General features: G+C 73.4%; 57 protein-coding genes (1 of these 57 running past the window's edge). 20 read left to right on the top strand and 37 right to left on the bottom strand.

Features of this window, described 5'->3' with window-relative positions:
- The 3 genes from VGI02_RS21165 to VGI02_RS21155 all read left to right on the top strand — a co-directional run.
- On the top strand, window positions 1-406 hold the final stretch of the coding sequence (locus VGI02_RS21165) for a Vgb family protein (protein WP_331630549.1). Its footprint begins 488 nt before the window's first position; the window shows 406 of its 894 coding nt (coding positions 489-894); its start codon lies off the left edge, out of view; it ends in the stop codon at window positions 404-406.
- A gap of 59 nt (window positions 407-465) precedes the next feature.
- Window positions 466-1,185, top strand: coding sequence for a DUF899 domain-containing protein (locus tag VGI02_RS21160; protein ID WP_331630547.1), 720 nt, complete (start codon window positions 466-468; stop codon window positions 1,183-1,185).
- Window positions 1,186-1,344: 159 nt separating this feature from the next.
- Complete coding sequence (locus VGI02_RS21155) at window positions 1,345-3,273, top strand: HNH endonuclease signature motif containing protein (RefSeq protein WP_331630545.1); 1,929 nt, start codon at window positions 1,345-1,347, stop codon at window positions 3,271-3,273.
- Between the two features lie 38 nt (window positions 3,274-3,311).
- Here the strand turns inward: VGI02_RS21155 and VGI02_RS21150 are convergent, their stop codons facing one another.
- From VGI02_RS21150 to VGI02_RS21130, 5 genes are read right to left on the bottom strand one after another with little or no spacing between them, the layout of a single operon-like run.
- Window positions 3,312-3,551, bottom strand: a complete 240-nt coding sequence (locus VGI02_RS21150) for a hypothetical protein (protein ID WP_331630543.1) — start codon at window positions 3,549-3,551, stop codon at window positions 3,312-3,314.
- The gene (locus tag VGI02_RS21145; RefSeq protein ID WP_331630541.1) at window positions 3,548-4,573 is read right to left on the bottom strand and encodes a LacI family DNA-binding transcriptional regulator; all 1,026 of its coding nucleotides are present in this window, start codon (window positions 4,571-4,573) and stop codon (window positions 3,548-3,550) included. The genes VGI02_RS21150 and VGI02_RS21145 overlap by 4 nt, the downstream gene beginning before the upstream one ends.
- A 10-nt stretch (window positions 4,574-4,583) precedes the next feature.
- Window positions 4,584-5,711 carry a galactokinase gene (gene galK, locus VGI02_RS21140; protein WP_331630539.1) on the bottom strand — a complete coding sequence of 376 codons (1,128 nt, stop codon included), beginning with the start codon at window positions 5,709-5,711 and terminating at the stop codon, window positions 4,584-4,586.
- Window positions 5,708-6,706 (bottom strand): galactose-1-phosphate uridylyltransferase, encoded by a 999-nt coding sequence (gene galT, locus VGI02_RS21135; RefSeq protein ID WP_331630537.1) that lies wholly within the window; start codon window positions 6,704-6,706, stop codon window positions 5,708-5,710. The genes galK and galT overlap by 4 nt, the downstream gene beginning before the upstream one ends.
- Window positions 6,703-6,888, bottom strand: coding sequence for a hypothetical protein (locus tag VGI02_RS21130; protein ID WP_331630535.1), 186 nt, complete (start codon window positions 6,886-6,888; stop codon window positions 6,703-6,705). The genes galT and VGI02_RS21130 overlap by 4 nt, the downstream gene beginning before the upstream one ends.
- A 133-nt stretch (window positions 6,889-7,021) precedes the next feature.
- Between VGI02_RS21130 and VGI02_RS21125 the strand changes: the two genes are divergently transcribed.
- On the top strand, window positions 7,022-8,683 hold the full coding sequence (locus tag VGI02_RS21125; protein WP_331630533.1) for a sodium:solute symporter family protein: 1,662 nt from the start codon (window positions 7,022-7,024) through the stop codon (window positions 8,681-8,683).
- Between the two features lie 20 nt (window positions 8,684-8,703).
- Window positions 8,704-8,991 (top strand): hypothetical protein, encoded by a 288-nt coding sequence (locus VGI02_RS21120; RefSeq protein WP_331630531.1) that lies wholly within the window; start codon window positions 8,704-8,706, stop codon window positions 8,989-8,991.
- A gap of 23 nt (window positions 8,992-9,014) precedes the next feature.
- On the opposite strand, the gene VGI02_RS21115 is transcribed toward VGI02_RS21120, so the two are convergent.
- Window positions 9,015-10,151: a CaiB/BaiF CoA transferase family protein gene (locus VGI02_RS21115; protein ID WP_331630529.1), complete on the bottom strand. Its 1,137-nt coding sequence runs from the start codon at window positions 10,149-10,151 to the stop codon at window positions 9,015-9,017.
- A 155-nt stretch (window positions 10,152-10,306) separates the two neighbouring features.
- Between VGI02_RS21115 and VGI02_RS21110 the strand changes: the two genes are divergently transcribed.
- The 4 genes from VGI02_RS21110 (at window position 10,307) to VGI02_RS21095 (ending at window position 14,296) form a co-directional block, all read left to right on the top strand.
- Window positions 10,307-12,619: a class F sortase gene (locus tag VGI02_RS21110; protein WP_331630527.1), complete on the top strand. Its 2,313-nt coding sequence runs from the start codon at window positions 10,307-10,309 to the stop codon at window positions 12,617-12,619.
- A 108-nt stretch (window positions 12,620-12,727) separates the two neighbouring features.
- Window positions 12,728-13,252: a GNAT family N-acetyltransferase gene (locus VGI02_RS21105; RefSeq protein ID WP_527249135.1), complete on the top strand. Its 525-nt coding sequence runs from the start codon at window positions 12,728-12,730 to the stop codon at window positions 13,250-13,252.
- Window positions 13,253-13,318: 66 nt separating this feature from the next.
- Window positions 13,319-14,074 (top strand): AIM24 family protein, encoded by a 756-nt coding sequence (locus VGI02_RS21100; RefSeq protein WP_331630525.1) that lies wholly within the window; start codon window positions 13,319-13,321, stop codon window positions 14,072-14,074.
- 36 nt (window positions 14,075-14,110) lie between these two features.
- Window positions 14,111-14,296 (top strand): hypothetical protein, encoded by a 186-nt coding sequence (locus VGI02_RS21095; protein ID WP_331630523.1) that lies wholly within the window; start codon window positions 14,111-14,113, stop codon window positions 14,294-14,296.
- A gap of 4 nt (window positions 14,297-14,300) precedes the next feature.
- On the opposite strand, the gene lysS is transcribed toward VGI02_RS21095, so the two are convergent.
- From lysS to VGI02_RS21060, 7 genes are all read right to left on the bottom strand, one after another.
- Window positions 14,301-16,046: a lysine--tRNA ligase gene (gene lysS, locus VGI02_RS21090; protein ID WP_331630521.1), complete on the bottom strand. Its 1,746-nt coding sequence runs from the start codon at window positions 16,044-16,046 to the stop codon at window positions 14,301-14,303.
- On the bottom strand, window positions 16,043-16,846 hold the full coding sequence (locus VGI02_RS21085; RefSeq protein WP_331630518.1) for a fumarylacetoacetate hydrolase family protein: 804 nt from the start codon (window positions 16,844-16,846) through the stop codon (window positions 16,043-16,045). Before VGI02_RS21085 ends, lysS begins: the two co-directional genes overlap by 4 nt.
- Before the next feature lie 57 nt (window positions 16,847-16,903).
- Window positions 16,904-17,950 (bottom strand): 3-isopropylmalate dehydrogenase, encoded by a 1,047-nt coding sequence (locus tag VGI02_RS21080; protein WP_331630516.1) that lies wholly within the window; start codon window positions 17,948-17,950, stop codon window positions 16,904-16,906.
- Between the two features lie 142 nt (window positions 17,951-18,092).
- Window positions 18,093-19,655 carry a phosphoglycerate dehydrogenase gene (gene serA / locus VGI02_RS21075; RefSeq protein WP_414638342.1) on the bottom strand — a complete coding sequence of 521 codons (1,563 nt, stop codon included), beginning with the start codon at window positions 19,653-19,655 and terminating at the stop codon, window positions 18,093-18,095.
- Between the two features lie 399 nt (window positions 19,656-20,054).
- Window positions 20,055-21,059, bottom strand: a complete 1,005-nt coding sequence (gene ilvC / locus VGI02_RS21070) for a ketol-acid reductoisomerase (RefSeq protein WP_331630514.1) — start codon at window positions 21,057-21,059, stop codon at window positions 20,055-20,057.
- A gap of 31 nt (window positions 21,060-21,090) precedes the next feature.
- Window positions 21,091-21,591 (bottom strand): acetolactate synthase small subunit, encoded by a 501-nt coding sequence (ilvN, locus tag VGI02_RS21065; RefSeq protein WP_331630512.1) that lies wholly within the window; start codon window positions 21,589-21,591, stop codon window positions 21,091-21,093.
- Complete coding sequence (locus tag VGI02_RS21060) at window positions 21,591-23,486, bottom strand: acetolactate synthase large subunit (RefSeq protein WP_331630510.1); 1,896 nt, start codon at window positions 23,484-23,486, stop codon at window positions 21,591-21,593. The genes ilvN and VGI02_RS21060 overlap by 1 nt, the downstream gene beginning before the upstream one ends.
- A 344-nt stretch (window positions 23,487-23,830) precedes the next feature.
- On the opposite strand from VGI02_RS21060, the gene VGI02_RS21055 reads away from it, so the two are divergent.
- The gene (locus VGI02_RS21055) at window positions 23,831-24,520 is read left to right on the top strand and encodes a PH domain-containing protein (RefSeq protein ID WP_331630508.1); all 690 of its coding nucleotides are present in this window, start codon (window positions 23,831-23,833) and stop codon (window positions 24,518-24,520) included.
- A gap of 300 nt (window positions 24,521-24,820) precedes the next feature.
- A complete protein-coding gene (gene ilvD / locus VGI02_RS21050) occupies window positions 24,821-26,662 on the top strand; it encodes a dihydroxy-acid dehydratase (RefSeq protein ID WP_331630506.1) in 1,842 nt (613 codons plus the stop codon).
- Here the strand turns inward: ilvD and VGI02_RS21045 are convergent.
- Both VGI02_RS21045 and VGI02_RS21040 read right to left on the bottom strand, forming a co-directional pair.
- Window positions 26,659-27,330 (bottom strand): DoxX family protein, encoded by a 672-nt coding sequence (locus VGI02_RS21045; protein WP_331630504.1) that lies wholly within the window; start codon window positions 27,328-27,330, stop codon window positions 26,659-26,661. The genes ilvD and VGI02_RS21045 overlap by 4 nt on opposite strands.
- Window positions 27,331-27,403: 73 nt before the next feature.
- The gene (locus VGI02_RS21040; protein ID WP_331630502.1) at window positions 27,404-28,342 is read right to left on the bottom strand and encodes a 2-hydroxyacid dehydrogenase; all 939 of its coding nucleotides are present in this window, start codon (window positions 28,340-28,342) and stop codon (window positions 27,404-27,406) included.
- Window positions 28,343-28,425: 83 nt separating this feature from the next.
- Here VGI02_RS21040 and VGI02_RS21035 point away from each other — a divergent pair, with 83 nt between their 5' ends.
- Complete coding sequence (locus VGI02_RS21035; protein ID WP_331630500.1) at window positions 28,426-29,640, top strand: PQQ-dependent sugar dehydrogenase; 1,215 nt, start codon at window positions 28,426-28,428, stop codon at window positions 29,638-29,640.
- Between the two features lie 364 nt (window positions 29,641-30,004).
- Here VGI02_RS21035 and VGI02_RS21030 read toward each other — a convergent pair whose 3' ends face one another.
- The 4 genes from VGI02_RS21030 to gatC all read right to left on the bottom strand — a co-directional run bounded on the left by VGI02_RS21030 (window position 30,005) and on the right by gatC (window position 34,280).
- Window positions 30,005-30,631: a hypothetical protein gene (locus VGI02_RS21030; RefSeq protein WP_331630498.1), complete on the bottom strand. Its 627-nt coding sequence runs from the start codon at window positions 30,629-30,631 to the stop codon at window positions 30,005-30,007.
- Between the two features lie 294 nt (window positions 30,632-30,925).
- Window positions 30,926-32,443: an Asp-tRNA(Asn)/Glu-tRNA(Gln) amidotransferase subunit GatB gene (gatB, locus tag VGI02_RS21025; protein WP_331630496.1), complete on the bottom strand. Its 1,518-nt coding sequence runs from the start codon at window positions 32,441-32,443 to the stop codon at window positions 30,926-30,928.
- Window positions 32,440-33,987 carry an Asp-tRNA(Asn)/Glu-tRNA(Gln) amidotransferase subunit GatA gene (gene gatA, locus VGI02_RS21020; protein ID WP_331630494.1) on the bottom strand — a complete coding sequence of 516 codons (1,548 nt, stop codon included), beginning with the start codon at window positions 33,985-33,987 and terminating at the stop codon, window positions 32,440-32,442. Before gatA ends, gatB begins: the two co-directional genes overlap by 4 nt.
- Entirely contained in the window at window positions 33,984-34,280 is a 297-nt protein-coding gene (gene gatC, locus VGI02_RS21015) for an Asp-tRNA(Asn)/Glu-tRNA(Gln) amidotransferase subunit GatC (protein ID WP_331630492.1), read from the bottom strand. Before gatC ends, gatA begins: the two co-directional genes overlap by 4 nt.
- A gap of 300 nt (window positions 34,281-34,580) precedes the next feature.
- Here gatC and VGI02_RS21010 point away from each other — a divergent pair, with 300 nt between their 5' ends.
- Window positions 34,581-35,258, top strand: coding sequence for an ACT domain-containing protein (locus VGI02_RS21010; RefSeq protein ID WP_331630490.1), 678 nt, complete (start codon window positions 34,581-34,583; stop codon window positions 35,256-35,258).
- 13 nt (window positions 35,259-35,271) lie between these two features.
- On the opposite strand, the gene VGI02_RS21005 is transcribed toward VGI02_RS21010, so the two are convergent.
- The 3 genes from VGI02_RS21005 to VGI02_RS20995 form a co-directional block, all read right to left on the bottom strand.
- A complete protein-coding gene (locus VGI02_RS21005) occupies window positions 35,272-36,078 on the bottom strand; it encodes a 3-keto-5-aminohexanoate cleavage protein (RefSeq protein WP_331630488.1) in 807 nt (268 codons plus the stop codon).
- A gap of 199 nt (window positions 36,079-36,277) precedes the next feature.
- Window positions 36,278-38,437 carry an NAD-dependent DNA ligase LigA gene (gene ligA / locus VGI02_RS21000; protein WP_331630486.1) on the bottom strand — a complete coding sequence of 720 codons (2,160 nt, stop codon included), beginning with the start codon at window positions 38,435-38,437 and terminating at the stop codon, window positions 36,278-36,280.
- 42 nt (window positions 38,438-38,479) lie between these two features.
- Window positions 38,480-39,589, bottom strand: coding sequence for a methionine synthase (locus VGI02_RS20995; protein ID WP_331630484.1), 1,110 nt, complete (start codon window positions 39,587-39,589; stop codon window positions 38,480-38,482).
- 98 nt (window positions 39,590-39,687) lie between these two features.
- On the opposite strand from VGI02_RS20995, the gene VGI02_RS20990 reads away from it, so the two are divergent.
- A complete protein-coding gene (locus VGI02_RS20990) occupies window positions 39,688-40,518 on the top strand; it encodes a sulfite exporter TauE/SafE family protein (protein ID WP_331630482.1) in 831 nt (276 codons plus the stop codon).
- Window positions 40,519-40,554: 36 nt separating this feature from the next.
- Window positions 40,555-41,382 (top strand): 3-methyladenine DNA glycosylase, encoded by an 828-nt coding sequence (locus VGI02_RS20985; protein ID WP_331630480.1) that lies wholly within the window; start codon window positions 40,555-40,557, stop codon window positions 41,380-41,382.
- On the opposite strand, the gene VGI02_RS20980 is transcribed toward VGI02_RS20985, so the two are convergent.
- On the bottom strand, window positions 41,379-41,720 hold the full coding sequence (locus VGI02_RS20980; protein WP_331630478.1) for a hypothetical protein: 342 nt from the start codon (window positions 41,718-41,720) through the stop codon (window positions 41,379-41,381). The two genes, VGI02_RS20985 and VGI02_RS20980, sit on opposite strands and share 4 nt — an antisense overlap.
- A gap of 79 nt (window positions 41,721-41,799) precedes the next feature.
- Between VGI02_RS20980 and rpmG the strand changes: the two genes are divergently transcribed.
- Together rpmG and ykgO are read left to right on the top strand one after the other, a co-directional pair.
- A complete protein-coding gene (gene rpmG, locus VGI02_RS20975) occupies window positions 41,800-41,964 on the top strand; it encodes a 50S ribosomal protein L33 (protein ID WP_331630476.1) in 165 nt (54 codons plus the stop codon).
- A 29-nt stretch (window positions 41,965-41,993) separates the two neighbouring features.
- Window positions 41,994-42,116: a type B 50S ribosomal protein L36 gene (ykgO, locus tag VGI02_RS20970; protein WP_331630474.1), complete on the top strand. Its 123-nt coding sequence runs from the start codon at window positions 41,994-41,996 to the stop codon at window positions 42,114-42,116.
- A gap of 1 nt (window position 42,117) precedes the next feature.
- Here ykgO and VGI02_RS20965 read toward each other — a convergent pair whose 3' ends face one another.
- The 6 genes from VGI02_RS20965 to VGI02_RS20940 form a co-directional block, all read right to left on the bottom strand.
- Complete coding sequence (locus tag VGI02_RS20965) at window positions 42,118-42,396, bottom strand: hypothetical protein (protein ID WP_331630472.1); 279 nt, start codon at window positions 42,394-42,396, stop codon at window positions 42,118-42,120.
- 4 nt (window positions 42,397-42,400) lie between these two features.
- Complete coding sequence (locus tag VGI02_RS20960; RefSeq protein WP_331630470.1) at window positions 42,401-42,754, bottom strand: PRC-barrel domain-containing protein; 354 nt, start codon at window positions 42,752-42,754, stop codon at window positions 42,401-42,403.
- 219 nt (window positions 42,755-42,973) lie between these two features.
- The gene (mnmA, locus tag VGI02_RS20955; RefSeq protein WP_331630468.1) at window positions 42,974-44,032 is read right to left on the bottom strand and encodes a tRNA 2-thiouridine(34) synthase MnmA; all 1,059 of its coding nucleotides are present in this window, start codon (window positions 44,030-44,032) and stop codon (window positions 42,974-42,976) included.
- Between the two features lie 2 nt (window positions 44,033-44,034).
- Window positions 44,035-45,228: a cysteine desulfurase family protein gene (locus tag VGI02_RS20950; RefSeq protein WP_331630466.1), complete on the bottom strand. Its 1,194-nt coding sequence runs from the start codon at window positions 45,226-45,228 to the stop codon at window positions 44,035-44,037.
- Between the two features lie 159 nt (window positions 45,229-45,387).
- Complete coding sequence (locus VGI02_RS20945) at window positions 45,388-46,344, bottom strand: electron transfer flavoprotein subunit alpha/FixB family protein (protein ID WP_331630464.1); 957 nt, start codon at window positions 46,342-46,344, stop codon at window positions 45,388-45,390.
- Between the two features lie 32 nt (window positions 46,345-46,376).
- Entirely contained in the window at window positions 46,377-47,159 is a 783-nt protein-coding gene (locus VGI02_RS20940) for an electron transfer flavoprotein subunit beta/FixA family protein (protein WP_331630462.1), read from the bottom strand.
- Between the two features lie 237 nt (window positions 47,160-47,396).
- Here VGI02_RS20940 and VGI02_RS20935 point away from each other — a divergent pair, with 237 nt between their 5' ends.
- Window positions 47,397-47,555 (top strand): hypothetical protein, encoded by a 159-nt coding sequence (locus VGI02_RS20935; RefSeq protein WP_331630461.1) that lies wholly within the window; start codon window positions 47,397-47,399, stop codon window positions 47,553-47,555.
- Window positions 47,556-47,568: 13 nt separating this feature from the next.
- On the opposite strand, the gene VGI02_RS20930 is transcribed toward VGI02_RS20935, so the two are convergent.
- The 3 genes from VGI02_RS20930 to VGI02_RS20920 all read right to left on the bottom strand — a co-directional run bounded on the left by VGI02_RS20930 (window position 47,569) and on the right by VGI02_RS20920 (window position 51,002).
- Complete coding sequence (locus VGI02_RS20930) at window positions 47,569-48,024, bottom strand: hypothetical protein (RefSeq protein ID WP_331630459.1); 456 nt, start codon at window positions 48,022-48,024, stop codon at window positions 47,569-47,571.
- Window positions 48,025-48,276: 252 nt separating this feature from the next.
- Window positions 48,277-48,912, bottom strand: coding sequence for a response regulator (locus VGI02_RS20925; protein ID WP_331630457.1), 636 nt, complete (start codon window positions 48,910-48,912; stop codon window positions 48,277-48,279).
- Entirely contained in the window at window positions 48,909-51,002 is a 2,094-nt protein-coding gene (locus VGI02_RS20920) for a sensor histidine kinase (protein ID WP_331630455.1), read from the bottom strand. The genes VGI02_RS20925 and VGI02_RS20920 overlap by 4 nt, the downstream gene beginning before the upstream one ends.
- Window positions 51,003-51,184: 182 nt before the next feature.
- Between VGI02_RS20920 and VGI02_RS20915 the strand changes: the two genes are divergently transcribed.
- Window positions 51,185-51,739: a hypothetical protein gene (locus tag VGI02_RS20915; RefSeq protein ID WP_331630453.1), complete on the top strand. Its 555-nt coding sequence runs from the start codon at window positions 51,185-51,187 to the stop codon at window positions 51,737-51,739.
- On the opposite strand, the gene VGI02_RS20910 is transcribed toward VGI02_RS20915, so the two are convergent.
- From VGI02_RS20910 to VGI02_RS20890, 5 genes are read right to left on the bottom strand one after another with little or no spacing between them, the layout of a single operon-like run.
- Window positions 51,690-51,971 carry an SRPBCC domain-containing protein gene (locus VGI02_RS20910; protein WP_331630595.1) on the bottom strand — a complete coding sequence of 94 codons (282 nt, stop codon included), beginning with the start codon at window positions 51,969-51,971 and terminating at the stop codon, window positions 51,690-51,692. The genes VGI02_RS20915 and VGI02_RS20910 overlap by 50 nt on opposite strands.
- A gap of 29 nt (window positions 51,972-52,000) precedes the next feature.
- The gene (locus tag VGI02_RS20905) at window positions 52,001-52,336 is read right to left on the bottom strand and encodes an ArsR/SmtB family transcription factor (protein WP_331630451.1); all 336 of its coding nucleotides are present in this window, start codon (window positions 52,334-52,336) and stop codon (window positions 52,001-52,003) included.
- 39 nt (window positions 52,337-52,375) lie between these two features.
- A complete protein-coding gene (locus VGI02_RS20900) occupies window positions 52,376-52,921 on the bottom strand; it encodes a nitroreductase family protein (RefSeq protein ID WP_331630449.1) in 546 nt (181 codons plus the stop codon).
- Window positions 52,918-53,235, bottom strand: coding sequence for a DUF6092 family protein (locus tag VGI02_RS20895; protein ID WP_331630447.1), 318 nt, complete (start codon window positions 53,233-53,235; stop codon window positions 52,918-52,920). The genes VGI02_RS20900 and VGI02_RS20895 overlap by 4 nt, the downstream gene beginning before the upstream one ends.
- A gap of 53 nt (window positions 53,236-53,288) precedes the next feature.
- Window positions 53,289-53,897 carry a TetR/AcrR family transcriptional regulator gene (locus tag VGI02_RS20890; RefSeq protein WP_331630445.1) on the bottom strand — a complete coding sequence of 203 codons (609 nt, stop codon included), beginning with the start codon at window positions 53,895-53,897 and terminating at the stop codon, window positions 53,289-53,291.
- A gap of 178 nt (window positions 53,898-54,075) precedes the next feature.
- On the opposite strand from VGI02_RS20890, the gene VGI02_RS20885 reads away from it, so the two are divergent.
- Window positions 54,076-55,386 carry a cytochrome P450 gene (locus VGI02_RS20885; protein ID WP_331630443.1) on the top strand — a complete coding sequence of 437 codons (1,311 nt, stop codon included), beginning with the start codon at window positions 54,076-54,078 and terminating at the stop codon, window positions 55,384-55,386.
- Window positions 55,387-55,430 lie beyond the last annotated feature (44 nt).

Raw genomic sequence — 55,430 nt, 5'->3', positions numbered from 1 at the left:
CCTCAACAGCGCCGGGGCGCTCGCCCGGGTGGCCGTCGGCGGCGCGGTCAGCGTGCACGAGCTCCCCGACCCGGGGTGCGGACCGGTCGGCATCACGGCGCGCCCCGACGGGCTGTGGTTCGTCGAGATCCTGGCCGGCCGGGCGGGGCGCCTCGATCCCGCGGGCGGCGTCGTCGAGTTCGACCTCCCCGATCGCGACGGGAAGCCGCACGCCGTCGTCGCGACCGACGACGGCTGCCTGCTCACCCTCTGGGGCGGCAGCGCGCTGGTCGGGCTCGCTCCCGACGGCAGCGCGACACCGCACGACGTGCTGGCACCGGGCGACCACCCGCACGGGCTGCTGGTGCGCGGCGGCGAGGTGTGGGTCGCCCTCGACAGCGGCGACCTCGCGGTGCTCTCGATCTAGAGTACGGTTTCAGGATCATCCTGTTGCTTCATGGGATGGTGGCGTGCGACGGTGCTCGCATGAGTCTGCCGAGGACCACCGACCGTGAGACCTGGCTGCGGGAGCGACGCGCGCTGCTCGAGCAGGAGAAGGAGCTGACGCGCGCCCGCGACGAGCTCAACCGTCGTCGTCGGGAACTGCCGATGGTCGAGGTGAGCGAGGACTACCGGTTCACCGGTCCCGACGGCGAGCTGTCGCTGCGCGAGCTCTTCGGGCCGCACCAGCAACTCGTGGTCAGCCACTTCATGTTCGACCCGGAGTGGACCGACGGCTGCCCGAGCTGTTCCGCCGGCGCCCAGGAGTGGTCGCCGGGCATTCGGGAGCACCTGCACAGCCGCGACACCGAGCACGTCTTCGTGTCGCGGGCGCCCTACGAGCGGATCGCCGACTACCGCGACCGGATGGGCTGGACCTTCCCCTGGTACTCGTCGTCCGGGACGGACTTCAACGCCGACTTCGGCGTCACCGTCGACACCTCCGGTGATCTGATGACCTACAACTTCCGCGAGAACCCGACCTGGGACGGCGCCGAGGCCACCCACGAGATGCCGGGGACGAGCTGCTTCCTGGCCGTCGACGGGCGGGTCTTCCACACGTACTCGATGTACGCGCGCGGCCAGGAGTGGTTCGGCGGCTCCTACGCCTATCTGGACCTCACGGCGCTCGGACGCCAGGAGGACTGGGAGGAGCCGAAGGGGCGGGTCGAGGCCGCGCGCGCCGGGGTGCCGGTGTTCGACTGAAGAACGGCGACGGTGTCGTCGGGCTCCTCCCCGGCATCGCATCCGGATCCAGGGGCTCACCTGCCGGCCGGGCAGAGTCCGGGATTCACTGAAATGGCCTAGTCCGGGGACCGCGGGAATCCGCCGAGATTGTCAGACCCTCGAACTAGTGTTCGAGTCATGACAGCGCTCCTGCCCACGGCGGGCGGACTGAGCGGGGAGTTCGAGGAACCCCCGCTCGGCCCGCCATCGGCTGCTGGGCTGGATGCGGATCCGGACTCGTTCGCCGGAGAGACGGCTCACGCCGGCATGGTCGCGGCGTTCCACGCGAAGAACCGCGCCGCGTGGCAGCAGTACCGCTGGTTGCTCTCGGCGTGCCGGTCCAGGGCAGGAACCACCACGCGGCGCCTCGATGACCCTCGCGCACCGCAGGCTGCCGCCGCCGCGTTCGGCTGGTCGAGCATGATGGCCTCCGCCAAGTACGACTTCGCCCGCGACATCCTGGAGCGCCTCCCCGCGATCGGCGAGGCCATGCGCGAGGGATGGCTCGAGGAGCAGAAGGCCTCGAACATCGCGTCCACGGTGCGCGACCTCGACGATGCGGAGGCTCGGCTCGTCGTGGCGCGCGTACTGGGCCAGGCGCCCGAGCTGTCGCACCGCGCGCTCACGACCCTCACCGAGAAGACCGCCGCGGACGTCGACCCGGGCTGGGACGAGGCCCGCCGAGCCGCCGCCATCGCCCGTGCCCGGGTCCTCGCGAGGATCGCGCCCTCCGGTGCCGCCGAGCTCTCGGGTCTCGATCTGCCGGTCGAGCCGGCGGTCGAGGCCCACGGCCACATCGTCGCGGTCGCCGATGCCGTGCGCGCGGCCGTCCGGGCCCGGGGCCGAGACCTCACGGTCGGCACCGTGCAGTCCCACGTGTTCGTGCGGCTGCTGCACCACGACCTGCTCGGAGCCGACGACGCCACCCTCGCCGAGACCCTCACCGACGAGCTCGCCTCCGCGCCACCCGACGACGACCACCCCGGGGAGCCCGACGGCCCTGACGACGACGGTCCCGATGACGACGAGGGCGACGACGACCTACCTCCCGACGGCCCCTCGGACCCGACGGACGAGCCGGGCCCGGACGACTCCAGGAATGCGGGCGACGAGCCCGCGGAAGGACCGGATGACTCCGGCGCCCGCGACACCGGCGCGCTCGCGTTCCGGAGCGGCCTGGCGGTCCGTCTCGGGCTGACCACTCTGCTCGGCCGGGATCGACAGCCCGGCGAGCTCCCCGATTGGGGCGTCGTCGCCGCGAGCACCGCCCGCCGGCTCGCTCGTGCACGCCGGGACGCGTCCTGGCGGGTGATCATCTACGACCCCGGCGGCCAGTTCGACCAGGTCCTCACGGTCCGACCGCCCGGCGAAAGGTCCGTGCCCGGGGAGCCCCATCGCCGCCAGGTCGTGGAGCTCACCGCCACCAGGGCGATGATCGACGCGCTCGATCCCGTGGAGCACCTGGGGTTCGAGGCCGACCTCGTCCGCCAGGCGCGCGCCGCGCTCGCGGCCGCCCGCGCCCGGGCGCCCGAGGACCACCCCGCGGTCACCGCGAACGACGCCCGACGCAGGCACCCCGGCGCCGAGCTCGATCGCCACGTGCGCGGTCGCGACCGGTGCTGTCGCTTCCGCGGCTGCACCCGCCCGGCGATGGGCTCCGACCTGGACCACACCGTCGACTGGCAGGACGACGGGCTGACCCTCGCGGGCAATCTCGGCGCCCTGTGTCGATACCACCACCGGCTCAAGCACGACGCCGACAGCGGCTGGAGCGTGACCCAACCCACCCCGGGACGGTTCGAGTGGATCAGCCCCCAGGGCGCCCGACATATCGTCGAGCCACCCGTCGAGCACGACCTCGCGGCATCACCGGCCCGGGCCGATGGTGGATTCAGCGTGCCCTCCGACGCGTTCGTGCCGCGCCCGGCCGAGCCCTGGGCACCGCGACGCAACCACCACGGCTACCTCACCGACGCCGCCCGGTCGACCGCGGGCGACGTCGCACGGCAATTGCGGGCCGTCGCCGACGAACCCCCGAGCCGCTATGACACCGACCCGGACTTCTAGCCCATGCTCAACCGCCGCGCACCACCGTCGCCGGGCCGCTAGGCGTAGCGGGCGTAGCCCTCGTCGAGCGGACCGCCGGCGCGGTCGAGCTCCGCGCGCCCGCACCGCACCAGCCCCGTGGAGTCGGTGAAGGTGGCCGCGGCGAGACTCGCGAGACATGCGGGGTCGCGCTCGTCGGCGAGGTCGTCGAGATCGCCGCCGAGCTGGACCTCGGCACTGCGGTCCCGGTCCTCGACGACGGCGTCTTCACCTCCGCCGGGTAGCGCCCCGGCCGTCATCCGCTCCCCCGCACCACCAGACGCGGCGAGAGCAGCCGGTGCTCGGCGGTGTGCCCGTCGAGGCGCCGGGCGAGCACCTCGAGCAGGGTGCGGCCCAGCTCGTACTTGTCGGTGTGCACCGTCGTCAGCGGCGGGTCGAGCAGGGCAGCCATGGTGATGTCGTCGTAGCCGACCACCGCGACGTCGTCGGGCACCCGGCGCCCCGCCTCGCGCAGGGCCCGGACCGCGCCGATCGCCAGCAGGTCGTTGAACGCGAACACGGCAGTGACCTCGGGATGACGGGCGAGCAGTTCGCGGACGGCGGCCGATCCCGCGGTGACGGTGGGGGGCCCGGAGACGACGTGGTCCGCCGGCTGCGGATGCCCGCGCTGGGCGAGGACGGCGAGGAACGTCTGACGCCGGACCGGGTCGACGCCCACGGCCCCGTCGAGCATCCCCAGTCGGGTGTGACCCCCCTCGTAGAGGTGCTCCACCGCGGCGCGCGTCCCGGCGGCGAAGTCGGAGATCACCGAGGCCACGCCCTCCCCCGGCGCCCGGCGGTCCGCGACCACGAGCGGCAGCCGCCGCCCGAGAGCGACCAGGGACTCGTCGTCGAGGGCCTCGAAGAACCCGATCGCCCCGGCCGCTCCGGAGTCGACGATGGCCCGGGTCGCTTCCCGTTCCGCATCCGCGTCGGCGTCGGTGTTGTGCACGACGACGGCGAGCCCGCGCCCGGCGGCCGCGTCGAACACCCCGCGCGCGACGGCGGGGAAGAAGGGGTTGGCGATGTCGGAGAGGATCAGGGCGAGCGTGCCCGCGCGCTGGGTGCGCATGCCGCGGGCGAAGGCCGAGGGCCGGTAGTCGAGCTCCTCGATCGTCGCGAGGACGCGGTGGCGGGTCGCGGCGCTGATCTCGCTCTTGCCGTTCATGGCGCGCGACACCGTCTGGCGCGACACCCCGGCGACCCGGGCCACGTCGTCGATCGTGACCCGCACGCTGGGGTGAGGCGCCCAGCCGCCGGCCGTTCCGGACGCGTCCCCCACGCCGGTGACCCTAGAGGTCCCGACGGGCGCCCGGGGCCGGTGCGACCTCGCGCACCGTCGGTCCGGGGTCGCCGGGCACGGCGCGGCAGGCGACGGCGACGTCGTCGAGGGACGCACGGCGAACGAGCGCGAGCACCGACCCCCCGAACCCGCCCCCGACGATGCGGGCTCCGAGGGCGCCGGCGTCCTCGGCCGCCGTGACCAGGGCATCCACCTCGGGGACCGACACGGCGAAGTCGTCGCGCAGGGAAGCCTGCGAGGCGGAGAGCACCGGCCCGACCTCGGCGGGCCGCCCGGCACGGAGCAACCCGACGACCTCGTGCACCCGTGCCTGTTCGGTCACCACGTGGCGGGCCCGGCGGCGCAGGACGTCGTCACCCAGCCCCTCGACCGCGGCGAGGTCCGCGTCCCGCAGCGCGGGCACGCCGAGCGCCGCGGCGGCCGCCACGCAGGCGGCGCGACGGTCCGCGTACCCGCCGTCGGCGAGGTCGTGGCGCACGCGGGAGTCGATGACGAGGATCCCGAGGTCGGCGTCCTCGAGGCCGAGGGCGACGTCCTCGGTGGCCATCGAGCGGCAGTCCAGCAGCAGCGCCGAACCCTCCCGGCACAGCAGCGACGCCGCCTGGTCCATGATCCCGACGGGCGCCCCGACGACGTCGTTCTCCGCCCGCCGCCCGGCTGCGGCCAGGGCGAAGCGGTCGAGGTCGGCGCCGCTGCACTCGGCGACCGCCAGTGCGACGGCACTCTCCAGCGCCGCCGACGACGAGAGTCCGGCCCCCAGCGGGACCTCGCCGTGCACGACGAGATCCCAACCGGACGGCGCGACCCCGGCCTCGCCCAGCGCCCACACGGTGCCGAGCGGGTAGGCGGCCCAGCCGGTGGCCTCGTCGAGGGCCCCGACGGTGGTGCTGACCGGCTGGGTGCCCGGGTCGGAGGAGCAGACGGTGACGGTGCCGTCCGTGCGTCGCGCGACGGCCACCCAGGTGCGGCGGTCGATCGCGAAGGGCAGCACGTGGCCCTCGTTGTGGTCGGTGTGCTCGCCGATGAGGTTGACCCGTCCGGGTGCGGAGAAGATCCCGTCCGGCTCGTGGCCGTGGGCGGCGGTGAACGCCCGGCGGACGTCGTCGAGCGCGCTCATGCCGGGACCTCCACGTCGGCCGCCGCCGCCCGCAGACGCGGCGCGGCCACCTCGGGGGCGACGTCGGTGAGGAACGCGCCCCCGAAGGTCTCGGAGCCTGCCAGGTACTTGAGCTTTCCCTCACCACGGTGCGGCGGGCAGATCTCCAGGTGCAGGTGGCCCAACGTCGGGTCAGCCTCCGGTCCGGTGCCGCCCACGGGTGCGCTGTGGATGCCGAGCAGGTAGGAGGTGCGGAACCCGAAGAACGCGTCGTAGCCGGCGAGCACGCGGGCCAGGACGCGGGCGAGGTCGTCGCGGGCCGCGGCGTCGAGCTCGGGGAGCGTGCCGACGTGGTCGCGGCTCCAGATGTCGATCTCGTAGGGGAACCGGGCCCACGGCGGCACCCCGGCCAGGAAGTGCGTCCCCTCGACGACGACACGGGGCCCGCCGGTCTCCTGCGCGACGACGTCGCAGAACACGCAGCGCCCGGTCCGGCCGCGGTGCTTCGCGGCGGCACGCTGCTCGCGCGAGGGGCGCGGCGGCACGTCGGGGTAGGCGTAGATCTGGCCGTGCGGGTGGTGCAGCGTCACCCCGACCGCCTCGCCCTTGTTCTCGAAGGGCAGCACGTAGGCGATGTCCGGGTCCCGGGCGAGCGCCGCGAAGCGGTCGGCCCAGGCGTCGACGAGCACACGGACCCGTGCCGTCCCGACGGAGGCGAGGGTGGCCTCGTGGTCGTCGGTGAACACGACGACCTCGCAGTGGCCGTACGCGGGCGCGACCGGGACGAGGTCGGTGCCGGCGATGTCGGGGGCGGGCGGCGTGGCGGTGAGTGACGGGAAGCGGTTGTCGAAGACGGCGACCTCGAAGTGCTCGCGGGGGATCTCGGTCTCCGGGCCGCCCGGCCGCGTGGGGCACAGCGGGCAGGCGGCGGCCGCGGGCTTGTAGGTGCGGTCCTGGCGGTTGGTCGCGAAGGTGACCCACTCGTCGTGGGTCGGGTCGTAGCGCCGCTCGCTCACCGGGAGAGCCCGTAGTACGTGATCCGGCGTCCGTCGGCGAGGCGCTCCTCGGAGACGACGAGGCCGGGGGTGGTGGCCGGCCCGCCCGCGGTGTCAGGAAAGTCGCGTTGCGGACGTTCAGCGTCAGGAACGCGACTTTCCTGACGCGACGTCGCGCCCGTCGAGTCACCCGGCGTCGTCATCGATCGCCCTCCCCACCTCGGTGCTTCATGCCCTCTTGACGCCCGCCGCGCCGGGGCGCCAGTCTGTGGCCCGCCTTACGATAACGTTCACGGGAACATTCCCGGAACATCCGCTCCACTGCAAGGGGTCGCGATGCTGCGCCTGAACCCGGGATGGCTGGACTACTCGCTCCTGGCGCTCTACTTCGTCGTCGTCCTGGGCATCGGCGTCGTCGCGCGCCGCGCCGTCGGGACGAGTGCGGACTTCCTCCTCGCCGGCCGGTCGCTCCCCGCGTGGGTCACCGGCCTGGCGTTCGTCGCCGCCAACCTGGGCGCGACCGAGATCATCGGTATGGCCGCGAACGGCGCCCAGTACGGCGTCGCGACGGTGCACTACTACTGGATCGGCGCCATCCCGGCGATGGTCTTCCTGGGCATCGTGATGATGCCCTTCTACTACCGCTCGAAGGTCCGGTCGGTGCCGGAGTTTCTCCGGCTGCGGTTCGGCAACGGCACCCACGTGCTCAACGCCGGGGTGTTCGCCGTCGCGAGCGTGCTCATCGCCGGCGTCAACCTCTACGCCCTCGCGATCGTGCTCAACGCCCTGCTCGGCTGGCCCCAGTTCCTGGGCATCGTGGTGTCGGCTGCCGTCGTCCTCGTCTACATCGGCTTCGGCGGCCTGGGGTCGGCCATCTACGGCGAGGTGCTGCAGTTCTTCGTCATCCTCGCCGGCCTGATCCCGCTCGCGATCGTCGCGGTCCGCTCCGTCGGCGGGTTCGGCGAGCTCACACGCCGGGTCACCGACTCGGCGCTGGGTCCGCAGGGCCTGCACGCCTGGCAGGGCACCGGGGTCGGCAACGTCACCAACCCCATCGGCGCCAACTGGATCGGCATCGTCCTGGGGCTGGGCTTCATCCTGTCGTTCGGCTACTGGACGACGAACTTCGCCGAGATCCAGCGGGCGCTGTCCGCCAAGGACCGCTCGGCGAGCCAGCGCACCCCGCTGATCGCGGCGTTCCCGAAGCTCTTCATCCCCGCGGTGACGATCATCCCCGGCCTCGTCGCGCTCATTGCGATCCCGAACTTCGGCAACAGCGACTCCGGCGGTCTGGAGTACAACGACGCGATCCCCGCTCTGATCGGCCAGCTGCTCCCCGAGGGTGTCCTCGGCATCGCGATCACCGGCCTGTTCGCGTCGTTCATGGCCGGCGTCGCCGCCAACGTCAGCTCGCTGAACACCGTGGTCACCTACGACCTCATCCAGCCCTATCTCGCCAAGGGCCACAGCGACCGCTACTACCTGACGGCGGGGCGCTGGGTCACCGTCGCCGGCGTCGTGATCGCCATCGGGACCGCGCTGCTCGCCTCGTCCTTCAACAACATCATGACCTACCTGCAGTCGCTGTTCGGGATCTTCAACGCCCCGATCTTCGCGACGTTCATCCTGGGCATGTTCTGGAAGCGCACCACCGGCTGGGGTGGCTTCTCCGGCCTCGCCTCGGGTGTCGCCGCCGGGACGCTGGTCTTCATCCTCGCCCAGGCGAAGGTCCTGACCTTCGGCTCGGACATCGAGGTGACCTTCTACCAGGCCGGCGCCGCGTTCTTCGTCGACCTCATCGTCACCGTGATCGTCTCGCTCGTCACCGCGAAGCCGGCGCCCGAACGGCTCGCCGGGATCGTCTACGGCGTGCCCGGTGCCGACGGCGTCGTCCCGACGCTGCGCCAGCCCCGCGAGGCGGTGTGGTGGCGCAAGCCCGTGCTGCTGGGCGGCATCGCGCTCGCGCTCACCGTCGTGCTCAACATCCTCTTCGCCTGACCCCGGAAGGCCGGACAACCATGAGCAACCCAGTCGAACCCGGGACGCAGACCCCGGAGGACACCGTCGTGACCGGCAGCCGGATGCAGCGGCTGTTCGACCTGCGCTACGTCATCGGCGCCCTGCTCGGCGTCTACGGGGTGATCCTCGTGATCCGGGGCCTGCTCGACGGACCCGAACAGCTTGCCCGGGCCGCCGGGACCGCCATCAACCTCTGGACGGGAATCGCCCTCGTCGTCGTGTCCGCGCTCTTCCTGCTGTGGGCGCGGGTGCGACCGCTCGGCATCGAGGTCGACGAGGATAGGTGACGGCCGCCGAAGAACGCTGAGGCTCAGACCTCGGGCCCCACGTCCGGGACCGGGCCCATCCGCGGCGTGCGGCCGTCGGCGAACGTGATCGGCGGCAGCAGCGTCCGGATGGGCCCGACGGAGCTGTCCACCTCGACGAAGCGTCCCCGCTGTTCGTGCTGCGGGTGGGTGAGCACCTCGTCGAGCGTGCGACGGCGGGCGTTCGCGACGCCCGCCCGCTCGAGCCGCTCGACGAGCTCGTCGCCCGTCAGTCCGGCGAGCACCGCGTCGATCGCCCCGTGCAGCGCGGGGCGGTTCTCGACGCGCGCCGAGCCGGTGGCGAAGCGCTGGTCCGAGGCGACGTCGACGTCGTCGAGCACCACCTCGCAGAAGCGCTGCCACTCCCGCTCATTCTGGATGCCGAAGACGACCTCGACGCCGTCGCCCGCCGCGAACGCCCCGTACGGCGCAATCGCCGGGTGGCTCGTCCCGGCCCGGACGGGGGCGTGGCCGCTGCCCGCCGCGTACTGCAGCGGGAAGCCCATCCACTCGGACAGCGCATCGAACAGGCTGACCTCGAACGCGGTGCCCTCACCGGTGCGCTCGCGGTCGTAGAGCGCGGCGAGGATGCCGGAGAACGCGTACATGCCCGCGCCGATGTCCGCGGCGGGGATGCCGGCCTTGGCCGGGTGCTCCTCGGTCCCGGTCACCGAGACCAGACCGGCCTCGGCCTGGATCAGGAGGTCATAGGCCTTGGCGTCCCGGTAGGGCCCCGTCGAGCCGTAGCCGGAGATGCTGCAGTGGATCAGGTCGGCATGGTCCCGACGGAGCTCGTCCGCCCCGAGCCCGAGCCGCTCGGCCGCCCCCGGTGCGAAGTTCTGGACGAAGACGTCGGCCTGCGCGATCAGCGCACGGACCCGGGCCAGCTGATCAGGGTCCTTGAGGTCGGCGCTCACCGACTCCTTCGACCGGTTCAGCCAGACGAAATGGCTGGAGAGGCCGTGCACGACGGTGTCGTAGTCGCGCGCGAAGTCGCCACGGCCCGGCCGCTCGACCTTGACGACGCGAGCGCCCAGGTCGGCGAGGTGACGGGTCGCCAGCGGTGCGGCGACCGCCTGCTCGCAGGACACGACGAGGACGCCCTCCAGCGGCAGCGCCCTCCGGGGGACAGGGTCGGTCATGGCCTGATCGTGCCTCCCATCCGCGGCGTCCGCTGATCGTCACACTCCGATACTCGCCTGAACGGCGTCACGCGAACGGGTGAGCGTCGTTCCTTCGGTGAGTGGCGGATCTCGAGCAGCGGGATCGACCTCACGCGAACGGGAGCAGCACCCGGATGAGACGCAGTACGCGGGCAGCGACGGCGGTCGTGGTCACCTCGGCTCTCGGTCTCGTGGTGGCGGCGACGTCGGCGCCCGGAGGGTCGCCGACCGTGCTCGCCGCGGGTGGGCACATCCTCCTGGCGGACCACGACGACGGGTCGGGGGGCGACTCCGGCGGCTCGGACTCGTCCGGGGCCTCGGGCTCGTCCGGGTCCGACTCCGGCGGTGCGGCGCTCGACCTGGGCGGTGCGCTGTCGGGCTCCGGCTCCGGCTCCGGTTCCGACTCCGGGTCGTCGTCCGGATCAGTCGTGGGGGCGCACGACTCCGGGTCGAGCGCGGCCCGGCTGCCCGCCGTCGAGCTCCCGAAGGTCTCTTCGAGGAGCGGGCCGGCCTCGCAGGCCCCGGCCGTGTCCGCACCGACCGTGCCGGCGCTGAAGCTCCCGGCGGTCCAGGTGCCGCCCGTTCACCTCCCGGCCGTGCAGGTCCCGGCCGTGCAGGTCCCGGCCGTGCAGGTGCCTCCGGTCTCCCTGCCCCCGGTGCACCTGCCGGCCGTGTCGCTCCCGCCGGTCTCGCTCCCGCCCGTCCGGCTGCCACCTGTCTCGCTGCCGCCGGTGTCCCTGCCCCCGGTCTCGCTCCCGCCAGTCTCACTCCCCCCGGTGTCCCTGCTGCCGGCCGCGCCCCTCCCCGTCCTCACGCCGACGAACCCGCTCGCGTCCACGGCTCCGCTGATCGCGCCCGCCGACGTCCTCGCCGGCGTCATCGAGGCCCCCGCACTCCCCGCGTCGCTGCCGCTCTTCGGCCCGCCGACCGGCGACCAGGGCGTACTGCGGGTCGCCCACCTCTCGCCCTCGACGGGCGCGGTCGACATGTACGTCGCGGGCCCGGGGCTCCCCCGGACGCGCGTCGCCTCCGACGTCACCTACCGGACCCTGAGCACCTACCTCGCCGCGACGCCCGGCGTGTACACGCTCGAGGCGCGCCCGGCCGGGGCGGACCCGTCGACCCCGGCCGCGCTCACTGCCGCCGTCGCGGTGGCTCCGCGCTCGGCGCAGACGGCGGCGTTCGTCGACGTCGGCCCGAACTCCACACCCCAGGCCGAGGTGCTCACCGACGGCAGCACGCCCGCGCCCGCCGGGAAGGCGCTCGTCCGGATCGTGTCGGCGGCCGCCGGGGTGGGTCCGGTCGACGTCATCGCCCGCGGCGGTGGTGCCCTCGCCCAGGGCCTGTTCTACGGCTCCGGATCCTCGTACGCCGAGGTCGACGCCAAGACCTGGACGATGGACGTCCGCACGACGAACGGGGAAACCGCGGTCGCGACGGTGCCGGTCGCGAGCACGTCGGTCGCGACCGTCGTCGTGGGCCGGGACGCCCACGGCGCGCTCGCCGTCACCGCGGTCGCCGACGCCGCCTCGGCCTTCCCCGCGGCACCCGCGCCCGCTCCGGCCGCTCCCGCGGCACCGTCCGCGCCCGCACAACCGTCGAGTACTCCGGCCGCTCCGACGACGCCGCCCGCCCCACGCCCCAGCCCCACACCGCGGGCGGGCAAGCTCCCGCGCGGGGGTGTCCCGGCCGGCTTCGGCGGGATGGCCGCCGAGGAGAGCCGGCTCGCTCCGGTGCAGGTCCACGCCGTACCCGCCGCCCCGCCCAGCCCGCTCGTGCCGCTGTCCCCGCGCCTGGCGCAGCAGGCCGCCGCACCCCTCGTCGCCCTCGCGGCGCGGCCGGCGATGAGGCCTCTCGTCCCGCTCTCCGCCCGCCCGGCGACAGCTCCCGCGCAGGCCGCCTCCGCTCTCGCCGCCAGCCCGCTCGTACCCCTGAACGTCCGGGCCCCCGCAGCCCCGGCCGCCACGGCACCAGCGCCCCTGGCCCCGGCAGCGCCGATCGCTGCCGCCCGTCCGGCCGGCCTCGTCGTCCCCGCCGCGGGGATCGACGCCCGCGACGTCGGGTCCCTGGGACTCGACCGCGCCGGTGGACTCCAGGCACCGGCGACCCCCCACGACGTCGGGTGGTACCGGGACGGCGCGACCCCCGGCGACCCGGGGACCGCGGTGCTCGTGGGCCACGTCGACTCCTGGCGCGGGCCGGGCGTCTTCTGGCACCTGCGCGACCTCAAGCCGGGGGACGCGATCGACGTGCCACGCAGTGACGGCGGCGTGGCCCACTTCGCCGTGGACGCGATCGAGACCGTCGACAAGGACGCGTTCCCCGCCGACAAGGTCTACGCCCCGACGGCCGGCCCGTCGCTGCGTCTGATCACCTGCGGCGGGCAGTTCGACCGGGCGGCGCGGTCCTACGAGGACAACGTCGTCGTCTACGCCTCGCCGCGCTGAGGCTTCGCCGGAGCTGGCCGGGGACCGCATTCGGCCCCGGACCGGCGATGATCGCGATGTGCACGCGCCCGGCGGGCGCGCGGAGTTCGCCGGAGGGATGCTGCGCCGGTGCACATCCGCCCGGCCCGGGACGAGGACGCCGAGGTCACCGCCGCGATCACCGCCGTCGTCGCCGAGGAGGGCACGATCGGCGCACAGCCGCCGGTCGACGTCGCCGCCCGCGCCGCGGCCCTGCGCACGCTGCTCACCCAGGACGGGCGTGGCGGGGCGTGGGTGCTGTGCGACGAGGAGCGGCCCGTCGGCATCGCGACGGCACGGGAACGCGTCGGCGGCGTGCTCTCGCTGGGCATGATGCTCCTGCCCGAGGCCCGCGGCCGCGGCGGCGGACGCGCTCTGCTCGACGGCGTGCTCGACCACGCCCGTGCGACGGGGGCGCACAAGGTCGACCTCGAGGTCTGGCCCGACAACGGCCGCGCGATCGCCCTCTACGCGGCGGCCGGGTTCACCGTCGAGGGGCTGCGTGACCGGCACTACCGGCGTCGCGACGGGTGCCTGCGCTCCTCGTTGATCATGGCGCGACGCGTCGAGGGACCCGGGAACCCGGGTGATCGACCGTCCGTTGACTCTTCGTGATCACAGGGCGGATGATCTGCGTCACCCGATCCTGTTCCGGGCACCGTGAGTCACCAGGAGACCTCGATGCGCAGCAACCTGTTCGCCCCGGAGAACCAGGAGCAGGAGTCCACGCAGCCCGGACTCCGCCTGCAGAACTCGAAGATGCTCAAGATCGAGCTCGACGGCGAGGCGCTCGCCCGGCAGGGCTCGATGGTCGCCTACCAGGGCGACGTGCGCTTCGAGGCCAGGGGCGCGGGCGGGCTCGGCGGCTTCGTGAAGCAGAAGCTGACCGGCGAGGGCGTGCCCCTCATGCAGCTCTCCGGGCGGGGTGACGTCTTCCTCGCCGATGCCGCCGCCGACGTCCACCTCATCGACCTCGAGGGACCCGACGACGCCCTGACGATCAACGGGAAGAACGTCCTCGCGTTCGAGCCGAGCCTGTCCTACGACATCCAGATGGTCTCCGGCGCCGGCTCGATGGGCGGGGCCGGGCTGTTCAACTGCGTCTTCCGCGGCCGCGGCCGGCTCGCGATCACCGCGAAGGGCGCCCCGGTGGTGCTCACCGTCGACGCCCCGACCTACGCCGACCCGCAGGCGGCGATCGCGTGGTCGGCGGGGCTGCAGGTCGGGCTGCACCGGGCGGAGCAGTTCGGGCTCGGCACGCTCATCGGCCGGACCACCGGCGAGGCGTTCACGATGGCGTTCGCCGGGCGCGGGTTCGTCATCGTGCAGCCGTCCGAGGAGGTGCCGCTCAGCGCGATCGCGGGCACCGGGGGCGGTCAGCAGAGCGGCTCGGGCGGAGTGAACGTCGGCGGGGTGCTCGGCAGCCTCCTGCGGTGACCGGCGCTGGCGCCGGAGCACGCGGCCGCGCCGACGGTGACGACGGTCGAGCCCTACCTCGCCGGCACCTCCGCACGCGTCGTCGCCGAAGCTCTGGCCGACCGCCCGCACCGCCAGGTCATGCTCGGGACCCGACGCGAGGAGTCCCACCGCTACGGGACGCGGGCCGACCACGACGCCGCGCACGGCCTCGACGTCGACGGGGTGGCGGCTGCCTGGTGAGGCGTCAGCCACCGAGCTGGCGACGCACCCGCTCGGGACCGGCGGCCAGCAGCAGCGTCGGGAGCCGGGGACCGGTGTCCGAGCCGACGAGCAGCCGGTAGAGCAGCACGAAGAAGCGTCGCTGGGCGACCTTGAGGTCCTCGGCCGGCTTCGTGTCGAGGGGCAGACCGGCCTGGAGCTTCGGCACGCCGTAGACCAGCGAGGTCAGGCCGTCGAGCGACCAGTCCTGCTCCAGACCGTCGAGCAGCAGCCGCAGCGACTCGGCGTCGGTGTCGTCGAGCGAGCCCAGCAGCGCCGTGTCCGGGGAGGACAGCAGCCGGGTGTGCGACTCCTCGGGCATGTAGTGCTCGACCCAGTGCTCGGCGCAGTCCAGCCGGGGACGGAGGTCGTCGAGGGTCACGGGCTCCTCCGGACCGGAGGCCACCAGTCCGCTCAGGAGCCGGCCGAGCTGCTCCGGGTCGCCGGTGGTCACGTCGATGACGGAGGTCAGCGTCCGGAACGAGACCGGCTGCGGCGTCGTCGGCAGCGTCCGTTCGGCGGTGGCGACCGAGCGGGCATGCCCGAGCGCCTCGATCGGCGCGGAGGTCCCCGCGGCCACCTTCCGACCCAGCGCGTCCCACTCGTCGTAGAGCCGGGAGAGCTCGGCGTCGAACGCCACCTTGATCGCCTGGTTGGGACGACGGCGGGCGTAGAGCCAGCGCAGCAGCGGCGCCTCGAACACCTCGAGCGCCGACGACGGCGTCGGCACCCCGCCCTTCGACGACGACATCTTCGCCTGACCCGAGATGCCGACGAAGGCGTACATCGGCCCGATCGGCTGCCGCCCGCCGAAGATCTCGGAGACGAGCAGCCCGCCGACCTCGTAGGAGGAGCCCGGCGAGGAGTGGTCCACACCGGAGGGCTCGAAGTCGACGCCCTCGTAGGCCCACCGCATCGGCCAGTCGACCTTCCAGACCAGCTTCCCGCGGGTGAACTCACGCAGGAGCACGGTCTCCGACGACCCGCACACGCAGGTGAACGTCATCTCGGTCGTCGCGTCGTCGTAGGCGACGATCGAGGTGTCGTCGGTGCCGCAGGCCCCGCAGTAGGGCTTGTACGGGAAGTACTCCCCCGACGCCGACCCCACGGCTTCGTCGGGATCGACGCCTGCGTCGCCCTCGTCATCCTCGATGTCCTGGCTCTTCTTCGTCCGGAACCGGCCCAGCACGCCGTCGATGCGCGACCGCTCGCGCATCGCCAACAGCGTCGCCTCGACGTAGGCGCCGGAGGTGTACATCTCGGTCTGGCTGATCCCGCGGAACGGGACGCCGAGCCGCTCCAGCGCGTCGATCATCGGGGCCTTGAAGTGCTCGGCCCAGTTCGCGTACGCGCTGCCGGCCGGCGCCGGGACCGCCGTCAGCGGCTTGCCGATGTGCGCGGCCCACGAGTCGTCGACGCCGTCGACGCCCTTCGGCACCCGGCGGTAGCGGTCGAAGTCGTCCCAGGAGATGAGGTGCTCGCACGCGATGCCGCGGCGGCGGATCTCGTCGGCGACCAGGTGCGGGGTGAGGACCTCGCGCAGGTTCCCGAGGTGGATCGGACCCGACGGTGAGAGGCCCGAGGCGCAGACGATGGTGCGGCCCTCGCCGCAATCTCCTCGCTCGGCAGTCTCCTTGCGGGCCGCGGCGATCACCTCGTCGGCGAGGGTGGCCACCCAGTCCTGCGAGGTCGACTCCGGCTCGGCACCGCCCCCGCCCCGCCGCCGGCTCATGGGCGGTCCCTGACCGGGTTCGTCAGCGTCCCGATGCCCTCGACGGTCACGGACACCGTCTGGCCGTCGACCATCGGGCCGACGCCTGCCGGGGTGCCGGTGAGGATGGTGTCGCCGGGCAGCAGCGTCATCACGCGGCTGATGTAGGCGATCTGCTTCTCGATGCCGTGGATCAGCATGGACGTGCGCGACTTCTGCACGGTGGCGTCGTCCAGGGTCGTCTCGATTGCGAGGTCGGACGGGTCCATCGCGGTCTCGATCCACGGGCCCAGCGGGCAGAACGTGTCGTAGCCCTTCGCGCGCGTCCACTGGCCGTCGGAGGACTGCAGGTCGCGGGCGGTGACGTCGTTGGCGACGGTGTAGCCGAGGACGACGTCCTTCGCGCGGGCCTCGGGCACGTCGCGGCACGGCTGGCCGATGACGACGGCGAGCTCGCCCTCGTAGTCGACGCGCTGGGAGTCGGCGGGCCGCAGGATCGGCAGGCCCGGGCCGATGACGCTCGTCGAGGGCTTCATGAAGATCAGCGGCGCGGCGGGGGCGTCGCCGCCACCCATCTCGGCGACGTGCTCGGCGTAGTTCTTGCCGATGCAGACGACCTTCGACGGCAGGATCGGCGCGAGCAACCGGACGTCGGCGAGCGGCCAGGTCCGGCCGGTGAAGGTCGGGTCACCGAAGGGGTGCTCGGCGATCTCCGCGCACACGTCGACCGGGGCGGCGCCGGGTTCCGCGCCACCCGCCGTCGGGGACTGCAGGGCCACGAACGAGACACCGTCGTGATGGGCGATCCGAGCGAGACGCACGGTGATCCACCCTAGTCCTGCGGGTCGTTCCGCCCGGCGGGCGGATGGCGGCCGCCCTCAGGCCAGGCTGCGCGTCCCCGACGCCGACGAGACGAGCGCGGCGAGCCGGTCGCCGACGGCGTGGGTGCCGCCCGGGTTCTGGTGGTCGCGGGTGGCGAGGTCGAAGGCGACGGCGGCCTCGACCCGGCGCGCGAGCTCGGGCTCACCGAGGTGGTCGAGCAGCAGCGCAACGCTCAGCACCGCAGCGGTCGGGTCGGCGATGCCCTTACCCGCGATGTCCGGGGCGGACCCGTGGACGGGCTCGAACATGCTCGGGTTGGCACGGCTGACGTCGAGGTTGCCGGACGCGGCGATCCCGATGCCACCGGTCACCGCGGCCGCGAGGTCGGTGAGGATGTCGCCGAACAGGTTGTCGGTGACGATCACGTCGTAGCGCGACGGGTCGGTGACCAGGTGGATCGTCGTCGAGTCGACGTGCTGGTAGTCGACGCCGACCTCGGGGTGCTCGAGCGAGACCTCCTCGACCACGCGCGACCACAGCGAGCCGGCGTGGGTGAGGACGTTCGTCTTGTGCACGAGGGTGAGCTTGCGGCGCTCACGGTTCGAGGCACGGGTGAACGCATCGCGCACGACCCGCTCGACGCCGAACGCGGTGTTGATGCTGACCTCGGTCGCGATCTCCTGCGGGGTGTCCTTGCGCAGCAGGCCGCCGGTCCCGGCGTACGGGCCCTCGGTGCCCTCGCGGACGACCACGAGGTCGATCTCCTGCTGGGCCGACAGCGGCCCGCGGACCCCGGGGTAGAGGCGCGCCGGGCGCAGGTTGACGTGGTGGTCGAGCTCGAAGCGCAGGCGCAGCAGCAGCCCGCGCTCGAGGATGCCGCTGGGCACCGACGGGTCGCCGACCGCACCGAGCAGGATCGCGTCGTGGTCGCGGAGCTCGGTGAGCACCGACTCCGGCAGCAGCTCTCCCGTGGAATGCCAGCGGGCCGCGCCGAGGTCGTAGTGCGTCGACTCGATCTGCGGAGCGACCTCGCCGAGGACCTTCAGGGCCTCACCGATGACCTCGGGCCCGATGCCGTCACCGGGAACCACCGCGAGTCGCATGTCCAGACTTCCTCCCCCGACGGGTCGACCTCGATGGTGCGACCGTGCTCACCTGCGGTGGAGGCTACCGCGCGTGTCGGTCCGGGTCCGCACCGGATCACCCGCCCGACGGTCGCGGAGGGCCCCCGTCACCCGATCGATGTCATCCGAAGGGGATCGACCGGGTGGTGCGGGCGTCCAGGACCTGCCCGATCGGGGCCAGGACCACGTCCGAGACCGCCTGGTCGACCCGCAGCAGGATCACCGAGGAGGCCTTGTCGCGGGTCTGGGACATCTGGGCGGCCTCGATGTTCACTCCCGCTTCCCCCAAGAGGGTGCCGACGGCGCCGAGCGCGCCCGGCCGGTCGGTGTACTCGACGAGCAGCACGTGGCCCTCGGCGCGGATGTCGAAGGAGCGCCCGTTGATCTCCACGAGCTTCTCCACCTGGTCCGCCCCGGTCAGCGTGCCGGACACGGTGACCGGCTCACCGCCGTCGGGGATCGCGCGCAGCGTCACGACGCTGCGGTGGTTCGGGCTCTCGCTGGCGGTCTCCACCTCGACGGTGACCCCGCGCTCCGCGGCCAGCGCCGGCGCGTTGACGAACGTGACCGGCTCGTCGACGACCTCGCCGAACACCCCGCGCAGCGCGGCCAGCTCCAGCACCCCGACGTCCTCGTGGGCGAGCTCGCCCCGGACCTCGACGGTGACGCTCGACGGCTGGCCGACCAGCGTCGAGAGCAGCGTCCCCAGCTTCTGGGTGATGCCCAGCCAGGGGCGCACCTCCTCGCCGACCGTGCCGCCCTGGACGTTGACGGCATCCGGCACGAAGTCGCCGCTCAGCGCCCGCAGGACGCTGTGGGCGACGTCGGTGCCCGCGCGGTCCTGCGCCTCGGCGGTCGAGGCGCCGAGGTGCGGGGTCGCGGTGACCTCCTCGAGCTCGAACAGCGGGCTCTGTGTCGTCGGCTCGGTGACGTAGACGTCGACGCCCGCGCCGCCGACCTGGCCGGAACGGACCGCCTCGGCGAGGGCGTCCTCGTCGACGAGGCCGCCGCGGGCCGCGTTGACGATGATGACGCCGGGCTTGGTCTTCGCCAGGGCCTCCTTTCCGATGAGGCCCTGGGTCTCCGGGGTCTTCGGCAGGTGGATGGTCATCATGTCGGCGCGGGTGAGCAGCTCGTCGAGGGAGACGAGCTCGATGCCGAGCTGGGCGGCGCGGCTCTGCGGCAGGTACGGGTCGTAGGCGATGACGTGCGCGTCGAAAGCCCGGATGCGGTTGGCGAACAGCTGGCCGATCTTGCCGAGACCGACGACGCCGACCGTCTTGCCCTGGATCTCGACGCCGGAGTACTTGCTGCGCGCCCACTCGCCGCGGCGCAGGCTCGCGTCGGCGGCGGGGATGTGGCGGGCGGTGGCCAGCAGCAGCGCGAGGGCGTGCTCCGCGGCGGAGACGATGTTCGACGTCGGGGCGTTCACGACCATCACGCCCGCCGCCGTCGCGGCGGGGACGTCGACGTTGTCGAGCCCGACGCCGGCGCGGCCGACCACGGTCAGCTTCTTCTGCGCGGCGAACACCTCGGCGTCGACCTGCGTGGCGCTGCGCACGAGCAGTGCGTCGGCGTCGGTGACCGCGTCGAGCAGCGCGGCGCGGTCGGTGCCGTCCACGTGGCGGATCTCGACCTCGTCGCCGAACACCTCCAGCGTCGACGGCGCGAGCTTCTCGGCCATCAGGACGACGGGCTTGGTGTTCGGCGTGATCACGGTGCTGGCGCTCCCAGGGTCGGCGGCGTGGTCGTCGCCGACAGCATCGGGTGGTCCTCCGCACGCCGGCGTGCTGTGGGTCATCGTGCCCACGGGCTCGTCAGGATATCGCCGCGCTGTGAACCGGCTCACCCGGCATCGGCGGTCCGGGCGGCCCGCTCCTGTGCAAGCAATGGTCCATTCCTGTCACGGGCGGCGGGGACCCCGGACGAAGGACGCCGGACGCACGACGGCGGGCGCACCCGGGTGGTGCGCCCGCCGTCGGGATCACTCGCCGTGGGTGAGTGGCGCTCTCCGATCGTCAGGTGACAGCAATGGACCATTGCTGCCGGGCCTGACGATCCGGCGCCACCCCGCCACCCCGGCTCAGAGCTTGTTCTTCGGGATGAACGGCATGAGGTCGCGGAGCTTCTGGCCGACCTGCTCGATCTGGTGGGCCTTGCCCTCGTCCTCGAGCTTGGTGAAGTTCGGGCGGCCGTTGTCGTCCTCGGCGATCCACTCGCGGGCGAACGACCCGTCCTGGATCTCCGTCAGCACACGGCGCATCTCGTCCTTGACCGCGGGGCTGATGATCCGCGGCCCACGGGTGAGGTCGCCGTACTCGGCGGTGTCCGAGCAGGAGTACCGCTGCCCGTAGATGCCCTTCTCCCACATGAGGTCCACGATCAGCTTGAGCTCGTGGAGGCACTCGAAGTAGGCGATCTCGGGCTGGTAGCCGGCCTCGACCAGCGTCTCGAACCCGGCCTGCACCAGCGCCGACGTGCCGCCGCAGAGCACGGCCTGCTCGCCGAAGAGGTCGGTCTCGGTCTCCTCGGTGAACGTCGTCTTGATGACGCCGGCCCGCCCGCCACCGATCGCGGTGGCGTACGAGAGCGCGAGCGCCTCGGCGTGGCCCGACGCGTCCTGCTCGACCGCGATCAGGCACGGCACGCCCTTGCCGTCGACGAACTGGCGGCGGACCAGGTGGCCCGGCCCCTTCGGCGCGACCATGGCGACGTCGACGTCCGACGGCGGCTGGATGAGGTCGTAGCGGATGTTGAAGCCGTGCCCGAAGAAGATCGCGTCGCCGCTCTCGAGGTTCGGCGCGATGTCATCGGCGTAGATCTGACGCTGCTTGGTGTCTGGCGCCAGGATCATGATCAGGTCGGCCTCGGCGGACGCCTCGGCCGCCGTCACGACCCGCAGCCCCTCCTCCTCGGCCTTGGCCCGCGACTTCGAGCCCTCGGGCAGGCCGATCCGGACGTCGACACCGGAGTCGCGCAGGGACAGCGAGTGGGCGTGGCCCTGGCTGCCGTAGCCGATCACGGCGACCTTGCGGCCCTGGATGATCGACAGATCGGCGTCCGCGTCGTAGAAGATCTCGACACTCATGGGGACTGCGGTTTCCTTCCTGAAGTACTGCTCAACGATTCGCGGCGATGGCGCGCGGCCCACGGGACAGCGCGACCATGCCGGACTGCACGATCTCCCGGATGCCGTAGGGCTCGAGCATCCGCCGCAGCGCCGACAGCTTGTCAGCGGTGCCGGTGGCCTCGACGGTGACGGCGTCGGGAGCGACGTCGACCACCTTGGCCCGGAACATCTGGGTCACCTCGAGTACCTGCGAGCGCACCGTGGCGTCGGCGCGCACCTTGAGCATCACCAGCTCGCGCTGGACCGAGGTCGCCGGCTCCAGCTCGACGATCTTGATGACGTTCACGAGCTTGTTCAGCTGCTTGGTGACCTGTTCGAGGGGGAACTCGTCGACGGTCACGCAGATGGTCATCCGCGAGATACCGGTCTCCTCGGTCGGCCCGACGGCGAGCGAGGAGATGTTGTACCCGCGCCGCGAGAACAGGCCCGAGATCCGGGCCAGCACGCCGGGCTTGTCCTCGACGAGGACCGAGAGGGTGTGGGTGCTCATCAGTTGCTCTCCACCGTCGTGACGACCTCGTCCGCGCCGCCCGCTTCCGGGTCGTCGAACAGTGGCCGGATGTCGCGGGCCGCCATGATCTGGTCGTTGCCGGTCCCGGCGGCCACCATCGGCCAGACCTGGGCGTCGGCACCGACGGTGAAGTCGATGACGACGGGGCGGTCGTCGATCGCCATGGCCTGGGTGATGACGCGGTCGACGTCGTCGCGCGACTCGCAGCGCAGGCCCTCGCAGCCCAGCGCCTCGGCGAGCATGACGAAGTCCGGCACGCGGTGCTTGTGGGTGCCGAGCTCGGTGTTCGAGTACCGCTCGCCGTAGAACAGCGTCTGCCACTGGCGGACCATGCCGAGGTTGCCGTTGTTGATGACGGCGACCTTGATCGGGATGCCCTCGATCGCGCAGGTCGCGAGCTCCTGGTTGGTCATCTGGAAGCAGCCGTCGCCGTCGATGCACCAGACCGTCGTGTCCGGCTTCCCGACCTTCGCGCCCATCGCCGCGGGCACGCCGTAGCCCATGGTCCCGGCGCCGCCGGAGTTGAGCCAGGTGCGCGGGTGCTCGTAGCCGATGAACTGCGCCGCCCACATCTGGTGCTGGCCGACGCCCGCGGCGTAGATGGCCTCGGGACCGGCGAGCTTCCCGATCCGCTCGATCACGTACTCCGGGGAGAGCGTGCCGTCGGCGGGCTCGTCGTAGCCCAGCGGGAACGTCTCGCGCCACGAGGTGAGCTGGTTCCACCAGGGGGTGAGGTCGGGCGTCGCGGCCTCGGCGGCGCGCAGCGCGGCGGTGAGCTCGCCGATGACCTCGCGGGCGTCGCCGACGATCGGGACGTCCGCGACGCGGTTCTTGCCGATCTCCGCGGGGTCGATGTCGGCGTGCACGATCTTCGCCCCGGGCGCGAAGGTGGTCAGGTCGCCCGTGACGCGGTCGTCGAACCGGGCGCCGAGAGCGACCAGCAGGTCGGCCTTCTGCATCGCCGCGACCGCCGCGACGGTGCCGTGCATGCCGGGCATGCCGAGGTTCTGCGGGTGCGAGTCGGGAAAGACGCCGCGCGCCATGAGGGTGGTGACGACGGGGGCGCCGGTCTCGCGTGCGAGCTCCATGAGCTCCGCGGACGCCTCCGCCTTGACGACACCGCCGCCGACGTAGAGCACCGGGCGCGCCGCCTCGGCGACCATCCGGGCGGCCTCCCGGATCTGCTTGCCGTGGGGCTTCGTCGTCGGCCGGTAGCCCGGAAGCTCCATGTCCACCGGCCACGAGAACGTGGTCTGCGCCTGCAGGACGTCCTTGGGCAGGTCGACGAGCACGGGGCCCGGACGCCCGGTCGCGGCGATGTGGAAGGCCTCGGTGATCGCCCGCGGGATGTCCGCCGGGTCGGTGACCAGCATGTTGTGCTTGGTGACCGGCAGCGTGATGCCGCAGATGTCGGCTTCCTGGAACGCGTCGGTGCCGATCATCTTGCGCCCGACCTGCCCGGTGATGGCGACGATCGGGACCGAGTCGAGCATCGCGTCGGCCAGCGGGGTCACCAGGTTCGTCGCGCCCGGCCCGGACGTCGCGATGCACACGCCGACCCGGCCCGTGGCCTGCGCGTACCCGGTGGCGGCATGACCCGCGCCCTGCTCGTGGCGCACCAGGATGTGGCGCACGAGCGTGGAGTCGTAGAGCGGGTCGTAGGCCGGGAGGATCGCGCCGCCCGGGATGCCGAAGATGACGTCGCAGCCCACGGACTCGAGCGAGCGGACGAGGGACTGGGCGCCCGTGGCCGGGGTCGGGTCGACCCGGGTCGGTCGGGGCGCGGCCGGACGCGTCGCGGGTTGCGCGGACGCGTCCTGCTGCTCGGTCGGCGCTCCGGATCGCGGAGCGGGACGCGGTCTGGCTGTAGTCATCGGTGATCAGCCTCTGGTGGGAACCGGTGGATGCGGTGGGTAGGCCGGGCGGTGGACGGCTCGACGCCGGGCGACGCCTGCTGTCAGCCCCTGAACACGACTGTGCCGAACACAAAAAGACCCTCACCGCCGGTGGCGGGGAGGGCAGGCGCGTCAGGGTCTAGGGCAGCGAGCACGAAGCTCGTCAGACGCTGACGCGCCCGGCGAGTACGAGAATTCGCTGCATATCAGCACGGTAGCACGCGACACGTCGGGCACGGCCACCCCGCGGTCCAGTGATCCTTCCCGCTCGGCGGAGCCACGGACCTCAGCGGCCCCGAACCCCGACTGGCACGATCGCGGCCGTGAGCGAGGAGCGGGGGACGACCGCGGTGACCACCGACGAGTCCGGAGCGACGCCGGAGACGGGCACGACGTCGGCGCCGTCGTCGGCGCCGTCGTCGAAGACGGAGACCGCGTCCGAGCTGGAGACGGCGGCCCGCCCCGACCCGCGTCCGGCCACGTTCCGCGCCGTCCCGACGGTCGCCCTGGTCGCTGTCGCCTTCCTCGCGCTCTGCCTGTCCCCGATCGCGTTCCAGGGCGGTCCCTGGTTCCTGCTGTTCCTGGGCCCGGCCGCGCTGGCGGTGTGGGTGGTGCGGTCGCGGACCCGGGTGGACGAGGACGGGGTGCACGTGCGCGGGGTCGTCGGCACCCGATCGCTGCCGTGGTCGGAGGTGTCCGGATTGCGCCTGCCCGAGAAGGGCTGGGTCCACGCGGTGCCCGCGGACGGGGCCGAGCTCGAGCTGCGCGGCGTGCGCATCCGCGACCTCGGCCGGATCGGCGAGGCGAGCGGCGGCCGGATCAGCGCGCCGACCCCCGCGGAGGCCGAGGCGGCGGCCGACCACGCCCGCGAGCTGGAGGCCACCCGCATGCGGCTCGCCGCGCTCCGGGAGAAGCAGGCGGCCGCCGGGAACGAGGCGGAGCCGCCTGGCGCGGACGAGGCTGCCGGTCGGTCCGACGAGGCCACCCCCGGGCGCGACACCGACCAGCGGTGATCCCGCGGGCCGCGGCCCGCCCAGACCCACCTCGACCCGCCGCCAGGACCCGTCGCCCGGACGATGGGCACACGACGCAGCCGCTGGGCCCTCATCCCCCGCCTCACGTGCTCCTGATCAACGAGCACCGAGCGCGCCACCCCACGAGAGGCACACCACGCAGCTCCGCGACCCCGCCGACCTGCCCCATGTGCTCGTGATCATCCCGCGCGCCGGAGCCCGGCCCGCATCCCCCTGGGCGTCGTGATCCCCGGGCGTAATGTCCGAGCGAGACTCGCATTCGCCCGAGGAGGATCTTCCGTGCCGCCGCTCCGTTCCCGCGTCACCACCCAGGGCCGCAACGCCGCAGGCGCCCGTGCCCTGTGGCGGGCCACCGGCCTGACCGACGACGACTTCGGCAAGCCCCTGATCGCCATCGCGAACTCGTACACGCAGTTCGTGCCGGGCCACGTCCACCTCAAGGAGATGGGCGAGCTGGTGGCGGCCGCGGTGCGCGAGGCGGGTGGCGTGGCGCGGGAGTTCCACACCATCGCGGTGGACGACGGCATCGCCATGGGCCACGGCGGGATGCTGCACTCGCTGCCCTCGCGCGAGGTCATCTCGGACTCCGTCGAGCACATGGTGCAGGGCCACGCGGCCGACGCCCTGGTCTGCATCTCGAACTGCGACAAGATCACCCCCGGCATGCTCAACGCCGCCATGCGGCTCGACATCCCGACGGTGTTCGTCTCCGGCGGGCCGATGGAGGCGGGCAAGGCGGTCGTCGTCGAGGGCGTCGCCCAGGCCCCGACCGACCTGATCACCGCCATCTCGGCCAGCGCCTCCCCCGACGTGGACGACGAGGGCCTCACCGAGGTCGAGCGCTCCGCCTGCCCGACCTGCGGCTCCTGCTCCGGCATGTTCACCGCGAACTCGATGAACTGCCTCACCGAGGCACTCGGGCTCTCCCTGCCCGGCAACGGCTCCACCCTCGCCACGCACGCCGCGCGCAAGGCGCTGTTCGAGAACGCGGGCCGCACGGTCGTCGACCTGGCCCGCCGCTACTACGAGCGCGACGACGAGTCCGCCCTGCCGAGGAACATCGCGAACCGGCACGCCTTCGAGAACGCCATGGCCCTCGACGTCGCGATGGGCGGTTCCACCAACACGGTGCTGCACATCCTCGCGGCCGCACACGAGGCCGGCCTCGACTTCACGCTCGCCGACATCGACGCGGTCAGCCGGCGGGTGCCGTGCGTCAGCAAGGTCGCGCCGAACTCGAACTTCCACATGGAGGACGTCCACCGGGCCGGCGGCATCCCCGCGATCCTCGGTGAGCTGGACCGCGGCGGGATGCTGCACCGCGACGTCCACGCGGTGCACGCCCCGTCGCTCGAGGACTGGCTGGGGCGCTGGGACGTCCGCGCCGAGCAGCCCGCCACCGAAGCGACCGAGCTCTTCCACGCCGCGCCCGGCGGGGTCCGGACCACCGAGCCCTTCTCGACGAGCAACCGCTGGTCCTCACTGGACACCGACGCCGCGGGCGGCTGTATCCGCGACGTCGCCCACGCCTACACCGCGGACGGCGGGCTGGCCGTGCTCACCGGCAACCTGTCCACCGACGGCGCCGTGATCAAGAGCGCGGGCCTGCCCGAGGACGGGCGGCACTTCCAGGGACCGGCGCGCGTCGTCGACTCCCAGGAGGAGGCGGTCTCGGTCATCCTCAACCGCGAGGTGCAGCCGGGCGACGTCATGGTCGTGCGCTACGAGGGCCCCGCCGGCGGGCCGGGCATGCAGGAGATGCTGCACCCGACCGCGTTCCTCAAGGGCGCGGGCCTCGGCGCGAAGTGCGCACTCATCACCGACGGGCGGTTCTCCGGCGGGTCGTCGGGCATCAGCGTCGGGCACATCTCCCCCGAGGCCGCCCACGGCGGCACGATCGCCCTCGTCGAGAACGGCGACCAGATCCTCCTCGACGTCGACGAGCGGCGCATCGAGCTGCTCGTCGACGACGACGTTCTCGCCGAGCGGCGCGCCAAGATGGACGCCTCCGAGCGCCCCTGGCAGCCGGCCGAGGAGCGTCACCGCACCCTCACGAGCGCCCTGCGTGCCTACGCGAAGCTCGTGACCTCGGGAGCGACGGGCGCCGTCCGGAACATCTAGCCCCGCATGAACAGGAGCACCGTCAGCCCGGTGCCCACACCGATGATCATGCAGGAGACGCCGACCGGGGTCTGGGCGCGATACCAGGCCCGGTCGGCGTCGCCGCTGATGCGCCCCGGCCCGGAGAGCACGACGAGGGCCGACAGCGCGAGCCCGAACACCGGCGCCTCCGCCGGCCCGACCGCTCCCGCGGCCCAGGCCGCTGGCAGCGTCAGGCACATCGCGACCAGGTGCACCGCCACCAGCGCGGACGCCGCGAACGACGCCAGCACGCCGAGCACCACGAGCAGCCCGGCGACGATCTCCGCCCAGCCGAGCGCCGTCGTGAGCCCGCCGGCCGGCGCGAAGCCGTAGCCGCCGAGCAGGGCCCGCGTCGCCGCCGTGCCGTCGGCATGTCCGCGCGGCAGGTCGAACAGGGTCCGCGCGCCACCGAGGATCGCGGTGACGCCGAGGACGACCCGTGCGAGCAACAGCCCGACCTCGGTCGCCCACGGACGCGTCGCGACCACGGCCGTCGTCGCGACGGGCTCGTCGAGCGCCGACGCGGCGCCGTCACCGCGCCAGGGGAAGACCGCCGTGTCGTGCGGTGCCCCTTCGAAGCCCAGGATCGAGAACTCCGCCTGTTCCTCGACCGCGGGCGGCGCACCGCCCCGTCTCCACCGGCCCACGGCTGCGCAGACTAGGCGGCCCCGATCGAGTGATCACGCCGCCACGCGGGTCGGCACGGTAGTCCGGAACGATCTAGTACTGCCCGACGACGAGGTTCGGCGGGTCCCCGCCGGCGCGCACCGCCTCGAGCTGGGTCACGACGACGCGGTAGGCCCGGTCGAGGTGCCCCGGGACGCTGCCGCCGACGTGCGGGGTGAGCAGCAGGCCCGGCGCCGACCAGAGCGGGTGGTCCGCGGGCAGCGGCTCGGGGTCGGTCACGTCGATCGCGGCCCGCAGCCGCTCGGCCTGCAGTTCGGCGAGCAGCGCGTCGGTCGCCACGACGGGCCCACGGGCGGCGTTCACCAGGATCGCGCCGTCGGGCATCGCGGCCAGGAACGCGGCGTCGACGAGGCCGCGGGTCGCGTCGGTCAGGGGGACGAGGAGCACGACGACGTCGGCCTCTCCCAGCAGGTCGGGCAGCTCGTCGGTGCCGTGGACGCCCTCCCGGGCCCGGGACCCGACCAGGGTCACCGGCCCGACGTCGAAGGGCGCCAGGCGGCGCGAGGTCTGCTCGGCGAGGTCACCCGCGCCGACGAGCAGGATCCGCTTGCCGAGCAGGGTGTCGGTGACGTGCTGGTCCCAGTGGCCGGTCAGCTGGTTGCGCACGAACGCGGGGATCTCGCGGACCACGGCGAGGACGGTCGCCAGCACCCATTCGGCGGTGACCCCGCCGTGCGCGCCCTTGCAGTCGGAGAGCGCGACGCCGTCGGGGAGATGGCCGATGAACTTCTCCGCACCGGCCGAGAGCAGCTGGACGAGCCGTACCTTCGGGCACGCCTTGATCATCGCCGTCGCGGCCTCCTGGGCCAGGAACCCCGGGATGAGCACCTCGGCGTCGGCGGCCTCGGGCGGGAGGCCCTCCGGGCCCGCGGACTCGTCGTAACGGACCACGCGCACGCCGTCGAGCGACGCCAGGGCACGCTCGCCGACCTCGTCGGGCACCAGGACGATCAGCTCGCTCTTCTCGGACATCGCCGCCAGGTTAGTGCCGTGCGACCCCCGTGGGCGGACCGGCTCACGGTGCGCTCAGCCCTGGACGCCTAGGCTGACCGCCCGTGTCCGGTCCGCTGCCCCGCGCGCTGGTGCGACGACGCCCGCGTGGCGTGACCCGGGTGGCCGCGGCCGTCCTGTTCGTCGTGCTCGCGCTCCTCGCGGGCGGCTGCGCCGACTTCCCCGACGCCTCGTCGCAGCCCTGGCGCGACAACCCGGAGATCGGGCCGGAGAAGGTCCCGGCGCCGCAGTCGCCCGCCCCCTCCGAGCCGTCCCCGCCCGCACCACCCCCCACCGGCGGCGCCGCGCCCCCGCCGGGGCCGTGCGTCGACCCGGACCCGCAGGTGGTGGCCACCTGCCTGGCCCCGGTCTCGTCGGTGGTCACGCTGCCCGGCGCGTCCGCCGCCCTGGTCACGGAGCGCACCACGGGGCGCATCCTGCGCGTCGCGCCGGACACGCCGCCGCAGGTGGTCGCGACGGTGCCGGTGGACGCCGCGGGCGACGGCGGGCTCACCGGGCTCGCGCTCTCCCCCAGCTACGCCGAGGACCAGCTGATGTACGTCTACGCGACGACGGCGGGCGGCAACTCGGTGCTGCGGATCGCCCAGGGGGACGTGCCCAAGCCGGTGCTCTCCGGCATTCCGCGCGGGTCGACGGGGAATCGCGGGGCCATCGGGGTCGAGCCCAACGGGACGCTGCTGGTGGCCACGGGCGACGCCGGGAACGCGGCGTCCGCGGCCGCGCCGGGCTCGCTCGCCGGCAAGCTGCTGCGGATCGACGCGTTCGGCCGCCCCGCCCCCGGCAACCCCACCCCGGGGTCCCCGGTGGTCGGCTCGGGTCTGCACGCGCCCGGCGACGTCTGTCCCGACGTCACCTCGAACACGACCTGGGTGAGCGACCGCGCGGGGACCCGGGACGTCCTGCTCGGTGTGCGGCCCGGTTCCGTGCCGGGCGCGGGCGCCGCGGCCGCGCCTGCGTGGACCTGGCCCGACCGGCCCGGCGTGGACGGGTGCGCCGCGGGCGGGGGCTCGCTGTTCGTCGGGCTGAGCGATGCGAAGGCGATGTACGTGCTCAAGCCCACCGCGGAGGGACGCTTCGTCGGCACGCCCGAGGCCGTCCTGCAGAACACCTACGGGCGCATCTCCGGAGCCGACCTCGGCTCCGACGGCATGCTCTGGATCGGCACCGTCAACAAGGACCCGGGCGGGACGCCGGGCGCCACGGACGACCGGGTGATCCGTATCAAGCCGCCCTCGGGTGGTGGCTCCGGCCCGGACTAGGTGCCGACGGCTCGTGAGCACTGATCCGTGCTGTGGCGCGTGTCGGAGACTGTCGAGTGGACCCCGAGGGCTGCCGCAGGAACCATGGGCGTCCGCTCGGACCCGGACCCGGCCAGATCCCCGGCCGAGTGGACCCTGAGGGCTGCCGCAGGAGCCATGGGGTCCACTCGCCGGCCGCGACCTCGCCGGCTCCACCGATGCCACGGCCCCGTCACCGGGCACCGGGGCAGCGGTGCGGTGACGGGGCCGTGGTTCTGGGGAGCGGACGGGCACGAGGTCCGAACGCCCGACCGTGTCGGAGTCGGTCGGACGAGCGGGCAGTGGGCCGCCGCGAGGTCCGGGCTTGGGGAAGCCCGGGCCGTTTCTAGGAGAACGAGAGCATGCTCGGGAGCTCGGGGGCGTTCTCGGACGCCGCGCCGGACCAGTGGGTCACGTCGTTCTTGCCGTTGTCGACGGCGTGCTGGACGTCGTTCGACATCAGCGTGACCTGCTTCGCGCCCTCGGTGGGCGTGAGGCCGTCCTTCATCGCGCCGGACCAGTTGGTCGCGGCGTGCGAGACGTCGTTCTCGGTGTTGCTGACCATGTGCCCCGCGTCGGTCTTCATGTCCGAGGCCGGGAGCGTGGTCGGCAGCTTCGTCGGCAGCTCGGTCGGCAGCGACGTCGGCGCCTTGTCCTTCAGCGTCGACGCGGCGTCGGCCGCCTTGTGCTGCAGGTCCGTGCCGTGGTTCGTGACCGAGGCGGTCATCGAGTGCGCGGACACGTGCGAGGCCTGCGAGAGCGGGGACGACTTCGCGGCGTCCTGCAGGTGGTGCGCTCCGTCGGTGAGCGACCCCTGGATCTCGTGCGTCGTGGGAACGCTCGGCGCCTCCGAGGCGAACGCGAGCGATGCCGTGCCGCCGGTGAGCGCCAGGGCCGCGGCAGCCGTGAAGGCTCCCTTGCCGGCGAGGCGAGCGGCGTGGGACGACGAGTGGGGAGCGTGATGAGCGCCCATGCGAAGGCCTCCTCCTATCAGTGTGTGCGTGTACGACCAGTCGGCGGATCAAGCGTTCCTCCGCCTGGAGTTCAGCTACGAGCTGTTCTCCACCAACCCCAACGGGTGAGTCCTGATCGGGTTACGGAACGGTCACGGTTCGTTGGATGGAGCACACACGAATCACGATGAGTGACCGCTTTGTGTACTCAGTGATCAACCGGCGGGGCCCACATGGACGTGCGAGGAGAACCCCCGGCCACGGAGAATGGCCGGGGTTCCCCCTCGAGCGGGACAGGAAGGGCAGGACCGGGCTCAGGCCCCGGCGGCCACCCGCTCCAGCACCAGCGACTGCACCCGGGCGGCGTCCGCCTGCCCGCGGGTGGCCTTCATGACCGCGCCCACGATCGCCCCGGCGGCCTTCGTCTTGCCATCGCGGATCTTCTGGGCCACGGCGGGCTGCGCCGCGAGGGCCTCGTCGACGGCGGCCGTGAGGGCCGAGTCGTCGGACACGACGGCGAGCCCGCGGCCGGCGACGACGTCGTCCGGCGAGCCCTCCCCGGCGAGCACACCGTCGACGACCTGACGGGCCAGCTTGTTGGTGAGTGTGCCCTCGGACACCAGCGCGATCACCCGCGCGACCTGCTCCGGCGTGATCGCCAGCTCGGTCAGCGCGACCCCGGAGGTGTTCGCCTCCTGGGACAGGTAGGACACCCACCACGACCGGGCCGACTCCGCGGGCGCGCCGGCGTCGACGGTGTCGGCGACCAGCTCGAGCGCGTCCGCGTTGACCAGGTCCCGCAGCTCCTCGTCGGAGATGCCCCAGTCGGCCTGGATGCGGGCGCGCCGCTCCCACGGCCGCTCGGGCAGCCCCGCGCGCAGCCGCTCCACCCACTCGTCCGACGGCTCGATCGCCACGAGATCGGGCTCGGGGAAGTAGCGGTAGTCGGCGAGGGTCTCCTTCGCACGGCCCGGCGAGGTGGTCCCCGACTGCTCGTCGAAGTGCCGGGTCTCCTGGGTCACCGTGCCGCCGGAGAGCAGCACACCCGCCTGCCTGCCCATCTCGTAGCGCACCGCCCGCTCGACCGAGCGCAGCGAGTTGACGTTCTTCGTCTCGGTGCGGGTGCCGAACTCCATCGCGTCCTTGCGCATGAGGGAGAGGTTCGCGTCGCAGCGCATCGACCCCTGGTCCATGCGCACGTCGGAGACGCCGAGGCCCTTCACGACGTCTCGCAGCGCCGAGACGTACGCGCGCGCCACCTCGGGCGCGCGCACCCCGGCGCCCACGATCGGCCGCGTGACGATCTCGATGAGCGGGACGCCCGCCCGGTTGTAGTCGAGCAGCGAGTAGTCCGCGCCGTGGATCCGACCGGTGGCACCACCCATGTGCAGCGACTTCCCGGTGTCCTCCTCCATGTGGGCGCGCTCGATGTCGACGCGCCACGTCGTCCCGTCGTCGAGCGGGACGTCGAGGTATCCGTCGAAGACGATCGGGTCCTCGTACTGGGAGATCTGGAAGTTCTTCGGCATGTCCGGATAGAAGTAGTTCTTCCGGGCGAAGCCGCTGCGCTCGCGGACCGAGCAGTTCAGCGCCAGGCCGATCAGGACGGCGCTCTCGACGGCGCGGGCGTTGACGCGCGGCAGCGAGCCGGGCAGGCCGAGGCACACCGGGCACACGTGGGTGTTGGGCTCGGCGCCGAACTCGTTGCGGCAGCCGCAGAACATCTTCGTCGCCGTGTTGAGCTCCACGTGCACCTCGAGCCCCATCACGGGGTCGAAGCGCTCGACGACCTGCTCGACGGTGTAGGGCGCGGCCTCGACGGTGCTGGTCATGACGCCCCCTGCAGTGCGGCGGGATCCGGGATGGTCGACGCGAACGGCACGCCGGCCGCGGCGTCCCGCGCGGTCTCGTAGGCGGCGGCGACGCGGTAGGCGCGGTCGTCGGCCAGGGCAGGCGTCATCACCTGCAGCCCGACCGGCATGCCGTCCTCGGGGGCACGGCCGCACGGCACCGACAGGCCCGCGGTGCCCGCGAGGTTGGCCGGGATCGTGCAGAGGTCGGCGAGGTACATCGCGACGGGGTCGTCGACGCGGTCGCCGATCGGGAACGCCGTCGTCGGCACCGTCGGGGAGACGAGCACGTCGCAGCGCTCGAACGCCGCCGCGAAGTCCCGCACGATCAGCGTGCGGGCCTTCTGGGCCTTGCCGTAGAGCGCGTCGTAGGACCCGGCCGACAGCGCGTGCGTGCCGATCATGATGCGGCGCTTCACCTCGGGCCCGAAGCCGGCCTCGCGGGTCAGCGACATGACCTCGTCGGTCGAGTGCGACCCGTCGTCGCCGACGCGCAGGCCGTAGCGCATCGCGTCGAAGCGCGCGAGGTTCGAGGACGCCTCGCTCGGCGCGATCAGGTAGTAGGCCGGCATCGCGTAGGTGAACGACGGGCAGGAGACCTCGACGACCTCGGCGCCCAGGTCGGTCAGCACCCGCACGGCGTCGGTGAACGCCGAGAGCACCCCGGTCTGGTAGCCCTCGCCGGACAGTTCGGTGACCACCCCGACGCGGACGCCCGCGAGGTCCCCGCGCGCGCCGGCCAGGGCGGCCTCGACGACGGGGGGCAGCGGCGCGTCGATCGAGGTCTGGTCGGCCGGGTCGTGCCCGCCGATCACCTCGTGCAGCATCGCGGCGTCCAGGACGGTGCGCCCGAACGGCCCGATCTGGTCGAGGGACGACGAGAACGCGACGAGCCCGTAGCGCGAGACGGTGCCGTAGGTCGGCTTGCACCCGACGGTGCCGGTGAACGCGCCCGGCTGGCGGATCGACCCGCCGGTGTCGCTGCCGATCGCCAACGGGGTCTCGCCCGCCGCGGTCGCGGCCGCCGACCCGCCGCTGGACCCACCGGGCACCCGGGACGGGTCCCAGGGGTTGCGGACGACGCCGTAGGCCGAGTTCTCGTTCGACCCGCCCATCGCGAACTCGTCGAGGTTGGTCTTGCCCAGCGGCACGAGGCCCGCGTCGCGCAGCCGGGCCACCACGGTCGCGTCGTAGGGCGGGCGCCAGCCGTCGAGGATGCGCGATGCGCACGTCGTCGGCATGTCGCGCGTCGCCATGTTGTCCTTGATCGCGACCGGCACGCCGGCCAGCGGGCTGCGCACGGTGCCCGCGGCGATCTCGGCGTCGATCTCGGCGGCCGTCGCCAGCGCCTGTTCGGCCGCGACGTGCAGGAACGCGCCCATGCCCGCGCCCTCGACCGCATCGATGCGCGCCAGGTGTGCCCGGGTCACCTCGACCGAGGAGACCTCACGGGCCTGCACGCGGCGGGCGATCTCGGCGGCGTCGAGGCGGGTCAGCTCGCTGCTGGTGGTGTCGGGGCTGCTCACAGTTCCTCCCCCAGGATGCGCGGCACGCGGAAGCGGCCCTCCTCGGCGGCGGGGGCGCCCGCGAGGGCCGCCTCCCGGCTGAGGCTCGGCGCGGGCTCGTCGGCACGCAGGACGTTGGTGAGCGGGGCGACGTGGCTGGTGGGCGGGACGTCGTCGTCGATCTCCGACACCCGGCCGACGGTGTCGAGAATCGCGTCGAGCTGGCCGGAGAACACGTCGAGCTCGTCGTCGGTGACGGCCAGCCGGGCCAGTCGGGCGAGATGGGCGACGTCCTCGCGCGTGATGTCGGACATGATCCTCCGGGTCGGGATCCCACGGGGATCCTCCGTGACTGGACTGGACCGATCCATCCTAGGCTTCGCACCGGGGGTGACCTCGACACGGTTTCTCACCTCGACCACGCCCGGTCGCCACGAGGTTTACGCGGGGCCGCGGTTGCCTACCTCCCGGCGGGCCGCCCTGGCCCTCGCCCCGCCCCGGTCCGACTGGCACACTCGCCGCGCCCGAGGGAGTGCGCGGTTCCGTCGGGCCTGTCGGTGTGCCCGGGGCGTACCGGGCCGTGACGTGGAGGCGATCGGGAGGACGGAGGCGACGTGACCTATCTGTTGCGGGTGGTGCTCCCCGATCGGCCGGGCACCCTCGGCGCGGTCGCGTCGGCCCTCGGCACCGAGGGCGCGGACATCCTGTCGGTCGACGTGGTGGAGCGCCACCAGGGCGTGGCCGTCGACGACCTCGTCGTGGACCTGCCCTCCGCGCGACCTCCGGACGTGCTTATCACCGCCGCCGAGTCGGTGCGCGACGTGACCGTCGAGTCGGTGCGGCCGTTCTTCGGTCCCCTCGACACCGCCCGCGAGCTCGAGCTCGTCGAGGCGGTCGCCGCCGACCCGGACGCCGGGATCGGGTTGCTCACCGACGCGGTGCCGCGGATCTTCCGCTCGGCGTGGGCGCTGGTGGTGGAGGCCTCCACCGGCGACGTCTGGGCCGACGGCGGGACGCACGTGCACCGCGTCGCCGGGAGCTCCGCCGCTCCGGAGACCGAGGCCGAGAGCCTGCCCTGGCTGCCGCTCGCGAAGGCGACGGTCCTCGACCCGGCGGCCGGGCACTCCGTCCCGTCGGCCTGGACCGACCTCGACACCGAGCTGGCGGCGGCGCCGCTGGGCCGTGCGGACCGGGCCCTCGTACTGGGACGCCCGGGTGGGCCGGCGTTCCGGCCGTCGGAGCTGGCGCGGCTCTCGCACCTCGCGGGCATCGTCGCGACCATGACCGGCTGAACCCGGCCGGGCCTCAGCGCCGGTGCTCGGAGCGGGTGCGGAACCCGCCGAAGTTCGGCCCCCACCCCGGGCGGCGGCGTTCCGCGAGCCGGGGAGAGACGGCCTGCCCGAGCGCGTAGCGCACGAGTTCCTCGTTGCCGGTGGCCAGCCAGGTGCCGTCCGGCCCCTTCAGGGTGTCCTCGAAGCCCATCCGGGTGTCGAGGTTGTTGCGCCGCGCGTAGTCGAGGACCGGCCAGGCGCCGCCCTCCTCGCCGTGCAGCAGGATCGGCACCTGCATCGGCCCGAGCGCCTTGAGGATGCGGACCGCCTCGGCGACGGCGGTGTCCGGATCGGTCACGGTGACCTCGGCGAGCACCCGCACGGTGCCCGGCGGCACGCCTGCCTGCTTGAGCTGCACCGCGTCGCCCGTGGTCCACACCCCGAGCTCGATGCCGATCCCGACCGAGTCCAGCGACTCGCAGACGATCTCCCACCCGCGCTCGTGCACGTTCACCGAGGCGACGTCGGGCCGGGCGTAGTGGGGCAGGCGGGCCCACTGCTGCACCAGGTCGGTGCGCTTGAACGGGTCCGGCTCGACCCACCGGGCGGTGGTGACCCCGATCTCGAGTGACGGAGCAGCCTGCCGGATGGCCCCCACCACGGCGCCGATCGGGCCGGGGTCGAGGCTCTCCTGACCGTCGACGTCGCGCGGGTGCACATGGAAGCTCGTCACCCCGAGCGCCGCGACGGCCCGCGCATCGCGTGCGAGGTGACGCGGCGTCATCGGGACCGCTGGGTAGACGTCGGCCGGGCGGGCACCGTTGGGGCAGCACTGGAGCATCTCCGCACCACCTCCCGCCGCCCGGTCCGAGATATTTGGACCAGCTTCAACCTTATTCGGCCTGACGGCAACGTCTGCACGTGCGTCTGCACGCCTTTTCGGACGATGCCACCCGTCCGCCCCAGGGAAACCCCGCTGCGTGACCACCCAGTGTGCGCCGCGGCCCACCGTGATCAGAACGCCGCCGGGCGCCGCGGGCCTACCCCTCGTCCGGCTCTCCCCCGTCCGACTCCGCCTCGCTCGGCGTCTGCGCCACCTCGCGTGCGGCGTCCGGCCCCTGCTCGAGCAAGACGACGAAGCCGTCCTCGTCGAGGATCGGGACCTTCGCGGCGACCGCCTTGTCGTACTTGGACCCCGGCTCGTCGCCGACCACCACGAACGCCGTCTTCTTCGACACCGACGACGCGGCGCGGCCCCCGCGCGCGAGGATCGCCTCCTTCGCCTCGTCGCGGGACCACGTGGGCAGCGAGCCGGTGACGACGATCGAGAGCGCCTCGAGCGTGCGCGGCACCGACTCGTCGGTCTCCTCCGCGAGCTCCACCCCAGCCGCCCGCCACTTCTCGACGACGTCCCGGTGCCAGTCGACCGAGAACCACTCCCGCACCGCCGTCGCGATCGTCGGCCCCACCCCGTCGACCCCCGCCAGCTCCTCCTCGCTCGCGGCGTCGATGGCGTCCACCGAGCGGAAGTGCCGGGCGAGGGCCTGCGCGGCCGTGGGCCCGACGTGACGGATCGACAGCCCGACGAGCACCTTCCACAGCGGGCGGTGACGCGCGGTCTCCAGGTTCGTGAGCAGCTTGCGGCCGTTCGCCGAGAGGTTCCCGGCCTTGGTGCGGAACAGCGGGACGCCGGACAGGTCGTCCTCGGTGAGCGCGAACACGTCACCCTCGTCGAGCACGACCCCGGCCGCGAGCAGCGCCGTCGCCGCCTCGTAGCCGAGCACCTCGATGTCGAACGCCCCGCGCCCGGCGACGTGGAACAGCCGCTCGCGCAGCTGCGCGGGACATGACCGCGCGTTGGGGCAGCGCAGGTCCTTGTCGCCCTCGCGCATCTGGCGCAGCTCGGTACCGCACTCTGGACAGTGGGTGGGCATGACGAAGGCGTGCTCGTCCCCGGTGCGGGCCTCGACGACCGGGCCGAGGACCTCGGGGATGACGTCGCCCGCCTTCCGGATGATCACCCGGTCCCCGATGAGGACGCCCTTGCGCTCGACCTCGCCCGCGTTGTGCAGCGTCGCCATCGACACCGTGGAGCCGGCGATCAGCACCGGGTCCATCTCCGCGAACGGGGTGACCCGCCCCGTCCGGCCCACGTTGACGCTGATCGCGCGCAGCGTCGTGGTGGCCTGCTCCGGCGGGTACTTGTAGGCGATCGCCCAGCGGGGCGCCCGGGCCGTGGACCCCAGTCGGCGCTGCAGGGCGACGTCGTCGACCTTGACCACCACGCCGTCGATCTCGTGCTCGGCGTCGTGCCGGTGCTCGCCCCAGTAGCGGGTGTGCTCGATGACCGCCTCCACCCCGTGCAGCACCCGGGTGTGCGTGGACACCGGGAGACCCCAAGTGGCGAGCGCGTCGTAGGCCTGGGACTGGCGCTCGGGCGTGAAGCCCCGCCGCCTGCCCAGCCCGTGGCAGATCAGGCGCAGCGGCCGGGTGGCGGTGACCCGCGGGTCCTTCTGGCGCAGGCTGCCCGCCGCGGAGTTGCGCGGGTTCGCGAACGGCTGCTTGCCCGCCGCCACGAGGCCCGCGTTGAGCTCCTCGAAGTCGGCCAGGCGGAAGAACACCTCACCGCGCACCTCGATGAGCTCCGGCACCGCGAACTCGTCGGTGCCCGTCAGCTCGGTGGGCACGTCCGCGAGGGTGCGCATGTTCAGCGTGATGTCCTCGCCGGTGCGCCCGTCACCGCGGGTGAGCGCCCGCGTGAGGTGGCCGTTCTCGTAGAGCAGGTTGACCGCGAGCCCGTCGATCTTCAGCTCGCAGAGGTACTGCAGCTCCTCGCTGGGGTGATCGAGCTCGCGCTGCACCCGCAGCACCCACTCCCGCAGCTCCTCGGGCTCGAAGGCGTTGTCCAGCGAGAGCATGCGCTCGAGGTGGTCCACCGCGACGAAATCGGTGGAGAAGCCGCCACCGACCCGCTGCGTCGGGCTCGCAGGCGTGACGAGGGACGGGTACTCCTCCTCCAGGCGCGACAGCTCGCCGAAGAGCTCGTCGAACTCGCCGTCGGTGACGATCGGCGCGTCGAGCACGTAGTAGCGGAACTGGTGGTCGCCCAGGACCTCGGCCAGCTCGGCGTGCCGCGACTGGGCATCGGCAGGCACGTCGGGCGAGGCGAGCTGGGCGGCTGGCGGGCTCTCGCTGGTCACGGCGCCGAGGGTAGTCGGGGGGTCCGACAGGGACCCCCGAGATCACCAGGACGACGGCGGGTCCGCGAACGCCCGGGCGAGCTCGACGCTGCGCGCCATCGCGGTGCGCGCCCAGCCCGGGCTCGCGCCCGCGAGACCGCAGGCGGGGGTGACGACGGCGCGGTCGGCGAGCCGCTCGCGGTCGAAGCCGAGCCGGTCGGCCACGTCGAGCGCGGGACGGGCGAGCCGCTCGACGGCGGGCGGCGCCCCCGTCGGGTCCGTGCTGGGCACGACCCCGAGCCACAGCTCGGTCGGCGCGTCCCACACCTCGCCCAGGGCGTCGAGCACCGCGCTCGAGCGGTCCAGCTCGGTGAGGTCGACCGCCACCGCGTCGGCGCCCACCGCCCCGAGCAGCGCCAGGGGCGGCGTCGGGTGGCAGCAGTGCACGACCACGCCGACCGCACCCGCCTCGTGGACGGCGCGCACCACCGTCTCCAGTGCGGCCCGGGCCTCGGAGCCGGGCACCGTGCGGACGGTCCCGTAGCCGCTCGGAGTGGGCAGCGAGCCGGCCAGGACGGCGGGCAGCGTGGGCTCGTCGAGCTGGACGACGACGCCCGCGCCGGTCCGCCGCGCGAGCTCGGCGACGTGGCCGCGCAGGCCCTCGGCGAGGCTCTCGGTGAACTCCGCGACCGCACCCCGGTCGGTCAGCACCCGGTGCCCGGTGCGCAGCTCGACCCCCGCGGCCAGCGTCCACGGGCCGGCGACCTGGGTCTTCACCCGGCGCGGGGTCGCCCCGGTCTCCCCGAGCACCTCGTCGAGCGCGTCGACGTCCCGGGCGAGCAGGTCGACGCCGCGGCGGTGGTCGCCGCCGGGCCGGGCCGTGACCCGGTATCCGGACGGCCACACCTCGACGGCGAGGTCGACCAGCAGCGCGGTGGCGCGCCCGATCATGTCGGCGCCCACCCCCCGCTCGGGCAGCTCGGCGACGTGCGGGAACTCCGGGAGCTCCCCGACGACGGTGCGGGCAGCCTCCCGGTGGTCGGTGCCGGGCAGCGAGCCCAGCCCGGTGGCGCGCTCCTCGGGCCGTCGCGGCCCGTCCGGCACCGCGCTCGGACCGTCGCCGGCCGCGTCGTCGGGACCGGGCATCACCAGGGCGGGGCGCGGGTCGGTCACGGCCCAGGTGTACCAGGCGGTCACGACCGGGCGGGCGCTCCGGGCCCCGGTCCGCGACGATGACGGGCCCGTGGAGCAACGACGTCGTCGGGAGGCCCGTGGCGAGCCGGCCGGAACCCCCGCGCGTCGAGCGCGGACAGGTGCTGACGATCGGCGTCGTCGGCGGCGTCGTCGGGGGCCTGATCGGCGGCGGGAGCGGGGTGCTCTTCGTCCCCGCGCTCGACCGCTTCACCACCCTCACCCGCGCCCAGGTGCACGGGACCTCGACGATCGCCAACGTCCCGGTCTGCGCCGCCGGGGCCGCGGTCTACGGGCTGGTCGGCGGCTCGCTCGACCTGCGCGCGGGCGGCGGCATGATGCTCGGCGGGATCCTCGGCGGAGTCTTCGGTGCCCGGCTGCTCGCCCGCGCCTCGGAGCGGGTGCTGCGGAGCCTGCTCGTCGCGGTCCTGCTCCTCACCGCGGCGAAGCTCTACCTCGACGCCGCGGGTCTCGACCCCTCGCAGGGTGCCCCGGTGGTCCCCGCCCACCTGCTCACGGACCCGTGGTTCGTCGTCCCGGCCACCGTCGCGGCGGGCCTGGTGATCGGGGCCTGGGCCGGGGCGATGGGTCTCGGGGGCGGACTGCTGGCCGTCCCCACGCTGGTCCTGCTCTTCGGGGTCGACCTGCACACCGCCGCGGGGACGGCGCTGCTGGTGTTCGTGCCGAACTCCCTCGTCGGCGGCCTCGTGCACGTGCGTCAGGGCACCGCGTCGCTGCGCATCGGCACCCTGATGGGAGGCGCCGCCGCGCCGGGCACCGTCGCCGGGGCGCTGTTGGGGCTCGCGCTCGACGACGTGGTGCTCGGCGTCGTGTTCGGGACCTTCGCGCTGACCATGGCCGTGCGGGAGATCGCGCACCTGCGCCGGACACGGGTTCCCGACGACCGGTGAGGTCGCGCCCGCCGCCCTGGCACCCTGGAGCGCGCGATGCCCCACCTCGACGAGCCCACCTGGCGTTCCCGCGCGGACGCCCACGCCGCGCGCGCCGACGCGCTCACGGCCGGGCACCGGGCCCGTCGCGCCCGCCACGAGTCCCACCCGGTCGAGGACTTCCTCTTCACCTACTACCCGACCCGCCCGAACAGGCTGCGCGTCTGGCACCCGGGGGCCGGGGTCACGCTGGAGAACGCGGCCGAGCGCGGGGCGTGGAAGCACTACACCCCCGACGGCACGCGGGTCGACCCGACGACGATCCGCCCGGCGACGATCGCGTTCGTGCGCGGCCTGCTCGCGGCCACCGCCGCCCGACCGGCCCAGCTGGGCTGCTTCGGGCTGCACGAGTGGGCCATGGTCTACCGCGCCGACGAGACCCGGCACCCGGTCCCGCTCCGGCTCGGGGCGGCGGGCACCGACACCGTCGTCGAGAACCACCGCATCCGCTGCACGCACTACGACGCCTACCGGTTCTTCACCGCCGACGCCGCCCCGCGCAACGCCGGGACGCCGACGCGCGAGCGGCAGGTCGAGCTGGAACAGCCGGGCTGCCTGCACGCGACGATGGATCTCTACAAGTGGGCGACGAAGCTCGGGCCCGCCGTGCCGGGTGAGCTGCTGCTGGACACCTTCGAGCTGGCCCGCGACGTCCGGACCCTCGACATGCGCGCCTCGCCCTACGACCTCGCCGCGCACGGCTACACCCCGGTCCGCATCGAGACCGCCGCCGGGAAGGCCGAGTACGCCGAGGCGCAGCGGGGATTCGCCGACCGGGGCGCGGAGCTGCGGGGGCGCCTCCTGGACGTCCTGGCGCACTGCTAGCCGGCGAGCACCCCGGCGACCAGGTGTGCGGGTGCGGGAGCGGGCGCTCCGGCCCGCAACCAGGCGCAGCACTCGGCGACGTCGGCCTGCTCGTGCAGCGGCCCGACGACGAGCGTCGGGCCCGATGGCCTGCGGTGGACGTCGCAGGGCTGGACGAGGACGGTGGCCCCGGCCGACGACGTCTCCGTCGAGCACCCCTGCAGGCAGCCCGAGCGGACCAGCACCCCGTGCGGCGTCTCGCGGATGGCGGCCCGGAGCTCGTCGTCGGACCCGTCCGGCGAGGCCGAGGCGTGTGGGCACCCGTGCACGCCGCAGGCCACCACCGTCACGCCGCTCATGCCTGTTCTCCTCGGCATCGGGAATCCTCCTCGGTCGATTATCGTTAATGATAATCAGCACCGACAGCGAGGAGAACCCATGGCCCGCAACGACGTGAGACCGATCGTGAAGCTGCGCTCGACGGCGGGGACCGGCACGACCTACGTGACGCGGAAGAACCGCCGCAACGACCCCGACCGCCTGGTGCTGCGCAAGTACGACCCGCGCGAGCGCCGGCACGTCGAGTTCCGCGAGGAGCGCTGACCGGAGCCAGGAGAGAGAGGCCGGAGCTCATGAAGGTGCGTGCGTCGCTCAAGGCGCTGAAGCAGAAGCCGGGATCGAGCGTGGTGCGCCGCCACGGGCGGGTCCTGGTGATCAACAAGCAGAACCCGACATGGAAGGCGCGGCAGGGCTGAGTCAGTCCCGGTGGTCCGGGTCGGTGACGCGCAGCAGCAGGGCGACGAACGCGTCGGCCTGCAGGCGCCCACCGTCCCGGGCCTCGGCGCCCCGGCGCTCGTCGTCGTCGCGCAGCTCCTGGGCGACCCGGTCCAGGGCGCGGACCAGCGGTTCGGCCAGGTCGGGCGGGACCTCGCCGCTGATCTCGAGGTCACCGTCGGCCCGCCGCTCGGTGTGGATGCTGGCCAGCGCCTCACGCAGCAGGGCGCGCGGCTCGCCCGCGACGAGGTCCTCGCTCACGGGGTCAGCGGCGGGCCAGCCGGCGACCCGACCGCGGCCCGTAGTCGACCCCGTAGTGCTCGAAGATCGCCGGCTCGTCCTCCACCGGCAGCTCGCCGTCGGTCTCGATCGCCGGGGCGTTCTTCGCGAGGTCCTTCTCGACGGTCACCGTGACGTGGTCGGGATGCACCGTCGCGCCGTGCAGCGGGACGAACACCAGCCGCTTGCGGTTGAACATCCCGAGCTCGACCGTGACGAACGTGGGCTCGTCGGTCGCCGTGTCGTAGTAGACCGCCTCCATCTCGCCGATCTTCGACCCGGACGGGTCGACGACCTTCTTGCCCAGCCAGTCCCGGATGTTCTCGGCCTCGAACGCCATGGAGCCGATCATAGGCTCGGCGTCGGCTCCGGCCCGCGTACGACGACGGGTGCGGCGCGTCCGGGGGCTCTTGTCGCGGGTTCCCACCGTGGCGGCAGCACCTTGTCGCTGTGATTCAGAACGACAAGGCGGCCGCCCGATGTCAGAACGCCGCGACAGGATGTCGGAGCGGACCCAGCGGCGGCGCGACCGACATCCGGGTGCGGCCCGTCCGGGCGATCAGGCCGTCGCGGTGATCGTCGCCGAGCCGAGCACACGGTCCCCGGAGTAGACGACGACGGCCTGGCCGGGGGCCACCCCGCGCAGCGGCTCGTCGAGCGCGGCGTCGAGGCCCTCGTCGGAGACCGTCACGCGCGCGGGGGCCAGCCCGCCGTGCGCCCGGACCTGCACGACGACGTCCTCGGTCACCCCGGCCTCGCCGTGCCAGACCGGTGCCGACGCGGACAGCGCACGCACGTCGAGCTCCTCGACCGCGCCCACCGTCACCTGGCGCGACACCGGCTCGATACCCAGCACGTAGCGTGGGCGGCCGTCCGGGGCGGGGCTCTGGAGGCCGAGGCCGTGGCGCTGGCCGACGGTGAATCCCGCGACCCCGGTGTGCTTCCCGAGCACGGCCCCCGACGTCGCGTCGACCAGTTCGCCGGGCGCCTCCTCGAGACGGTCGGCCAGGAACCCGCGGGTGTCGCCCGAGGGGATGAAGCAGATGTCGTGGCTGTCGGGCTTCTCGGCGACGACGAGCCCGCGGCGCGCGGCCTCCGCCCGGACCTCGGACTTCGGCGAGTCACCGAGCGGGAACATCGCGTGGGCCAGCTGGCGGGCGGTCAGCACGCCGAGCACGTAGGACTGGTCCTTGTCGGCGTCCACGGCCCGACGAAGCATCCCGTGCTCGAGGCGGGCGTAGTGCCCCGTGACGACGGCGTCGAAGCCCAGCGCGAGCGCCCGGTCCAGGACCGCCGAGAACTTGATCTTCTCGTTGCAGCGCAGGCAGGGGTTCGGGGTGCGCCCCGAGGCGTACTCGGCGACGAAGGGCTCGACGACGTCGGCCGTGAACCGGGCCGCCATGTCCCAGACGTAGAACGGGATGCCGAGGACGTCGGCGCAGCGCCGCGCGTCGTGGGAGTCCTCGACCGAGCAGCACCCGCGGGCGCCCTCGCGCATCGTCGCGGGCTTCGCCGAGAGGGCCAGGTGCACCCCGACGACGTCGTGGCCTGCGTCGCGGGCGCGCGCGGCCGCGACGGCGGAGTCCACCCCGCCGCTCATCGCCGCCAGCACCTTCATGACTACGAGCGTGCCAGGGCACCCCGGGCGCGCTCCACCACGGGGCCGATCGCCGCCACGGCCGCGTCGACGTCCGCCGCGGTCGAGCTGTGGCCCAGCGAGAACCGCAGCGAGCCGCGCGCGGCGGCCTCCTCGACCCCCATCGCCAGCAGCACGTGCGACGGGCGCGCCACCCCGGCGGTGCACGCCGAGCCGGTCGAGCACTCGATCTCGTGCGCGTCGAGCAGCATGAGCAGGCTGTCGCCCTCGCAGCCCGGGAACGAGAGGTGCGCGTTGCCCGGCAGCCGCGCCGGCCCGCCGGCGACCGGGGCGGCGTCGAGCGCCACGCCGTTCAGGGTCGCGTCCGGGACCTCGGCGATCAGTCGCGCGACGAGGTCGTCGCGCAGCGCCGCGAGCTCCATCCCCCGCCGGGGGGCGTCGTCCACGGCGGCGCGCACCGCCGCCGCGAGCGCGACCGTCCCGGCCACGTCGAGCGTGCCCGAGCGCACGTCGCGCTCCTGCCCGCCGCCGTGCAGCAACGGCATGCACGACGCGTCCCGGCGCAGCAGCAGTGCCCCGACCCCGACCGGCCCGCCGAGCTTGTGGCCGGTGAGCGAGAGCGCGTCGGCCCCGGAGGTCGCGAAGTCCACCGGGAGCGAGCCCACGGCCTGGACCGCGTCGGTGTGCAGCGGGACGCCGAACCCGTGCGCGACCTCGGCCAGGGCGCGGACGTCGTTGACGGTGCCGACCTCGTTGTTCGCCCACATCACGCTGACGACCGCGACCTCGTCGCCGTGGGCGTCGAGGACCTCGCGCAGCGCCGACGGGTGCACCCGCCCCGCCTCGTCGACGCCCAGCACGTGCATCGTCGCGCCCTCGTGCTCGGCGAGCCACTCCGCGGCGTCGAGCACGGCGTGGTGCTCGACGGCGGACACCACGACCCGGGTGCGCCGCGGATCGGCCTCGCGCCGGGCCCAGTAGATGCCCTTGACCGCGAGGTTGTCGGCCTCGGTGCCGCCGGTGGCCAGGACGACCTCGGTCGGCAGGGCGCCGACGGCACCGGCGATGCTCTCGCGGGCCTCCTCGACGTCCTTGCGCGCCCGTCGGCCCGCGGTGTGCAGCGACGAGGGGTTGCCGACGCGGCCGAGCGCCCCGGTGTAGCGGGCGACGGCCACGGGCAGCATCGGCGTGGTGGCCGCGTGGTCGAGGTACGTCATCGCCCATCGAGCGTAATCCTCGCGATGGTCGAACGCTCCCACGACCTCACGCGATCATTCGTGAGCCAGGTCCGGCCAGGCCCCGGACAGGACGAAGGGCACCTCCGACCACCTCGAGGTGGCCGACGGTGCCCTTCGCCCGTGACGAGCAGCGCGGGATCAGGCCCGCTTGCCGACCTCCTCGGTCAGCTGCGGCGCGACCGAGAACAGGTCGCCCACGATGCCGAAGTCGGCGATCTCGAAGATCGGGGCCTCGGGGTCCTTGTTGACCGCGACGATCGTCTTCGAGGTCTGCATGCCCGCGCGGTGCTGGATCGCACCGGAGATGCCCAGCGCGACGTAGAGCTGCGGCGACACCGTCTTGCCGGTCTGCCCGACCTGGAACTGGTTCGGGTAGTACCCGGAGTCGACCGCGGCGCGGGAGGCGCCGACGGCGGCGTGCAGCGAGTCCGCGAGGGTCTCGACGACGTTGAAGTTGTCGGCCGAGCCGACGCCCCGGCCACCGGCGACGACGATGCTCGCCTCGGTGAGCTCGGGACGGTCGCCGCCGACGATCGGGGCCCGGTTGGACACCTTGGCCGAGCGCGCGGCGTCGACCGAGGGGACCTCGACGGTCTCCTGCGTCCCGGCGGCGGCGTTCTCCTCGGCCTCGATCGAGCCACCGCGCCAGGAGACGATCGCGGTGTCGGTCGTGGCGTGCGACTGCACGGTGAAGGCGCCACCGAAGATCGAGTGGGTGCCGCCGCGCTGGCCGTCGATCTCGACGAGGTCGTTGAGCCAGCCGGAGTTCGTGCGCACGGCCAGGCGGCCCGCGACCTCGCGGCCGTCGGCGCCACCGGCGATGAGCACCGCGGGCGGCGAGACGCGCTCGACCAGGGCGGCGAGGACGTCGACCTGCGGGGTCGAGAGGTAGTTGACCGCGTCGTCGGACTCGGCGACGTAGACCTTCTCCGCGCCGTGCGCGGCGAGGCCCTCGGCCAGCTTCGTGGCCGTGCCCGGCGTGCCGACGACGACCGCGGACGGCTCGCCGAGGCGGCGGGCCGCGGTCAGCATCTCGTAGGTGTTCTTCTTGATCTCACCGTCGACGTGGTCGACGAGGACCAGTACTTCAGCCATGACTGTTCTCCTCTATCGCTCGTGGACGGTGCTCAGATGAGCTTCTGGCCGACGAGGAACTCGGCGATCTTCGCGCCGCCGTCGCCCTCGTCCTCGACCTTCTGACCGCCCGACTTCGGCGGGCGCGGCGCGAACGAGTCGACCTGCACGAGCGAGCCGGCCAGCCCGACCTCCGAGGCGTCGAGGCCGAGGTCGGAGATGCCGAGGGCACTCACCGGCTTCTTCTTGGCCGCCATGATCCCCTTGAACGACGGGTACCGCGGCTCGTTGATCTTCTCGCCGACGCTGACGACGGCGGGCAGCGCGGCGGTGACATCGCAGGTGCCCTCGTCGGTCTCGCGCTTGACCGAGGCGGTGCCGTCGCTGACGGTGAGTCCGTTCGCGTGCGTGAGCGACGGCCAGCCGAGGACCTCGCCGATCATCCCGGCCATGGCGCCGCTGCGACCGTCGGTGGCCTCGTTCCCCGCCAGGACCAGGTCGACGTCGCCGACGGTGCCGATCGCCTTCGCGAGCACCTTGGCGGTGGCGACGGCGTCCGAGCCGTGGATGGCCTCGTCGTTGACGTGGACGGCCTTGTCGGCGCCCATCGAGAGCGCCTTGCGCACGGCGTCGGTGGCGCGGTCGGAGCCGGCAGTCACGATCGTGACCTCGGCGTCCCCGGCCTCCTTGATCTTGAGCGCCTCCTCCACGGCGCGCTCGTTGATCTCGTCCAGCACCGCGTCCGAGGAGGCGCGGTCGAGGGTCTTGTCGCTGTCGGAGAGCGTGCGCTCCGACCAGGTGTCCGGCACCTGCTTGATGAGCACGACGATGTTCATGGGTCCTCTGTGACCTCCTGTGCCTGCGAACTCCCTGACCACCGACATTGAGTTACCCGTCGGTAGCGATTCGCTCCGTGCCGACTGTCCCACGAGTGCGGGCCGAGAGCGACGTGGCGTACCCCTCTCAAGTTACTCGCGAGTAGGTAGTAGGTGGCTACTGACGGGTAGCGAAATGGGTCCCGCGGACCGCGTACGCTGAAACGGACACATCGGATTCTCGCCCCAGGAGTACCCGTGCCCGGTCTGTTCCAGAAGGTCCAGGACTTCATCAAGAGCCCCCAGGGTCGCAAGTACGCCGACCAGGCGAAGCGCTACGCGCAGGACCCCAAGAACCGCGCCAAGGCCCAGGAGATGCTGGGCAAGTTCCGCGGGAAGGGCGGCGGCCACCGCTGACGCGGCGGCACCCTCAATCGCGGCGGTGTCGCCCGCCGCTGTCCCGCACCGGATGCGGCGCGCGTATCGGCGGCGACGTCCGCGGCCGGGGTGCGGGTACCCCCTGATCGAGGGGCACGGGCGGCCGTGACGGCGACGCGGGCAGGGCCAGCGGCGCGCGGGAACCTGACCCGAGCGCCTTCGGTCCCTCGGGTCGCAGGCCACCCCGCAGGAGACGGACGAGCGCCTCGTACCACTGGACGAGCAGCGCCCACGGCGGCGTCGGCACCCGCGGCGCCCGGCGTTCGTCGTGCCTGCGGCGGGACATCACCTCGCGGCACGGGCGGCAGACGTGGCGCGCGGTCGCCCCGAGCGGGGCGAGGTCGACGACCGTGCCGCAGAGCCCCATCGGCGGCTGACCGGTGCGGTTGGCCTGCTCGAGCTCGGTCGCCATCACGGCGTGCTCGGCCCCGTCCGCCCGGGAGGTCATGGAGAGCGGGCGATCACCCGGAGTCGGCGGCGGCCACGCACCCCAGCCGGCCCCCGACGGCTGATCGACCGCCGGACGCGCCTCAGAAACCGCTCGGCGCGCGTCGGTCGACATATGTCCATTCTGCGGCCACGCGGCGCGACCCGACCCCCGACGCGTGCCACCCGTGAGGGTGATTCTGGCCGCGCAGACGGCCCACCCCGGCGCGGGACCACCCGGTCAGCGGTCGACCGCGCCCGGCTTCACCGATCATCAGGGCCGTCCGAGGCCGTGGTCGCGGGCGAGGAGGGCCGCCTCGGTACGCCCGGCGACGCCGAGCTTGGCGAAGATCGCCGAGAGGTTGTTCGTGACGGTCTTGGCGGCGACGCCGAGCCGGGCCGCGATCGCGGCCGTCGAGCTCCCGGTCGCGAGCATCTCGAGGACCTGACGCTCCCGGGCCGTCAGCTCCGCGAACGGATCCGGGGCGGCGCCCGGAGCCTGACGGCTCACCCCGGACCCGAGGATGCTCGCCCCTGCGGCGACGGCGTGGATGGCTCGGACGATCTGCTGCCGCGAGTCGCCCTTGAGGACGTATCCGGAGGCGCCTGCGTCGAGGGCGGCCCGGACGGTCGCGTCGTCGTCGAGCATGGTCAGCACGAGGATCCCGACCTCGGGCGCCGCGCTCCGGACGGTGCGGGTCGCCTCGACACCGTCGATGCCCCCGGGCATGTGCAGGTCCACGACCAGCACGTCCGGGCGCTCCGTGACCGCCAGGCGGACCGCCTCGTCCCCGCTCTGCGCGGTCCCGACGACCTCGATGCCCTCGGTCGCCGTCAGCAGAGCCGCGAGCCCGTCGCGGATGATCGGGTGGTCGTCGGCGAGGACGACGCGCACCGCCCGCTCCGTCACGGGACGACCCGGGACACGGCGGCGCGGGCCAGCGGCAGCCGGGCCAGGACGTGCCCGCCGCCCGGCGACGGGGCCGCGTCGAGCCGCCCGCCGAGCTCCTCGGCGCGGTCGCGCATCGACGCCAGCCCGACCCCCGGGTGCCAGACCACCTCGTCGCCCGGGGGGCCGTCGTCGCGCACCCCGACGACGAGGTCGGCCTCCGAGCAGCGGATCTCGACCTCGGCGTGGGTGGCCCGGGAGTGCCGGGCCACGTTGGTCAGCGCCTCGACGAGGATGCGGTAGGCGGCGACCTCGACCGCGGCGGGGAGCTCGGTGACCCGGTCGTCGTCGACGACGGCGATCACCAGCGGCACCGGGTCGCCGCGCGTCAGCCGCTGCGCGTGCCGCCGGACCGCCTCCACGAGGCCGAGCTCGTGCAGTGCCGCCGGATGCAACTCGTTGATCAGACGCCGGACGTCGTCGAGCGCGCTCGTCACACTGCCGCGGATGTCCTCGCCCAGCGCGGCGATCCGCGGGGCGTCGCGACGGCCGCCCGACGCGAGGGTGATCACGGCGTCGGCCTGGAACGCGACCCCGGTCAGCACCGAGGCGAGCCCGTCGTGCAGGTCGCGGCGCAGGCGACGCCGCTCCTCCTCCCGCGCGGCCACGATCTCCTGCCGCGACGCCTGCACGGCCGCCGAGAGCGCCTCGGCGTGCAGGGCCACGCCGATGGGCAGCGCCATCAGCTCGAGCACCGCCCGGTCGGACGGGGCGAGCCGCGCCTGCCCGGACCGGACCCCGACCCGCAGCTCCCCGAGGGTGCGACCCGCGTGGCGCAGCGGGAAGCTCTCCTGGGGAGCGCGCCGTGTGCCCACCTCGCCGACCGTGTCGCCGTCCACCGCGAGCGCCGCCCACGGCAGCTTGAGGGCCTGGCAGACCGCGGGGAGCACGTCGCCGGGCCGCTCCGGTCCGGTCGCGAGCTGCGCGGTCACCGACGAGACGGCGCGGACCGGGTCGCCGCGGTCGCCGTAGAGCAGGGTGTCGACCAGGCGCTGGAGGCGGACCCGGATCGGGTCGAAGGCAGCGGCCACGACGACGGTGGCGGCCACCGACGTGGCCAGGCCGTCGCCGGGCCCGACGAGCCGCGTCACGATCTCCACGACGGCGACGTAGGTGGCGACGAGCGCCGCCGTCAGCACGACGTAGGTGACCGTCCGCGACCACAGCAGCCGGATGTCGAGCAGCTGGTGGCGCAGGACCGCGATCGTCATGCCCACCGGGATCAGCGCGACCGCGAGCGTGGACATGATCGGGAACCCGGTGCCGGGCGCCGCGACGGACCACACCGCCCGCGTCACGGCGATGACCACGACGACGACGACCGCGGCGAGCAGCGGCCAGAGCACCTGCCGTCGGGTCCGTTCCCCGCCGCGCCGGTAGCGGACGACGAGGGTGACGACACCGGCGAGATAGGTCGCGGCCAGCAGGATGTTCGTGCCGGCGCCGACCGGGCCGGTGTCCAGTCCCGGGATCGCCAGCCACGACCACGCGGGCGGCACCTGCCCCGGCGCGAACCCCGCGACGGGGGCCAGCGGGTAGGGGTCGGCGCTGAAGGTGAGGACCTGGGCGACGCCGTTGGCCAGGACGACGGCGAGCAGCGGCCAGCGCACCCTGGCGCGCAGCCGACCGCCGGGCAGCCGGCCCTCGGGGAAGACCAGGACCGCCAGCGGCAGGAACAGCCCGATCGCCCACGGCCAGGCGGCGGAGTAGACCGTCGCGGTCCACGCCGTGGCCCGGGCGTCCCCGACGGCGATGGCCCGCGCCAGCCACGGCGTGACGGCGGCGGTGGCCGTCTGCGCGACGGCCACCCCGAGCAGCAGCCAGCCGAGGGCGTTGCGCGGCCGGGATGCGGCGATCAGTCCGCCGCACACGGCGCAGACCGAGCCGATCGCGGCGTTGCTGACCAGGAAGCTGTCCTGGGCCGCGGCCAGGGGCATGCCCGTCACGAGCACCCCGACCACCGTCGTCAGGGCCTCGGCGACCGCCAGCGCGACGAGACCGGCGGCCAGCCATGGTGGCCGGCCGACGCGCACGTCCCCCTGGTCGGGCATGCGCTCATCCTGCGACCCCACCCACCGGCTTGTCTGCGGTCGAATCGCCCGGACGCCCCGGGTGGTTCCTCCCGGCCCACCCGGGGCGGTACCGGGCAGGACGGGTGCTCCGGCCCTGCCCCGCGGGTGCGCTCGCGGCCCACCGTCGGTGCCGGTCCATCCACCGACATCCGGGAGCCGTCATGACCGACACCCTCACCACCACCGACGCCGACGTCCGGCCCCACGGGGCCGCCGCCGTCCTGGCCGGCGTCGTCGTCGCCGTCCTCGGGATCGTGGGCGCACTGTCACCCGATCTCGTCGGACGTGCCTGGTTCGCGACCGTGGTGCCCGCCGCCCTGCTGTTCGCGGTCGGCATCCTCGGGGTCCGGCGCCTCGCGGCGTCGGTCGGCGCCTCGGGGCTCGTCACCGCGGCGCTGGCCGCCGCCGCCGTCGCGATGACGCTCTTCGCCCTGGCCCACGCCTACGCGCTCGTCGACCAGGACACCGCCATCCTGCTGTTCAGCGTCCTCATGGTCCTCGTGGCCGTGAGCCTGATCGTCGCCGCCGTCGGGATGTTCCGCGGCCCCGCGAACGCGCTGCCCCGCTGGGCCGTCCTCGCCGCGGGGGTCTGGCCGGTCGCGACCATCCCGGCCGGGGCGGCGCTCGGCGACCTCCCGCACTTCGGGGCGATCGCCGTCTGGGGCGTCACCTGGGCCGTGCTCGGGGCGACGCTGATCCGCGCCGCCCGCCGGTGACCCCGGCCGTCAGGGTCGGGAGCCGGCCGCCTCGGCGACGGCGGCCAGCTGCGCGGTCGGAGTGCGGCACGAAGGCCACACCGTCCTCGCTCATGGACGTGACCAGCCCACCCCCCGGCCGGACGTCGAGCCGCTCGACGCGGCATCGGGTGGGGGCGGGGAGCCACCAGCGCGCGAAGGCCGCGGGGTCGGTCCAGGCGTTCCACACGGTCGCTCTGGGCGCTTTGATCACGCGTTCCAGCGCGAGGTCGAGATCGGGGTTCACGGGTGCTCCTCGGAATCGGTGACGTACTGTTCGAGACGGTCGGTACGCGCCTCCCACACCCGGCGCTGCTCGTCGAGCCAGCTCTGCACGACGGCGAGGCGGGCCCGGTCGAGCTCGCAGGTGCGGACCCGCCCCGACTTGGTGGTGCGGATGAGGCCGGTCGCCTCGAGCGTGCGGACGTGCTTCATGAAGGACGGCAGGGTCATGGGGAAGTCGTGGGCGAGATCGCCGACGGTCGCCGGGCCATGACCGAGCCGCGAGATCACGGCGCGACGGGTGGAGTCGGCGAGGGCGACGAAGACCCCGTCGACCACCGCCTCACGCTGTGCCATGAGGCTCAGTATTGAGCGGCGCAATAGTTAGCGCAAGAGCTAAGTGTCAGCCGGGTCCTCCGGGACCCACCGGGTGAGGTCACGCCACCCGAGGTGCCGGGTGGGCGCCATCGGCGCGACCCGCGCGGGTGCCGGGTGACCGAGACACACGATCACCTCCGGGCTCCAGCCCTCGGGGAGCGCGAGCACGACGCCGACCGCGGCCCGACTGAACGAGCTGACCGGCCCGGCGCCGACGTCGACGGCGTGGGCGGCGAGCAGCATCGTCGCCATGGCGGTGCCGACGTCGACCGAGAGGCCGCGGGCGTCCGGGGCGAAGCCGTAGCTCTGCGCGAGCGGTCGGTCCACGCAGATGGTGATCGCCGCGGTCGGGCGCTGGATCATCCCGGGCGAGACCATCCGCAGCACCCGCAGCACGCCGGGGTCGGTGGTGGCCACGAAGCGCTGGAGGTGACGGTTCCCCGCCGTCGGCGCCCACCGTGCCGCGTCGAGGATGGTCTCCACCCGCTCCCGCGGGACCGGCTCGTCGGTCATCGCCCGCACCACCCGTCGGCGGCGGATGGCGTCCAGGACGGGGTCGGTCACGGGGCGTCCGGCCCGTAGCGCGCGACGAGGTGCCGGGCCAGCTCGCGGCAGACCGTGTCGAGCTCATCGACGTAGGCCTCCCGATCGTCGCGGGGGACAGCGAGCAGCGGCATCCGGGCCAGTGGTCCGTCGAGGACGTCGGCCGTCCCGGGTGTGGCTCGCGGTGTCATGGCCTCGGCGAGCCGGTGTGCCGCGGTCAGCAGCCGCATCGGGCCGTACTCGGCGGCCTCGTCGACCTGGGTCCGGGCCGCGGTGGTGAGGTAGGCGAGCAGTTCGAGCGCGTCGTCCTCGTCCAGGACCCAGGGAGAAGCCACGGGGGCATCCTCGCGGGCGTCGCGGCCCGGGTCCATCGTTCCGGGGCCCGTCGTCAGTCGTGCCGCAGCGCCTGCGGCGTCCGCGTGTCGCGATACGTGGCGTCGACGATGCGGGCGATCTGCGCGGCGGCGTGCTCGGTGGAGCGCAGGGGCAGCACGATATGACTCAGAGCCAGGCGTACCGCGGCTTCGGCGAGATCGTCGGCGATGGCGACGTCGACCTCGGGGCGGGCTTCGTGAAGAGCGCGGCTCAGGCGCACGCGAGCGGCGTCGAGGACCGGCGCGCCGCGACTCGTGAGCAGCGGCAGGAAGTCATCGCTTCCGTCGGCGGTGAGCACCGAGACGAGCAGCGGCTCGCCCGCGGCCCGATCCAGGGTGTACCGCATCGCCGCGAACCACTGCTGGTAGAGGCCGGTGTGGCTGGCCATGGCCGTCTCGATGCCGGTGATGAAGCGCTCGGTCAGGCGCAGGATCAGAGCCTGGGCGATGCCCTGCTTGCTGCCGAAGGTGGTGTAGAGGGTCTGGCGGCTGACCCCGGCCCGGCGGGCGATGGCCTGGATCTGCAGGCTCGACCACCCGCGGGTGATCACTTCCTCGGCAGCCGCGTCGAGCGCCGCGTCCCGCATTTGCTGATGCGCGCTCTGCGCGTACTGGTTCCGCACACATCAGCAGGTCACAGTGGGCGATCCGCTGTCAAGCCGCTGGACAGAACCGAGAACGATGGTTGACAGATCGAGCCAGACTGTCCAGCCTGGATGTGTGCCCGATCACGATCTTCGGGTCCACCGCCGACCGCCTCCACCTCGCCCTCGCGGTGTGGAGCGGGTGAGGAGCAGCACCATGACCCAGACGTCACGTGTGTCGACCTTCGCCAGCGGGACCCCGGACCGCCCCTATGACGACGAGGACATCTCGTCGCGGGCGTTCTGGGCGACCGACATGTTCGAGCGGGAGAAGACCTTCTCGCGTCTGCGCGACCGCGACACCATCACGTGGCATCCGGCACCCGATGACCAGGTCTTCGAGGACCCGGAGGACTACGGGTTCTGGGCGATCACGAAGTACGACGATCTGGTCGAGGTCACCAAGCGCCACGACGACTTCCTGTCCGGCCCGGGCATCCTCATGGAGAACCTGCCTGCCGACTTCATCGAGGCCGCGCAGTCGTTCATCGGCATGGACCCGCCGCGGCACACCACACTGCGCAGGCTCGTGGCCGCGGCGTTCACCCCCAAACAGATGCGCCGCATCGACGAGATGATCCAGGGGAACGCCGCGTCAGCGGTGAAGAATCTGTGCGCGAAGGCCGAGGCCGGCGGCGGCGAGGCCGACTTCGTGGCCGAGTGCGCCGGGCTGATGCCGATGAACAACATCAACGACATGATGGATGTGCCGGCCGGGGAGCGCGAGGAAGCCGCCCACCAGACCGCGATCGCGATGTCGTGGAACGACCCCGACGTGGTCGGGCACACCAAGGACGAGGTCATCAACTCGCTGATGACCGCCAACGGCTACTGCCATCAGCTCGCCAGTCGCCTGGCCGCCGAACGCCGCGAGCGGCCTGGCAGCGATCTGATCTCGGCGTTGTCCCAGGCCGAGGTGGAGGGCGAGCGCCTCACCGACTTCGAGATCGGCGCGTTCTTCGTGCTGCTGACCGTGGCCGGCAACGACACGACCCGCCAGTCCACCAGCCACGGCCTCAAGGCCCTGGTGGATCACCCTGAGCAGCGCGCCTGGCTGCTCGAAGACCTCGAGGGGCGGATGTCGACCGCCGTCGAGGAACTGGTGCGCTGGGCGACCCCCATCGCCACATTCCGGCGCACCGCGGCCCGGAACATGGATTTCCGCGGGCGCCGGATCACCGCCGGGGACAAGGTCGTGCTGTTCTTCTCGTCGGCCAACCGCGACGCCACCAGGTTCGACCGACCGAACGAGCTCGACCTCTCCCGCAGGCCGAACCCGCACATCACCTTCGGCGGCGGCGGCATCCACCACTGCCTGGGCAACCAACTCGCCCGCACGCAGTTACGCGCGATGTTCACCGAGCTGCTCACCCAGGCCCCGCAGATCAGCGTCGGTGAGCCGGTGCTCACCCCCAGCAACTTCTTCAACATCGTCAAGCGGATGCCCGCCCACCCGACCGGTCGCTGACCCCGCCTCGACGCTGCACCGGGCACGGGCTGCACGAGACCGAC

Origin of the sequence: Actinomycetospora sp., from assembly GCF_036497245.1 — a bacterium.
GTDB lineage: Bacteria > Actinomycetota > Actinomycetes > Mycobacteriales > Pseudonocardiaceae > Actinomycetospora.
Note: the sequence above shows the minus strand (reverse complement) of the source record. Positions and strands in the feature narration are given on the sequence as shown.

Excerpts from the sequence above, each read along its gene's own strand:
- VGI02_RS21030 (WP_331630498.1), bottom strand. The coding sequence starts at position 30,631 with ATGGGCGCTCATCACGCTCCCCACTCGTCGTCCCACGCCGCTCGCCTC.
- VGI02_RS21040 (WP_331630502.1), bottom strand. The coding sequence starts at position 28,342 with ATGTCCGAGAAGAGCGAGCTGATCGTCCTGGTGCCCGACGAGGTCGGC.
- ilvC (WP_331630514.1), bottom strand. The coding sequence starts at position 21,059 with ATGAGTGTCGAGATCTTCTACGACGCGGACGCCGATCTGTCGATCATC.
- serA (WP_414638342.1), bottom strand. The coding sequence starts at position 19,655 with ATGGCCGAGAAGCTCGCGCCGTCGACGCTGGAGGTGTTCGGCGACGAG.
- VGI02_RS21130 (WP_331630535.1), bottom strand. The coding sequence starts at position 6,888 with ATGACGACGCCGGGTGACTCGACGGGCGCGACGTCGCGTCAGGAAAGT.
- VGI02_RS20960 (WP_331630470.1), bottom strand. The coding sequence starts at position 42,754 with ATGGCGTTCGAGGCCGAGAACATCCGGGACTGGCTGGGCAAGAAGGTC.
- mnmA (WP_331630468.1), bottom strand. The coding sequence starts at position 44,032 with ATGAAGGTGCTGGCGGCGATGAGCGGCGGGGTGGACTCCGCCGTCGCG.
- galK (WP_331630539.1), bottom strand. The coding sequence starts at position 5,711 with ATGAGCGCGCTCGACGACGTCCGCCGGGCGTTCACCGCCGCCCACGGC.
- VGI02_RS20915 (WP_331630453.1), top strand. The coding sequence starts at position 51,185 with ATGACCGACACCCTCACCACCACCGACGCCGACGTCCGGCCCCACGGG.
- VGI02_RS21120 (WP_331630531.1), top strand. The coding sequence starts at position 8,704 with ATGAGCAACCCAGTCGAACCCGGGACGCAGACCCCGGAGGACACCGTC.
- VGI02_RS21125 (WP_331630533.1), top strand. The coding sequence starts at position 7,022 with ATGCTGCGCCTGAACCCGGGATGGCTGGACTACTCGCTCCTGGCGCTC.
- VGI02_RS21080 (WP_331630516.1), bottom strand. The coding sequence starts at position 17,950 with ATGCGACTCGCGGTGGTTCCCGGTGACGGCATCGGGCCCGAGGTCATC.
- VGI02_RS21155 (WP_331630545.1), top strand. The coding sequence starts at position 1,345 with ATGACAGCGCTCCTGCCCACGGCGGGCGGACTGAGCGGGGAGTTCGAG.
- VGI02_RS20945 (WP_331630464.1), bottom strand. The coding sequence starts at position 46,344 with ATGGCTGAAGTACTGGTCCTCGTCGACCACGTCGACGGTGAGATCAAG.
- VGI02_RS20930 (WP_331630459.1), bottom strand. The coding sequence starts at position 48,024 with ATGACCTCCCGGGCGGACGGGGCCGAGCACGCCGTGATGGCGACCGAG.
- VGI02_RS21115 (WP_331630529.1), bottom strand. The coding sequence starts at position 10,151 with ATGACCGACCCTGTCCCCCGGAGGGCGCTGCCGCTGGAGGGCGTCCTC.
- VGI02_RS20980 (WP_331630478.1), bottom strand. The coding sequence starts at position 41,720 with ATGAGCGGCGTGACGGTGGTGGCCTGCGGCGTGCACGGGTGCCCACAC.
- VGI02_RS21150 (WP_331630543.1), bottom strand. The coding sequence starts at position 3,551 with ATGACGGCCGGGGCGCTACCCGGCGGAGGTGAAGACGCCGTCGTCGAG.
- VGI02_RS20905 (WP_331630451.1), bottom strand. The coding sequence starts at position 52,336 with ATGGCACAGCGTGAGGCGGTGGTCGACGGGGTCTTCGTCGCCCTCGCC.
- VGI02_RS21110 (WP_331630527.1), top strand. The coding sequence starts at position 10,307 with ATGAGACGCAGTACGCGGGCAGCGACGGCGGTCGTGGTCACCTCGGCT.
- ykgO (WP_331630474.1), top strand. The coding sequence starts at position 41,994 with ATGAAGGTGCGTGCGTCGCTCAAGGCGCTGAAGCAGAAGCCGGGATCG.
- VGI02_RS20985 (WP_331630480.1), top strand. The coding sequence starts at position 40,555 with ATGCCCCACCTCGACGAGCCCACCTGGCGTTCCCGCGCGGACGCCCAC.
- VGI02_RS20940 (WP_331630462.1), bottom strand. The coding sequence starts at position 47,159 with ATGAACATCGTCGTGCTCATCAAGCAGGTGCCGGACACCTGGTCGGAG.
- VGI02_RS21005 (WP_331630488.1), bottom strand. The coding sequence starts at position 36,078 with ATGCTCCAGTGCTGCCCCAACGGTGCCCGCCCGGCCGACGTCTACCCA.
- rpmG (WP_331630476.1), top strand. The coding sequence starts at position 41,800 with ATGGCCCGCAACGACGTGAGACCGATCGTGAAGCTGCGCTCGACGGCG.
- VGI02_RS20885 (WP_331630443.1), top strand. The coding sequence starts at position 54,076 with ATGACCCAGACGTCACGTGTGTCGACCTTCGCCAGCGGGACCCCGGAC.
- ilvN (WP_331630512.1), bottom strand. The coding sequence starts at position 21,591 with ATGAGCACCCACACCCTCTCGGTCCTCGTCGAGGACAAGCCCGGCGTG.
- lysS (WP_331630521.1), bottom strand. The coding sequence starts at position 16,046 with ATGAGCCGGCGGCGGGGCGGGGGCGGTGCCGAGCCGGAGTCGACCTCG.
- gatB (WP_331630496.1), bottom strand. The coding sequence starts at position 32,443 with ATGACCAGCACCGTCGAGGCCGCGCCCTACACCGTCGAGCAGGTCGTC.
- VGI02_RS21100 (WP_331630525.1), top strand. The coding sequence starts at position 13,319 with ATGCGCAGCAACCTGTTCGCCCCGGAGAACCAGGAGCAGGAGTCCACG.
- VGI02_RS20950 (WP_331630466.1), bottom strand. The coding sequence starts at position 45,228 with ATGACGTACCTCGACCACGCGGCCACCACGCCGATGCTGCCCGTGGCC.
- VGI02_RS21060 (WP_331630510.1), bottom strand. The coding sequence starts at position 23,486 with ATGACTACAGCCAGACCGCGTCCCGCTCCGCGATCCGGAGCGCCGACC.
- VGI02_RS20920 (WP_331630455.1), bottom strand. The coding sequence starts at position 51,002 with ATGCCCGACCAGGGGGACGTGCGCGTCGGCCGGCCACCATGGCTGGCC.
- VGI02_RS21160 (WP_331630547.1), top strand. The coding sequence starts at position 466 with ATGAGTCTGCCGAGGACCACCGACCGTGAGACCTGGCTGCGGGAGCGA.
- gatC (WP_331630492.1), bottom strand. The coding sequence starts at position 34,280 with ATGTCCGACATCACGCGCGAGGACGTCGCCCATCTCGCCCGACTGGCC.